Source organism: Mesorhizobium sp. B2-4-14 (genome assembly GCF_006442155.1).
Taxonomy (GTDB): Bacteria; Pseudomonadota; Alphaproteobacteria; order Rhizobiales; family Rhizobiaceae; genus Mesorhizobium.
In genome coordinates, this window is sequence record NZ_VFVA01000035.1 from 1 (window position 1) to 54,340 (window position 54,340).

A 54,340-nucleotide genomic window follows, 5' to 3' on the forward strand; every position below is an offset into this window, starting at 1 on the left:
CCCCTCGGCCCGTCCTACTCCCAGCCGACCGCAAGGTCGGCTTTTTCTTTGCCAAGAAGTGGCGGAGAGTTCAGCCTGGTCGGCATGGAGCCCGGGTAGCGGGCGCTTGAAGGCAGCATGACGTCTTCTTCCCACATTGACCTTCCTCCCACATCGTCTAGGTTCTGCCTCGACGCAGCCGCAAAAGAGCCGCTATAATAAAAATCGTTGGGAGAGAAGCTGTATGATCCTGACACTGGCGCTGCTTGCGGGCCTTGTTCTGGCCTGGTTGCTGATCGGCGTGGTAGAGAAATTCCGCCTCGGCCTGCGCTTCAGCCAGGCGCTGCTTTATGTCCCGTTCAAGCTCGCCTACCGGATCGCCGACAACCGCATCAGGATCGCCCGCAAGGCGCAGGTTCCAGTCATCTATGTGATCTCGCATCAATCGCGCTTCGAGCCCGCGCTGATGCTGTCGCTGTTGCCGGATGACACGCTGCACATACTCGACGAGATCTCTGCGCGCTCGCCTTGGCTTGAGCCATGGCGCGAGCTTGGCCGCACCATCGCCTTCAATGCCGAGCATGTCTTCGTCAGCCGGCGGCTGGTGCGGGTACTGAAGGGCAAGGGACGCCTTGCCGTCTACCTGCCGGATGCGGTCGAGCCTGACGTCAAGACGTTTCGGCTGTTTCGTGCCGTCACCCGTATCGCCATGCAGGCCGACGCCCGCATCGTGCCGATCTTTGTCTCCGGTACGCGCAGCCTGCCTGTGTCGCTGACGCCGGCCAGCAAGGCGCCGCGGCACTGGTTCCCACGGCTCTCAATCAGCACGCTGGAGCCGATGACCATCGCCGAGCTGGTGGCGCGCAACCCCGACCAGGCTTCGAACACCAACGCGCTGTTCGACCGCATCGCCGAGGCGCGGCTTTTTGGCACGGACTTCGATCGTGGCCTGTTCCTGGTCATGCGCGATGCCGCGACCCGCGTCGGCGCCTCGCATCCGATCATCGAGGATGTCATCTCCGGCGCGTTGAGCTATCGCCGGATGTTCATCGGCGCGCGCGTGCTGGGCAGGCGCTTCGAGGCGGTGACGGCGCCAGGCGAAGCGATGGGCGTGATGCTGCCCAACGCCAATGGCGTCGTGCTGTCGTTGGTCGGCCTTCTCTCGGCCGGCAGGGTGGCGGCGATGATCAACTACACCGCCGGGCCGGCGAGCGTCACGGCTGCCGTGCGCACAGCCGTCATCCGTACCGTTATCTCTTCACGCGCCTTCGTCGAGAAGGCGGATCTTGCCGATATTGTCGCTGCGGTCGAAAAGGGCGGCGCCAGGCTGCTGTGGCTGGAAGATCTGCGCGGCAGCGTTAGCGCGCTCGACAAGCTCGCCGCCGCCTTGTTGTGGCGCGTGCCGCTACAGCGGCAGGATGCGGCCAAGCCGGGGGTAATCCTGTTCACCTCGGGTTCTGAAGGTACGCCCAAGGCGGTGGTTCTGTCGCAAAGGAACCTGCTCGCCAATGCAATGCAGGCCGAGGCACGCGTTACCATTTCGCCGGCGGACATCCTACTCAACGTGCTGCCGGTGTTCCATTCTTTCGGCCTGACGGGTGGCACCATCCTGCCGCTGGTCACCGGCGTAAAGCTGTTCCTCTACCCCTCGCCTCTGCACTACAAGATCATCCCCGAGATCGCGCGCAAGGTGAAGCCGACGATCATGTTCGGCACCGACACGTTCCTCGCCAACTATGCACGCACGGCCAAGGACGGCGATTTCTCCAGCCTGCGCTTCGTCGTCGCCGGCGCCGAGGCGGTCAAGCCGGAAACCCGCCGTGTCTATCGCGAGCGCTTCCAGGCCGAGATCATCGAGGGCTTCGGGCTGACCGAAGCCGCGCCGGTGGTTGCCGTCAACACAGCGATCCATGGCCGGGATGGTACCGTCGGGCGGCTCTTGCCGGCCATGCGCATGAAGCTGGAGCCGGTCGAAGGCATTTCGGACGCCGGTCAATTGTGGCTCGACGGACCCAATCTGATGATGGGCTACATGACTGCGGACCGCCCCGGCGAGTTGCAGCAGCTGACTGGCTGGCACGACACCGGTGACATCGTCGCCGTCGACCGTGAGGGGTTCATCACCATTCGAGGCCGTGCCAAGCGCTTCGCCAAGATCGCCGGGGAGATGGTGTCGCTGGGCGCCGTCGAAATGCTGGTGCAGTCGCTGTGGCCGGAAGAGCGCCATGCGGCGGTGGCGGTGCCGGACAAGAGGCGCGGCGAGCGCATCGTGCTGGTCACCACCGCCGACGATGCCAATCCGGAAGAGCTGCGTCAGTTCGGCAAGAAGGCCGGGGCAGCCGAATTGATGGTGCCGAACGATATCATCAAGGTGGAAGAAATCCCGGTGCTCGGTTCCGGCAAGACCGACTATGTCTCGACCAGAAAGCTGGCGATTGACAGGCTGGGGCTCGGGATCGCGGCCTGAATCAGATCAACAACTTCGGCGTAGCCCTTAACCTATGTCCGAAGGCGGCACCTTCTCGCCCTCGAGCTTGGCACGCTTGGAATAGGCGCGCACGGAAAACGGCAGGAAGATCAGATAGCCCGCGACCGAGGCTGTCAGCGTGTACCAGGGATAGGTCATCAGCAAGAGAATGTAGAGCACGACTGCCAGGATCACCGGCAGCACGCGGTCGCCGGGAATCTTGACGCTTTTGCCGGAATAGACGGGCAAACGGCTGACCAGAAGAAAGGCGACCAGAATGGTGAACGCTGTGGCGATGAAGGCGGCCGGGCGGCTGGGCTCCAGCCCGAGTCGCAGGAAATAGAGATAGAGCGGCAGCATCACCAACACGGCGCCCGCCGGCGCCGGCACGCCGACGAAATACTCGGACTGCCATAGAGGACGCTCGGCCTTCTCGTCGTCGAGCACATTGAAGCGGGCAAGCCTGAGCCCGCAGGCGATGGCGAACAAAAGCGCCGCGATCCAGCCCGGCGAGCCGGCGCGGTCGAGCAGGAAGGCATAAAGCACCAGGGCCGGCGCAACACCGAAATTGACGATGTCGGCCAGCGAGTCCATCTGCGCGCCGAACTTGGACGTCGCCTTCAGCATGCGCGCCAGTCGCCCATCGATGCCGTCGAGGAAGGCGGCCAGCAGCACCATGACCACCGCGGTTTCAAAACGGTTTTCGAAGGCGAAACGGATGCCGGACAAGCCCGCGCAGATAGCAAGCACGGTGACCAGATTGGGCAGCACCATACGCATCGGGATCTCGCGGATGCGCGGGCCGCCGCTGGCATGGGCCTCGAATTTCTTGAACGGCGCGCCCACCGCTTACGAAATCCTGACCAAAGGCGTGCCGGTGACACCGCCGAATTCGGCCAGCACGGTTTCGCCACCGACCGCCGTCTGGCCAACGGCAACGCGCGGCGTGGCGGTCAAGGGCAGGAACACATCGACGCGCGAGCCGAAGCGGATCAGGCCGAAACGCTCGCCGATGGCGATCGAGCCACCGGCCTCGGCCCAGCAGACGATGCGCCGCGCCACAAGGCCCGCGATCTGGACAGCGGCCACCGTGCCGTTGGGGCTCTCGATGACGAGACCGTTGCGCTCGTTCTCGGTGCTGGCCTTATCCAGTTCGGCGTTGAGGAATTTTCCGGGCCGATGTTCGATCTTGGCAATGCGGCCGCGCACGGGGGCACGGTTCACATGGCAGGAAAAGACGTTCATGAAGACCGAGATGCGGGTCATCTCGACATTGGCGAGGCCAAGCTCGCGTGGCGGCACGGCCGGGCCGACCGTGGAGATGATGCCATCGGCGGGGCTCACCACCAGGCGATCGTCAACCGGTGTGACGCGCTCGGGATCACGGAAGAAGTAGACACACCAGGCGGTCAGGATCAGGCCGATCCAAAACAGGATCGACGAGAAATAGCCGAGGAAAAGGGTCGCCGCGCCGAAGGCCGCGATGAAGGGATAGCCTTCGCGATGGATCGGTACGAACGCGTTCTTGACCGTGTCGACAAGGCTCATGGGGTGGGGGCGGTCCCTGTTTCAGGTCCGGCCTCAATAGCGGAAAGCCCCCCTGCCCGCAACGCAACAATGGCGGGAGGATGGGACGGGCCGGATGTGGTGACGAATATGCCGGGCGCGAACCAGATGACTTAGCCCGCCGCAACGTCGAGACAATACCAGCAGTCGTCGGAGACAAAAGCCCTTTGGCTCATCTATCATTGGATGGGGACGCCCGCGCTACACAGCCACCGGGCGCCGACTGTGTTGGACGGCCTCTTACACCTGCGGCACGCGCTGATAATTGGCGATGTCGGCTCGCACTCCGAGCCGGGCGATCGTCTCCTGCGGATTGAAGGCGATGCGCTCATGCGCGGCCTTGACAATCGGCACGACATTGTCGACGGCCGCCTGGCTTTCCCATTCGACGATCGTCACCAGGTTGAATTCGCCCGGCCCCGAAAATTGCTCGAGCACGAAATCCTGCACGAAACCCTGCTGCTGGCGCAGCAATTCGTGGGTTGTCCTGACCTTGACGAGTATCTCCTCGCGGGCGGCGGCGGGGACGACGAACTTGTCGACCCTGAACACGCTGCCGCCGTTTACATTCTGATTTATGTCGTTCATTTCAATTCTTCCGTTCTTGAACCGTGGTGTTTGCGGGCTCCAGGAACGGCGTACAATCTCAACCTAAGTTGAGGTCAAGCGCAAAAGATCAATTTACCTCCGATGTCCGCCGGCGAACGATGACGCCGAACTCGTCGCCTTCGCGGGCGCGGCGCAGCCGCTCTTCAGCTTCGGTCGCCTCGCGCTGGCGGTCCCACATGGAGGCGTAGAGGCCGTGCTTTCGCATCAGCTCGACATGGGTGCCGCGCTCGGCGATCTGGCCGTCCTTCAGCACGATGATCTCGTCGGCGGAAATCACCGTCGACAGCCGGTGGGCGATCACGATGGTGGTGCGCCCCTTGCTGACGAGGTCGAGCGCGGCCTGGATCTCCTGCTCGGTGTGGCTGTCAAGTGCCGAGGTCGCTTCGTCGAGCATCAGGATCGGCGGCGCCTTCAGGATGGTGCGGGCAATCGCGACGCGCTGCTTCTCGCCGCCGGAGAGCTTCAGCCCGCGCTCGCCGACCATCGACTTGTAGCCGTCCGGCAGCTTCTCGATAAACGGCCCGATCTGGGCGAGTTCGGCGGCCTTGCGCACTTCCTCCTCGCTTGCACCAACGCGGCCATAGCGGATGTTGTAGGCGATGGTGTCGTTAAACAGCACTGTGTCCTGCGGCACCATGCCGAGCACCGCGCGCAGGCTGTCCTGCGTCACATCCCGGATGTCCTGGCCGTCGATAAGCACCTGGCCACCCTGCACGTCATAGAATCGGAACAGCAGCCGCGAGATGGTCGATTTGCCGGCGCCAGACGGTCCGACAATGGCGACTGTCTTGCCCGCCGGAACTTCGAAGCTGACGCCCTTCAGGATCTTGCGGTTTGGATCATAGGAGAAATGCACGTCGCGGAACTCGACCTTGCCGGCACCGACGGCCAGCGGCTTGGCATCGGGCTTGTCGACAATCTCCTGCGGCACGTCGAGCAGGTCGAACATGTGCTCGATATCGGTAAGGCCCTGGCGGATCTCGCGGTAGATGAAGCCGATGAAATTGAGCGGCACCGAAAGCTGCACCAGCATGGCGTTGATGAACACGAAATCACCCACGGTCTGGGTGTGGGCCTGCACCTCCAGCGCCGACATGCACATGACGACCACCGTGCCGAGGCCGAAGATGAAGCCCTGGCCGAAGTTCAGCCAGCCGAGCGAGGTCCAGGTCTTGGTGGCGGCGATCTCATAGCGCGCCATGGAGCGATCGAAGCGCTCGGCCTCCATTCGCTCGTTGGTGAAGTACTTCACCGTCTCGAAATTGAGCAGCGAGTCGATCGCCTTGGTATTGGCGTCGGTGTCGCTGTCGTTCATGTCGCGGCGGATCGAGATGCGCCAGTCGCTCGCCTTCACCGTGAACCAGACATAGACCCAGACGGTCACCGCCACCACGGCCACATATTTCCAGCCATAGGTGAAACCGAATATGCCGGCGGTCAGCGCGAATTCGAGGATGGTCGGGGCGGTGTTGAGCATGATGAAACGCACGATTGTTTCGATGCCCTTGGTGCCGCGCTCGATGATGCGCGACAGACCGCCAGTGCGGCGCTCCAAGTGGAAGCGAAGCGACAGCTGATGCATGTGGACGAAGGTACGAAAGGCAAGCTGACGCACCGCATGCTGGCCGACCCGGGCAAACAGCGCATCGCGCAACTGGTTGAAGCCGAGTTGAACCAGCCTCAGCACGTTGTAGGCGATGACCAGCATCACCGGGGCGAGCAGGAACGACGGCAGCGGCGGTGGCGTTTTGAAGCCGCCCGCCAGCGCATCGGTTGCCCATTTGAAGAAATAGGGGCCGGCGACCAATGTCACCTTGGCAACGACAAGCAGCAGCGTCGCCCAAGTCACCCGTGCCCTGAGATCGGCACGGTCGGCCGGCCACATATAGGGCCAGAGGTTACGTAGCGTCGTGAGAGTTGAGGTGTCGGCGGAGACGGTTTTTTCGGCCACTTTTCTTGCCCTTGGGTGAGAGGATCAGCGGCCGGAGCAGCAGGAATTGACGAGTGCGCTCAGCGATGCCGAAACATCGGCAAGCGCTGCTTGGTCGACCTTGTAGCGGGAGCGCTGACGATCCGGCTCGAACCGGACCAGGCCGGCCTCGACCAGTATCTTGAGATGCTGGGACACGGTCGACTGCGCCAGATCGAAACGGTCAACGACCTCGCGGCAGCAGCAGGAATTGCTGGCCGAGAGGTGCTTCAGTATCTCGATACGCGCCGGATGCGACAGTGCAGCGAACCGCGCCGCGACAGCCCTGCTATCGGGGATGCAGTTGGGCAGAGCGCCTGCGCGGTCTGGTTCAAGGACGGATTCTGTCATCGTTCATCGGCGATAGACGATGAACGATGACAGGGCAAGCTAGACCGATGGGTAGATCGCCTGAATTGCCGACCTTTTTCCTACTGCGTCTTCGCCGGCGCCGTCGTCGCCTGCTCACCTATCGCCTTGAGGTCGGCGGCTTCGCCTTCCTTGGACTTTCCCGGGACCTTGAACACCTGACCGGGCCAGATGCGGTCAGGATTCCTGATCTGATCCTGGTTGGCGAGGTAGATGGTGGAGTAGCGCATGCCATAGCCGTAGACGCGCCGCGAAATCCGCCACAATGTGTCATGGCGGCGAATAATGACGGCGCCGCCGGCATGTTCGAGTTTGGGCGCCACGGTTTCGGGCACGTCGCTTGGCGGCGTTGCGGCCGCGACAACGGCCGGAGCTTCAGTGGCAGGTGCGGCCGGCTTTGCTTCGGCCGGTTTTGCCTCCGCGGGCTTGGTATCCGGGGCCACGGCGGCGACCGCCTCGCCCGGCTCTCGCTCGAACGGCACGGCGGCACGGGCCACGACCTTCACCCCGTCGGCATCGAGGCCGTCGACATGGATGGTATAGCTGCCGACCGGAACGTCCCGTGTCGCTTCGACAAGGAAATGCCCGTCGGGCGATGTCTGTGCGTCACCGAGCAGGATGTCGTTGGCATAGGCGCGGACCTTGCGGCCCGGATCGGCAAGGCCGGCGACAAAGATCTTGTTGCCGTCGATCTCGACCGCCTCGACGACGATCTTGGGTTCACCCACGGATACGGCGGCCTGAGCTGCCGGTGCCGGCGCGGTTGCAGCCGGCGATTCGGTGGCTGGGGCGGCCGCTCCTGCGACAGCCTGGTTGCCGGCAGTCTGTGCTTCCGGTTTCTTTTCGGGCGCGGGAACTGTGAGCAGTTCGGCCGGCTTGCCCGGCTCCTCGACCATGGCCAGAACCTGGCCGGAGGCAGTTGCGGGAACCGAGACGACAGCGGTTTGCGCCGAGGTCGTCACGATACTGCCGGTCGTCGAACGCAGTGCAATTGTATAGTCGCCGGGCTTCAACGGATCGTCGAGCACGATGACAAAAGCGCCATCGGGACCCGCCACCGCCGAACCGAGCACCGGCGCGCCGTTGAGGATCTCGACCTTCGAGCTGGGCGCCGCATTGCCGGCGACGACGATCGAGCCATTGGCCTCGACACGCACGACATCGAAAGTCGGCGTGACCGGACCGGCCGTTGCGGGCGCTGCCGCACCGGTTGTGGGGGCGGCCGGAGCGGTCGTTGCCTGCGCCGGCAGGCGCGCTTCCGTGCCCGCGTCCGTAGGTTTCGGTGCCGCTGGCGGTGTCAATGCCGCGACTTCCGGCGGTTTACGATGAAGATAAGGGTCGAGTGCGCCCGACACATAGGCTGTTCCCACGGCCGCGACGGTCCCACCCGCCGCGAACAAGAACGCCTTTAATGGATTGATTGCCATGTATTTCGCTACCCCTTAGCCACCTAATGCCGGTCTAGCGTGTTTTGCCACGACCGACAAGAAAAAGCCCGCCCTTGTTGGTCCTTGGGGCTTGACCGCGCTTTCAGACCCAATCACCAATCATCGGTATGAACACGATTCGATCCGTCTGCGTCTATTGCGGCTCGTCTCCGGGCCGCGATGAAACTTACGCCAAGGCCGGCCACCTGCTCGGGCGCTCGCTCGCGCGCTCCGGCCTCAGGCTGATCTATGGCGGCGGCACCAAGGGTATCATGGGCGCCGTCGCCGAAGGCGCGCTCAAGGCCGGCGGCAAGGTGACGGGCATCATTCCCCGCTTCCTGATCAACAGGGAAGCAACCGAAACCGCGCTCGACCGGCTCGACGAACTGTTGATCACCGACAACATGCACGAGCGCAAACATAGAATGTTCGAGAAATCCGACGCCTTTGTGGCGTTGCCAGGCGGCATCGGCACGGTCGAGGAGATCGTCGAGATCATGACCTGGGCGCAACTCGGCCATCACCGCAAACCGATCGTGTTCGGCAATGTCGGCGGATTCTGGGATCCGATGCTGACACTGCTTGATCACATGACCGCAGAGGGTTTCATCCACACCGCGCAACGGGTCAAGCCGCTGGTCGTCAACGACCCCGAGGCCATCGTCGCCGCCATCATGGTGGCCGGCTCCTCCGTCGACGCACCAACCGAGGGCGTACAGTCGGTGATCGACAAAATGTGAGGTTAGGGAATTGGGAATTGGCAGTAAGGCAGTAGGGAAAGACAGTCCCTACTGCCCTACTGCCCTACTGCCCTACTGCCCTACTGCCCTACTGCCCTACTGCCCTACTGCCCTACTGCCACCGCATTGCTGCGCGTCGACACACTGTGATCGACTGTCAAGAAACCGTCACACGGAAACGGGTCCGCGCGTGCTAGAAATCGCGGTGAGGTAGCCGCCACGCGGCGCCACGTCCGAAACTTGCATCTGGCGCTATGCCCATGGATACCGCCCTCGCCCCGGAAGGCGCCGACCTGTCGCCCTACCTGCCCGACGAGCACGGGCTGTTCTTCATCTATCATTTCACCGCGGAAGGCGTGCGGAGCAAGGATGCTGACGCCGCGCACTGGACTTGGCGCAGCTACCAGATCACCGATCTGCATGCACGCCAGGAGATCGGCGCGGAGAAGGCTCTGCCGGCCCCGGCGCGCGATGCTTTCCTGGCGCCAAGCCACGGCTGTCACATCGACTATGAGGATGGCTGGCTCTATGGCGATTTGCCGGACCTCAAGCACGACTTTTCGGAAGCGCGCGGGCTCGTCCATTTCCGCTTCGCCTTCAACGACACGATGTTGATAGGCGCCCGCAAGCAGCCGCTGGAGTCGGTCGACGCGGTTCGCAAGGCGGTGGAAAATGGATCACGCAAATTCCGCTCGCCGTCGGACCTGATCGAGGCCGTCATGGGCCAGTCGCTCGACGGCATGGCGAGCGAACTCGGCAAGCTCGGCGATACGCTGGACGGCATCGAGGACCGCGTCGTGCGCGATGCATGGCACAATGAGCGGCAAGCGCTGGTCGAGGCGCGCCGGCAACTCGTGGTCATCCACCGGCAGATGGCGACGCTCACCAATCTGTTCAGGCATCTCGACCATGCGCATCGCGACGAGCTGCCCGACCCCATAAACGACATGGCCGCAAGGCTCTCGCACCGGGCGCAGACCCTCTTCCACGACGGCGAGCAGCTGCAGGCGCGCACGAGGCTGCTGCAGGACGAACTGATGGCGAAACTGACGATGCAGTCGAACCAGCTGCTCTACGTTCTTTCAGTGCTGACGGCGGTGCTGCTGCCGATGACCATAATCTCGGGCCTCTTCGGCATGAATGTCGGCGGGCTGCCGCTGGTCGATACGCCAATGGGCTTCTGGATTGTGACGGCAGTGTCGGTGGCCATCGCGGCGGCCACCTATCTTTTTGTCAGGCGCCTTGGCCGGGGACTGTAGCGGCAGCTTGGCAACTTCTGGCGCCGAAGCGCGAAGGTCCTCCGCATTGAAACTTTCTATCGAGCCGCCCTACGCGCGCTGGTCAACATCGACCAGGAATAGATCGCGAGTGCCGTCCAGATCAGGACAAAGGCGACGGCCTGCGTGGTGCCGAACGGCTCGTTGAAGACCAGCACGGCGATCAGGAACACCATGGTCGGCGCGATATACTGCATGATGCCGATGGTGGAGAGCCGCAAAAGCTTGGCGCCGAACGCAAACAAAAGCAGCGGCACCGATGTGATCGGGCCGCAGCCGATCAGCAACGCCGTATCGGTGCCAGTGCTGGATATGATGTGATCCTGTCCGGTCGCAATCAAGTAGACGATATAGCCGAGAGCCGGCACGGACAGCAGAAGCACTTCGAGCAGAAAGCCCTGGCTTGGCCCGATCGGCAGCGTCTTGCGGAAGAAGCCGTAGGCGGCGAAGGAAAACGCCAATGCCAGCGACACCCAGGGCAACTTGCCGCCTTCGATTGTCAGCACCGCGACCGCAACCGCCGCAAGCACCACAGCCGCGATCTGTAAACGGTCGAGCCGCTCGCCCAGCAGCAGCGCGCCGACGACGACGCTGACCAGCGGATTGATGTAGTAGCCAAGCGCCGTTTCGACGGTACGGTCGACGGCGATCGCCCAGACATAGATGCCCCAGTTGACCGAGATCAGCGCCGCCGTCAGCGCCGCCATGGCGATGGTGCGGGGCGAACGAATTGCCACCTTGAAGTCCGCCGTGCGGCCGGCCCAGACCAGAACCGCCGCAGCGATCGGCACGGACCAGACGACGCGATGCGCGATCACCTCGGCAAGCGGCAGATGCGCCACCGCCTTCATGTAGAAAGGCAGCAATCCCCAGAGCAGATAGGCACCCAGCGCCAGCAGGAAGCCGCGGCGGGCTTTTGAATCTGCGTCCAGAGCAATCGTTTCAGTCGCCATGGGCCAACGCTATGGCCCAGTAACCCTGGCAAGACCATCGCAAAGTTCTGATGGATCAATGGACTTTCGCTGATGGTTCAAACTTACTCGGCCGCAACAAGTCCCGCCATCTCGCGATTCTTCATCAGCTTGTAGACGATCGAATCCATCAGCGCCTGGAAGGACGCATCGATGATATTTTCCGACACACCGACCGTCCACCAGCGGGCGCCGGAGGAATCATGCGATTCGACGAGCACGCGGGTGATGGCCTCGGTGCCGCCATTGAGGATACGCACCTTGAAGTCGGCAAGCTCGAGATCGACGATCTCGTTCTGGTACTTGCCGAGATCCTTGCGCAGCGCGATGTCGAGCGCGTTGACCGGGCCATGTCCCTCGGCCACCGACATTTTCTCCTCGCCGTCGACCAGCACTTTCACGATCGCCTCGGACACCGTCTTCAACTGGCCATTGGCGTCGAAGCGACGCTCGACCATGCAGCGAAACGAGGTGACGTTGAAGAATTCGGGCAGGCCGTGCAGCATCTTGCGCGCCAGGAGCTCGAATGAGGCGTCGGCGCCTTCATAGGCATAGCCTTCGGCCTCGCGCTCCTTGACGACCGCGATCAGCGCGTCGAGCCGGTGGTCGTCCTTCGGCACATCGATGCCGCGCCGCTTCAATTCAGCGAGGAAATTGGCCTTACCGCCCTGGTCCGAGACCATGACGCGGCGCCGGTTGCCGACGGCTTGCGGCTCTACATGCTCATAGGTCGCCGGCTCCTTGGCCAGCGCGGAAGCATGGATGCCGGCCTTGGTGGCGAAGGCCGAGGCGCCGACATAGGGCGCCTGCGCTTCCGGCGCGCGGTTAAGCAATTCGTCGAAGGCGCGGGAAAGCCTCGAAATGCCACTCAGAGCCTCGGCCGAAATGCCGGTCTCGAAGCGGTCGGCGAAAGCCGGCTTGAGCGCGAGCGTTGGCACGATGGAGATCAGATTGGCATTGCCGCAGCGCTCGCCGATGCCGTTCAGCGTGCCCTGGATCTGGCGCACGCCCGCTTCGACCGCGGCGAGCGAATTCGCCACGGCCTGGCCGGTGTCGTCATGGGCATGGATGCCGAGATGGCCGCCCGGTATGCCTGCCGCGATGACCTTGTCGACGATGGCCCGCACTTCCGAGGGCTGCGTGCCGCCATTGGTGTCGCACAATACCACCCAGCGTGCGCCGGCGTCATACGCCGTCCTTGCGCAAGCCAGCGCATAGTCCGGATTGGCCTTGAAGCCGTCGAAGAAATGCTCGCAGTCGACCATCGCTTCCTTGCCCGAAGCGACAGCGGCCTCGACCGAAGCCTTGATGGCGTCGAGATTCTCCTCGTTCGTACAGCCAAGCGCGACGCGAACGTGATAATCCCAACTCTTGGCAACGAAGCAGATGGCGTCCGATTTCGACTGGACAAGTGCGGCAAGGCCCGGGTCGTTGGACGCCGACACCCCTGCCCGCTTGGTCATGCCGAAGGCGACGAATTTGGCCGTCGCCGTGCGCTTCTGCTGAAAGAATGCAGTGTCGGTCGGATTGGCGCCGGGATAACCGCCCTCGACATAGTCCATGCCGAATTCGTCAAGCAGTTTTGCGATCGCGATCTTGTCCTCGACCGAGAAGTCGATGCCCGGCGTCTGCTGGCCATCGCGCAGTGTGGTGTCGAAGAGGAACAATCTTTGCTTTTTCATGGCAGTAGCTCGAAAGGTCGCGATCCTTCGCGACCCCCTCTGTCCTGCCGGACATCTCCCCCACAAGGGGGGAGATCAGACTGCACTTCGACTTTCGCCAATCTCCAGCGTTGCAGGAGAAGCGGCAGGGCCGAAGCTGCTGATCTCCCCCCTTGTGGGGGAGATGTCCGGCAGGACAGAGGGGGGCGCCATAGGACATGAACCTGCACGGTTATTTCCCCGCAAACCGATCCGTAGCCCGGATCAACTGGTCGAGTATCCCCGGCTCCGAATAGGCGTGGCCGGCGCCCTCGACGAGGTGGAAATCCGCCTTGGGCCAGGCCTTGTGCAGCGCCCAGGCGTAGCGCGCCGGGCACGGCATGTCGTAGCGGCCATGGACGATGGTGCCTGGGATGTCCTTGAGCTTGTACGCGTCGCGCAGGAGCTGCCCCTCTTCCAGCCAGCCGGCATGGACGAAATAGTGATTCTCGATGCGGGCGAAGGCGACGGCATAGTCGTCCTGCCCAAACGGACCGCTGGTTTCGGGCTCCGGCAGCAGCGTGATCGTCTCGCCTTCCCACAGGCTCCAGGCGCGAGCCGCTTCTATCCGCGCCTTGCGGTCCGTACCGACCAGCCTTTCGCGGTAGGCCGCCATCATGTCGCCGCGCTCGGCCTCGGGGATCGGCGCCAGGAAACGCTCCCATTTGTCGGGAAACATCTCGGAGACGCCGAACTGATAGTACCATTCGAGTTCTGCCCGGGTCAGCGTGTAGATGCCGCGCACCACCAGCTCGCTGACGCGATCGGGGTGGGTCTCGGCATAGGCGAGCGCCAGCGTCGAGCCCCACGAGCCACCGAACACCAACCATCTGTCGAAGCCGGCCATTTCGCGCAGACGTTCTATGTCGGCGACGAGATGCCAGGTGGTGTTGGCTTCAAGCGAGGCGTTCGGCGTCGATTTTCCGCAGCCGCGCTGGTCGAACAGGATGACGTCGTAGAGCTTTGGATCGAACAGCCGTCGATGTTTTGGCGAAATGGTACCGCCCGGGCCGCCATGCAGGAACACAGCCGGCTTTGCGCCCCTGGTGCCGCAGCGCTCCCAATAAATGGTGTGGCCGTCACCGACATCGAGCATGCCTGACTCGAATGGCTCGATCTCGGGATAGAGGGTGCGCAGAGAACCGGTGGCAATTGTCATAGTTTCAGGCCCTGTTGCGGCCAGTTGGCCGTTTCGTGATCGGGGTGCTGGAAGGAGATAATCTGCTCCTGCCGTGCGTAATAGTCGGGATCGTCGTGGACCGGCGCCTCGAAGATTTTTTCCACCCAGGGAAGCCGGGCCGCATAGTTGACCTGAATCTGCGGCGCCAGATCCGATCGGTCGTCGAAAGCGCCGATGGCAATCTCGAGCCCGCCGGGCTGGCGGTAGGTCAGCGGCTTGCCGCAGCGGGCGCAGAATCCTCGGTCGATATTGACCGAGGACTGGAAATAATGCGGCTCCTCATGGGTCCATTCGACGCCGTCCTCCGGCACGGTCACCAGCGCACCGAAGAAATTGCCGAACTGTTTCTGGCACATGCGGCAATGGCAGATGGACGGGCGTCCGAGCCTGCCGTGGATGCGGAAGCGCACGGCCCCGCATTGGCAACCACCAGTTCGAACAGTCTCGGTCATGGTCTTTCCTCCGGCGGCCATTGGTCGGTGTCGTGGTCGGGATGCTGGTAGGAGACGAGCTCGGCGAGATAGGGGGCCGACCCCACGTCAGCCATCGTGTCCTCGCCCGGCAATTGCGGAATAGAATCCACATAAGGCAACTTTGCCTCCGTGCCCCATTGGATGATCGGCGCGATATCAGCCGGATCGTCGAAGGCGGCGATGGCGAGCGCCATGCCGTCGGGCGCCTCGAAGGTCAGCGGCGTGCCGCATTCGCCGCAGAAGCCGCGCCAGACGGCGTTGGAGGAGCGGAAGCGCTTGGGCTCACCGCGTGTCCAGTCGACCTTGGCGCCGCGCACCGAGACCAGCGGCAGGTAGAAATTGCCGCTCGCCTTCTGGCACATGCGGCAGTGGCAGATCGAGGCGTCGCCAAGCGCGCCCTCGACGCGGAAGCGCACCGCACCGCACTGGCAGCCGCCCGTATAGACCGGCCGGTTGTCGAGGCTCATCGCATCTCACTCCGGATCATGGCAGACCGCCTCGACATTGTTGCCGTCAGGATCGAAGACGAAGGCGCCATAGTAATTGGGATGATAGTGCGAACGCAGGCCCGGCGCGCCATTGTCCTTGCCGCCGGCGGCAACCGCCGCGGCATGGAAGGCGTCGACTTCGGCACGGTTGCGCGCGGTGAAGGCGACGTGCTGGGTGGACTTTGGCTTTTCCGTTCCGGCACTCAGCCAGAACACCGGCCGGTCGCGGCCATAGCCGCCGACCTTGGCGCCACCCGTGTATTCCAACGGCACCATATAGAGCAGAGAGGCGCCAAGCGGCGCCATTGCCTTGTCGTAGAAAGCCTTCGAAGCGTCGAAATCGGCAACGGTGATGCCGAGATGATCTATCATGGAAATGCCTCCTCCCTTGCTGGTGCCGGCGCTTCGGCGTTGCCCAGGCCGGTTTCGATCATGATATGCTGGCAGACATTGTCGATATCGCGGATAACGTCATCGTTCCAGAAACGCAGGATGGTCCAGCCTAGTGCTCCAAGCTTGGCTGTTCTTGTGGCATCCGATGTCGAGGCTGCCGCTCGTGCATGCTGAGAACCATCCAGTTCTATGATCAGCTTTTTATTTGGACAGGCAAAATCGACGATGTAGCCAGCAATCGGCATCTGACGTTTGAAGGCCAATCCCATTAGCCTATGGGCTCTAATCTCATTCCAAAGTTTCAGCTCGGCATCGGTCATGGCTTTGCGCATCTTGCGCGCGTTTCCACGATTTTTGGCGGGCACTGGATAATGCGTCATCGCAGTTCGCCCCCCTCTGTCCTGCCGGACATCTCCCCCTCAAGGGGGGAGATCGGCAGTCTCGCCGACGGCGCCCAATCTTTGATGTTAGCGACTGGCGAAAGCGAAAGTGTCGGCCAATCTCCCCCCTTGAGGGGGAGATGCCCGGTAGGGCAGAGGGGGGTGCTTGGTGGCACCCTCACCGCTTCACCTCCCAAGTGGTAATGCGTTCGCCCGTGGCCGGATCCTTGCCGTCCTTCAACTGTACACCTTGCGCCAAAAGGTCGTCGCGGATGCTGTCGGCTTCGGCCCAGTTCTTGGCGGCGATCAATTCCAGGCGCCTCGCGATCGCCTTGTTGACCGCAGCCTGGTCGACCTTGGCTGCGCCGACGTCGAAGCCGAGGAAGAGAAGGGCCGCCTTCAGCGAAGCGGCGGCGGCGTTCTCACCGGGGCCGTCGAATTCGGTGGCCTCGTTCGCAAGCAGGGTCAAATGCTGGAAGGCGGCATAGGTGGCCAGATCATCGGAGAGTGCTTCCACGACCTTTGTCGGCAAATCGCCGGCCGCCGGGGCCAGGTCTGCCGCACGTTTCCATTTACGCAAAGTATTCTCCGCCTCCTCCAGCTTGCGCACGGAGAAATCGATCGGCTCGCGGTAATGCGTCATCAGCATCGCCAGCCGCAGAACCTCGCCCGGCCATGAGCGGCCGCCAAAGGTCTCGGTCTCAAGCAATTCATGAATCGAGTAGAAATTGCCGAGGCTCTTCGACATCTTCTGCCCTTCCACCTGCAGGAAGCCATTGTGCATCCAGATGTTGGCCATGACATCGGTGCCGTGGGCGCAGCGCGACTGGGCGATCTCGTTCTCATGATGGGGGAAGATCAGATCGAGGCCACCACCATGGATGTCGAACACCTCGCCGAGATAGGCGGCCGACATTGCCGAGCATTCGATGTGCCAGCCCGGTCGCCCCCTGCCCCACGGGCTTTCCCAGCCCGGCTCTTCCTGGCTCGACAGTTTCCAAAGCACGAAATCGCCGGGGTTCTTCTTGTGCGCGTCGACGGCGATGCGGGCGCCGGCCTGCTGCTCGTCGAGATTGCGCTTCGACAATTGCCCATAGTCCGGCATCGACGCCGTGTCGAACAGCACTTCGCCTGCCGCAACATAGGCATGGCCGCGTTTGATCAGGCTTTGAATCAGGGTGATCATGTCTGCCTTGCCGTCGGCGCGGGGCTCGACGAATTCGGTGGCGCGCGGTTCGACCGTCGGCTCCAGGCAGCCGAGCGTGGCGACATCCCTGTGGAACTGGTCGGCGGTTTTTTCGGTCACGCGCCGGATGGCTTCGTTGAGCGACAATTTTCCGGCTGCAATCTCGCCGCCAAAATCGCGCAGCGCACGCGCGTTGATCTTGTCGTCGACGTCGGTGATGTTGCGCACATAGGTGACATGCGCCTGCCCGTAGACATGGCGCAGCAGACGGAACAGCACGTCGAAGACGATGACTGGCCTGGCATTACCGATATGGGCGAAATCGTAGACGGTCGGGCCGCAAACATACATGCGCACGTTCAGCGCATCGATCGGAACGAAGTCCGTCTTCGTGCGCGTCAGCGTGTTGTGGAGGCGCAGGCCCTTAAATGCGTCCGACATTCCATGCCTTCCCGGTTCAGAACTTCTTGTCTGGATGGAGCCAGCCCCGCGCCAAGGCGCAAATCAGGCTCCAGCCTGCTGGCCGGGGCGTTTGTCCAATCTAGGGAAAGATGAGGCGAAAACGTCCGGACCAGCGCGAGGCTAGCCAATAATGCAAATGCCACAAATGGCGAAAGACGTTTTCATGGGCGGCTTTATCGCCTTGACCAGTGTTGCCGTCAAGCCGCTGATGCCAGGAAAAACGTCGCCAAGACTGACTATCGCGTCGCTCGATCACGCGGAATCAGGCAGTGAAACATTTTATTAAACATATCGGCACAGTCGTGAAACATTCCCCGGCTAGATCACCAAGCGTCACGATTTGGTCGGATTTCAACGGTCAAACGCAAACACGAAAACGTTACCTGGGAAGAGAAACATGCCTCGAAGCAAGCAAGACGCCAACCGCGCCAAGCAACCAGCACTTGCCAATCATTATCGCGCAATCGGTCCGGCCGCGATCGTCGCCGCCCTTCTTCACACCGCGAAGAAGAAGAAGCCCGCGCAGAAGATCGTATCGCCTCGCGCTGCCTGAAGCGGTGCGGCCGGCGCAAAAGGCGCCTGGGAATTGGCGCCGGAATACGGGCGCCACGGCTGAGCTTCAAGCAGCTTGGGCTAAAATAGCGTCATCTGACTGTCATCAGCGCCGGGCTTCTGGCGCCTAGCCTTCTCGGGCACCGGCCCGATCTCGCCCCTCACCTGTATCTCCGGTCCGGTGTTGGCGACCTTGTTGACGAGGTCGGAGACGGGAATTGCCTCGAAGAAATCTGGCTGAACCGGCCGCAAGAGATCGGTAACGTCGCGCGGCTCCTGCGTGCGACAATCCAGCCAGCGGGCAAAGTCAGAGATATCGATCACCACCGGCATCCGGTCATGGATATGGGCGATGTCGGCATTGGCGTTGACGGTCAGGATCGCGCCGGTGTCCATCTCCGAACCACCGGGCTCGGCATAGGTTTCGATCAAACCGGCAAAGGCGACCAACCCGCCATGCCGGGGCCGTATCCAGTAAGGCTGCCCCTTCTTGCCGCCTGTTTGCCGCCATTCATAAAAGCCGGACGCCGGCACCAAGGCGCGGCGGTGGCGCATGGCGGCCTTGAACGAGGCCTTCTCGATTGCCCCTTCCGAGCGCGCGTTGAACAGCAGCGGAAACTCCCTGGTGTCCTTGACCCAGGCGGGAATGAGCCCCCAGCGCACCAGCATCGGGCGGCGGTCCGGCAAGTTGGAGCCCGGCGCCCTCGGCGCGCCGGCGGTCGCCATCAGGACCGGCTGAGTCGGCGCGATGTTGTAGCGCACCGGAAAATCCTCGAGCTCCGTCATGCCCAGAAAGGCAGCGGTCTGGTCCGGCGTCGCAGTCAAGGCAAAACGTCCGCACATGATCGATAGCTCCTGCCTTGGAACGGTTCAGCCAGAAAGTGGCGATGGAATAGCCGCACTGCAACCGCTAAAGCTGTCTCATGGCGGCCGTCCACAGCGGGCTGCGGGCAATCGAACGGTCAGGGGCCATGAACGATACACGAAAGACGCTGCCGGCAGTCTCGGTCGCCGTGGTGCGCAACGACACCGTGCTGCTGGTGAAGCGGGCAAGGCAGCCTTCCCAGGGGCTGTATGCCTTTCCGGGCGGCAAGGTCGAGGCTGGCGAGACACTGGAGGATGCGGCTCGGCGCGAACTCATGGAGGAGACTGGTTTGCATGCCGCTGGTTTTCGCCCGCTTCGGGAAATCCATATCGACGGCAGAGACGACAGGCACCCGGTCGACTATCGCCTCACCGTCTTCGGCGCCGCCTATGCCGGCGGCGAGGCAGTGGCTAGTGACGATGCCGAGACAGCCGCCTTCTACACCCTCCGCGAGATGGCGGCGCTGCCGCTCGCCGGTTCGGTGCTTATGGTCGCGCAGGAGTTGCTCGGCCGTTCCGACAGCTCCTCTGAAAGTCGCTGAAAACCTCAAGAGTTGTTCTGGAAACGCCTTGCAGGCGACAAATTGTTTAGTCACATAGATTTATGAGCCGCTCTCCATTTCTCGTCGCTTTGTGCCTCGCCGTCGGCATGACACTGGCGGCGCGGCCTGCGTCGAGTGCCGAGGCGCCGTTCGAGCCCGGATTGATGCGGCTGGCCGAAATCCTGGGATCACTGCATTTCCTGCGCAATTTGTGCGGCGAGAAGGGCGACCAATGGCGTGTCGAGATGCAGAAGCTGATCGATTCGGAGAACCCGGATGCCGAGCGGCGCGCCCGCTTCATCGCCAGCTTCAACCGCGGCTATCGCTCCTTCGGGGGCACTTATACACGGTGTACAACGTCAGCCACGGAAGCCATCAGCCGCTACATGAAAGAAGGCGAGACGCTGTCGCGCGACATCGCCTCGCGCTATGGCAACTAGTGACACCGGCAGGAAGACCTGGAACGCATTCAATCTGGAATTGCGTGAAGCAAAGGTATCGGTTCTGCGGCTGCTGCTTGAGTCGATAAGGCAGTCTGGACGTCCATCAACAGATATTCTCGCCGCTGCGGGCGACGACAGCCATATCCGTCTTGTGCCATCAATGTCTTGGTGCAATCCTGATGTTGCACTTGTGCAACAGCGTTAATTAAACGTTACCGCACGGATGCGGAATTAACTCAAACTGAAGGTTTTCGCCCCGCAGGCCGGCCTAATCGGCTAAGTTTGATACGGGTTGAAACGCAGCTTCGCCAGACACAGTTGGCCCCTGTCAAAGACGATCAAAAAAATGTCGTATTTACAGAGACTTATTCGAGGCCGCGTGTGAACAGAACAGATCAAGCCTGATCCACACTGATGGGTTGCCGCTTGAAAGGGTGGACATCGCTTATGGAACATGCTGCCAATGACATTGACGCGCTGGTCAGGGAAGAAAAGCGCCTGACGGCGGTTGAGAGCCACAGCGAAGCCTGGGCGGAAGGCCTTTCGGCCGGCATCGAGCCCGAGATCATTGCCGAGGCGGCGCTTGAGACCGCATTCGGTGAGATGCTGCGCGCCAACGGCGAGACATCGGCGCTTGCCCTGCTCGACCGCGTGCGTGAAAAGGTCATTGCTGGCGCCTTCGAACCCGAGCGGCTGCGGCACTGAACCGACGTCCGGTTCTTTGACGATGGAGTTCCGTTCGGGCACCATGCCCGTGAGCAGGAGATGCGGGCAGTGAATTTTCCGGTGTCAGGCAGGCCGAAGGGCTTGGTCCTCCACATCCGCTTTGCTGCTTGCTGCGCCGCCATCCCCCTGTTGATGTGCCTCGCAAGCAGCCCTGCCCATGCATTGAGCGAAATCCAGCACGAGGAGCTCCCCTCGCCGGTCATACCATCGGCGGACGACGATGTCTCACCGCCCGGCAGTGCCATTCCAATGCCCGACCCGGTGGGAACGCCTTCGACCAGGCAGCCGGCCGAACCGGACGCGGCAGAGCCCGACAGCCCTGCCGACAGCGGCTCCAACAGGCCGCGTGTCGATCCCGAGGCGCCCCCGCCGGAGGTGGTCTACGACCTCGGCAAGCTGCCCGAGCCGGTACGGCGCATGCATGACTTGATCATCGAAGCCTGCAAGAGCGGCGACATCGAGACGCTGAGGCCCATGATCGGCAAGGGCGACAGCATGACCCAGCTCTCGCTGACCGACATCGATGGCGATGCCGTCGCCTTCCTGAAAGGGCTCTCGGGCGACCCGGATGGCCAGGAGATCCTGGCCATTCTGGAGGAAGTGCTCAGTGCCGGTTATGTCCATGTCGACGCCGGGACGCCGCAGGAACTCTATGTCTGGCCCTACTTCTTCGCGCTGCCGCTGGACAAGCTCGACGCCAAGCAACGGGTCGAGCTGTTCAAGATCGTCACCGCCGGTGATTTCGACGACATGAAGCAGTTCGGCGCCTATATCTTCTATCGGGTCGGCATCACGCCCGCCGGACAATGGTCCTTCTTCGTCGCTGGGGACTGAGTTTGACCCCGTCTGTTTGTGGGAAGATTGGTGCGAAGTTCAGGAGCCAGTTCGCTCATACAGGCCGTGGGCGCTATTGTTTGAGTGGGCCGGCAGGTTCTTTCGGTGATGGCGGAATCTTGGCCGGCAGTTAAAAAAGGATGCCGTGACCGAATTCGTTGGCGAGATTCTGGATAAGCAGCTTTTCGCGCGCCGTAAGCCGGGTTTGATCGACAAAGCGCCAATTGCGCTCGTACAACGCAAATGCTTCCTCGGCAGGGATCGGGCGTGCAGGATCCCGGCTCCACAAGAGCGCTTGCAGCTCTGGGAACCCGGCCGGATCGATCATAGGCGTGATATGTGCGATCACAATGTCCCTGATATAGTGCAGAACGCTTAAAAATCAGAGACGTGACGCAGCGCCGACGGTTGACCTAAACCGGCAGCGCCTCGGAAAACTCCACCGCCCTGCCTTGGCCGGGCGTAGCGATTTCGCCTTCCCACATGACGCGTCGGCCGCGAATGACGGTGCCGACGGGCCAACCGGTGACTTGCTTGCCGTCATAAGGCGTCCAGCCGGCCTTCGAACCGGCCTGCGCATTGGTGATGGTCTCGCGCCGCTTCATGTCCACGATGGTGAAGTCGGCATCGTAGCCGGCGGCGATGCGCCCCTTTCCGGCCATGCCGAAGATTCGCTGCGGACCATGGCTCGAGAGGTCGACGAAGCGCTGCAGGGTCAGGCGCCCAGCATTGACGTGGTCGAGCATGATCGGCACCAGGGTCTGCACGCCGGTCATCCCCGAGGGCGAGGCCGGATAGGGTTTTGCCTTCTCGGCAAGCGTATGCGGGGCGTGGTCGGAGCCGAGCACGTCGACAATGCCTTGTGCGATTCCGTGCCAGACACCGTCGCGGTGGCGCGCGGCACGTACCGGCGGGTTCATCTGGATCAGCGTGCCGAGCCGGGTATAGTCGTCGGCACTCAGCGTCAAATGGTGCGGCGTCGCCTCGCAGGTCGCGACGTCCTTGTGCTGCTCAAGGAACAATATTTCCTCCGCGGTCGAGATATGCAGGACGTGGATGCGGGCTCGAACGTTGCGCGCGATGCGCACCAGCCGTTCGGTGCAGCGCAAGGCGGCGATCTCGTCGCGCCAGACCGGATGCGAAGACGGGTCGCCCTCGATGCGTAAGCCCAGCCGCTCACGCAGCCGGAACTCGTCCTCCGAATGAAAGGCGGCCCGGCGGCGGGTATTCCTCAGGATCGAGGCGACACCTTCGTCGTCCTCGACCAGCAGATCGCCGGTGGACGACCCCATGAAGACCTTTATTCCGGCCGCGCCCGGCAACCGCTCGAGCTCGCCGACATCCCTGGCGTTGTCGCGGGTGCCGCCGACCCAAAACGCAAAATCGCAATGCATGCGGCCACTGCCGCGCCGGACCTTGTCGGCAAGCGTTGTATCGCTGGTGGTCAACGGGTTGGTGTTGGGCATTTCGAACACGGCGGTGACACCGCCAAGCACCGCCGCGCGTGAGCCCGTTTCCAGGTCCTCCTTGTGCTCCAGTCCGGGTTCACGAAAATGCACCTGGCTGTCGATGACGCCCGGCAGGATGTGCAGGCCCCGGCAGTCGATGGTCTCGCCCGCCGAAGCCTGGCGGAGATCGCCGATGGCGGCGATGCGCCCATTCTTCACGCCGATGTCACGTGCCCCCTCGCCGTCATGGTTGACCACGATGCCGCCTGTCAGGATGAGGTCGTAGGTATTGGCCATGCTGATCGATCTCTTGCGGGGGGAGTGCCAGCGGCTTACGTAATGGCCAACCGTTTTGCAAGATCAGGCTTATATCCGCACCATGCCCTTTGCCCTGCTGAAAGACCGCGCGCTCATCACCGTCTCCGGCCCGGATGCCGAACACTTTCTGCAAAATATCCTGACCACCGATCTCGACACGCTTGGCAACGGCGAAGCTAAGCCCGGCGCGCTTCTGGCGCCGCAAGGCAAGATCCTGTTCGACTTCCTGATCTCGCGCGCCGGCGAAAACGCCTTCCGGCTCGAATGCCGTGCCGCCATTTCAGATGATTTCGTTCGCCGGCTGATACTCTACAAGCTCCGCGCCAAGGTCGAAATTGCCAAGCTGGAACAGGCGCTTGTCACTCTTGTCTGGGGAATGGAGTCAATCGCTTCACAAAATGATTCAACAGCAGTTGCCGACAGGCGCTTTCGCGATGAACCCGTCACGCGCTCCTATGCCGACGCTGCGGAAACCGGCGACATCGCCGCATGGCAAGCCTTTCGCACCGCCCACGGCATTGCCGAAAGCGGCGCCGATTATGTGTTGGGCGAGGCCTTCCCGCATGACGTGCTGCTCGACGAACTGGGCGGCGTCGGCTTCAAGAAGGGCTGCTATATAGGCCAGGAAGTCGTCTCGCGCATGCAACATCGCGGCACGGCCAGGCGGCGTGTGCTGATTGTCGAGGGCAGGCTTCTGCTGCCAGTTGCGGGCACCGAACTGACCGTCGAAGGACGGCCCGTCGGCACGCTCGGCTCGAGTGCCGGCACAACGGGGCTTGCCATCGCCCGCATCGACAGGGTCAAGGCAGCGATGGATGTTGGCCAGCCGATCCTGGCGGATGATGTCCCAGTGACGCTGACCATCCCCGGCTGGGCCAACTTCACCTTCCCGCAGGAAGCCGTCAGCGCGGAGGAAGCCTGATGGCGGCAGACCGCACCGGCGCGCCGCCACGCGCCTGGCAGCGCATGCTGTCCGGCCGCCGGCTCGACCTGCTCGACCCCTCGCCGCTCGACATAGAGATTTCGGATATTGCCCACGGGCTCGCCCGTGTCGCCCGCTGGAATGGCCAGACCAGGGGGGAGCATGCCTTTTCGGTCGCCCAGCATTCGCTGTTGGTCGAGGCCCTGTTCAACGAGCTGGTACCCCAGGCTTCGGCCGCCGACCGGCTGGCGGCGCTGCTGCACGATGCGCCTGAATATGTCATCGGTGACATGATCTCACCGTTCAAATCGGTGATGGGCGGCAGCTACAAGGACTGCGAATTGCGTCTGCAGCGCGCCATCCATCTGCGCTTCTCGCTGCCTCCTGAACCGGCGGCGGCGCTGCGCAAGGAGATCAAGCGCGCGGACCAGATCGCCGCCTATTTCGAGGCGACACTGCTCGCTGGTTTCTCCTCCGCCGAGGCGGCCGAATTCTTCGGTCGCCCGCGCGGTTTTTCCGCCGAGCGCTTCGATTTCACGCCGCGCTCGGTGACCTCGGCGCAGAATGCCTTCCTGAAGCGGTTTTCGGCGCTCGATAGATCGCGGCACCAGGTTCCGACGTCAGCGGTAGGGTAGAAAACGCTAAATTAACCGGAACGGACAACAGTGCGGAGTTCGATCACGCACCGCAGGCGCGCCACATGCCCGTCGTGGATGTCAAGGAAGGTTCGGCCGTCCCGGAGCGGGCAACCGAAGGCGTGGAGCGCTCGCGCCGCATGGAAGACGAACTGCGCGAACAGAACGAACGTTTTTCAGCCGCGGTCGAGAACATGTCGCATGGCCTGTGCATGTTCGATGCCGATGAGCGCATGATCATCTGCAACGGCAACTACATCAACATCTTCCGTCTCGACGCCAAGCTGATGCGGCCGGGAATCCGTTTCATCGACATCTTGCGGCACAGCGTCGAGATCGGCGTCGCCTCGCAAAGTGCCGATGAACTCTACGCCATCCGCAAGCCCTATATCGACCAGGCAAAACCCTCGATTTACGAAGAGACGCTGTCGGATGGCCGCATCATCAGCATCTCGCACCGCCCGCTGACCCCGGGCGGCTGGGTCTCGATCTATGAGGACATCACCGAACAGCGGCGCGCCGAGCAGGACCTCAAGGAGCAGCATCGCCGTTTCGACGCCGCACTCGCCAACATGTCGCAGGGCTTGATGATGTACGACGCCGCCGGCAAGCTGATCGTGCGTAACGGGCGTTTCCTGGAACTCTACAACGTCACCGCGGCGGACTTCCCACTTGGAACGACGCATCGCGACGCGCTGGAACGATTGCTGGAACTCGGCATCTACACGAAGATCGACGTCGACAGCGAGGTCGCTAAGACCGAAGCCTGCCGGCGGGCAGGGAAAAAGCATTCGGCCTATCGGCATCTTACCGACGGCAGGACGATTCTGGTCACACGCCAGCCGATGAGCGGCGGCGGCTGGGTGGCGACCTTCGACGACGTTACCGAACGCCGCCGTACCGAAGAGCGCATGACCCATCTTGCGCATCACGACACGCTGACCGGACTGCCCAACCGCTCGATGTTTCGCGAACGGCTCGACCTGGCGCTCGAGGACGTGACGGCCACGCCGCTGGCGATCTTCTCGCTCGATCTCGACCGCTTCAAGGCGGTCAACGATACATGGGGACATCCCGCCGGCGACTGGCTGCTGAAAAGCGTCGCCGAGAGGCTGCAGGGTTGCCTGCGCAATGAAACAGACATAGTCGCCCGCTTCGGGGGCGACGAGTTCGTCGTCATGCAGTTCAATTTCAAGGACATCGCCGATGCTGAAAAACTGGCGAAGCGCATCGTCGAGACAATCGCAAAACCGTTTCGCGACAGGGGCCGGGACATGCATGTCGGGATCAGCCTGGGCATCGCCGTTTTCCCCGACGACGGCAGGGACGCCGATACGCTGCTGAAAAACGCCGATACGGCGCTCTATCGGGCGAAGAGCGAGGGGCGCAACCTTTATCGCTTCTTCGAACCCGGAATGGACGCCATGGTGCAAGCCCGCCGGGCGCTTGAAGTCGACCTCGAGACCGCGCTGCCACGCCAGGAATTCGATCTCGACTTTCAGCCTATCATGAACATCGCCTCCGGCGACATCATCGGCGCGGAGGCGTTGATGCGCTGGCGTTCGCCGGCGCGCGGCACTGTCGCTCCGGATCAATTCATCCCGGTCGCGGAGGAAACCGGACTGATCGTGCCGCTTGGCGAGTGGGCATTGAGGACGGCCTGTGCGGCGGCGGCAAGCTGGCCTCCCGGCTTGCGCATTGCCGTGAATGTCTCGGCCGTGCAGCTCAAAAGCGGCGGGTTTGCCCGCGGCGTCATCTCGGCCCTGGCCTTTTCCGAGGTGCCGGCCAGCCAGTTGGAACTGGAAATCACCGAAACCGTGCTGATGGATGAGAGCAAAGCCGTGCTGAAGACGCTACGGCAGTTGCGCGAACTCGGCATCCGCATCGCGCTCGATGATTTCGGCACCGGCTATTCCTCGCTCGGCTACCTCAGGCGTTTCCCGGTCGACAAGATCAAGATCGACCGCTCTTTCATTCGCGACATGGGCAATCGCGATACGGCGGCGATCGTTCGCACCATCATCGCGCTCGGCACCGAGCTTGGCATTGTTGTCACGGCAGAGGGCGTCGAGACCGAGGTGCAACTCGACATGCTGCGCGAGAACGGCTGTGTCGAGGCGCAGGGGTATTTGATTGGCGTGCCCGCAAAGGCGGCGGCCATCCGTCGTCTGCTGAAATCGCGTGCGCTGCACAGCCAAACCGGCTGATCGCATCCGTACAAGGTCAACTCAGTGTTTCTAGGTATTTCTCATGGAAGCTGACATAGCCGGGCTCGACGACCTTGAGGTGCCGCTCGATCAGAGCATGGAACCGCGGCAGTTGATGAAACGGCACACCGGGATAGGCATGATGCTCGGCGTGAAAGGGCATGTTCCAGGCCAGCTTGCGCACTGCCCAGTTGGTCAGCGTCGTCCTGGTGTTTTCCAGCATGTTGGCAACGAACGGACAGCGGCCGTGCTCGGCCAAGAGATAGAGCCGAAGGAATGGCTGACCGAGCAAAGCGGGGATGATCCAGACATGGAGAAGCGCGGTGAGCCGGAAATACACGGCGAGCAGAATGACCACGGCGTAGAAGGCAATCATGGCGCGCGCCTCGGCCCGCACCTTGGGCCGGCCTTTCGGCGGCACGTAACTATCCCGGCATTTACCCATCGCATTGGCATGAAGGGTCTTGAGATGGCCCCACCACACCGGGATGCCGGAAACATGGACGAGGTACTGCCGCAGCGTTTCCGGTTTGGGAAAGGCCAGTTCCGGATCATTTTCCGGATCCTGGGTGAAGCGGTGATGGGCGAAATGGAAGTAGCGGAACCAGTCGGCCGGCAGCGCGAGCGCCAGGCTGCACAGCCGGGCCACGGCATCGTTCAGCCACTGAGACTCGAAGGCCGTGCGATGAACCGTCTCGTGTAGCAGCGTAAACAGGAACACGATGAGGAGGCCTTGCGGCAGCATCAGCAGCGGCCAGAATGGTACCTTGGCCGCAATCAGCAACCCAATGACCACAATCGCGCCCCAGTGAGCGCCGAGCTGGACGAGACCCGCGACGTCCGACTTGGCCGTCAGGCGATTGCGCTCTTCCGGGGTCAAGGATGCAATTATGTCACGGTGGTCCATTGGCCTCGATCCAGGCTGGAGATTTGATGAGGCCCACTCTAGTCGCTAAAAAACCTTCCCAAAAACAACGATTTCTGCAATTTTGATAAGCTTAACTTATCTATCTGCCGGTCATGGTCGCACTTCCATCCCTAAAAGGACTTCAGGCTTTCGAGGCCGCGGCGCGTACCGGCAGCTTCGCCGCGGCGGCGGAAGAGCTTTCCGTCTCGGCCGCCGCCATCAGCCAGCTTATCCGCACCGTCGAGGAGCAGATGGGCCGCAAGCTGTTTCATCGGGTCAACCGTAGAGTTGTCCTCAGCGAGGCAGGCGTCGAAATGCTGCCACGGCTGACCATGGCCTTCCAGGAAATCGGCAGTGTCTCGCGCGAACTGAGCGGCGATGCTTTCCGCCCGCGCTTGGTGGTCTCGGTGCCGCCGTCCATGGCGATGGGCTGGCTTTCGCAGCGTCTCGCGGGCTTCGTCGCAAGCTATGGCGCCGCCGATATATCGCTTCGCGGCGATGACGACCCGGTGCCGTTCGACCGTGAGCTGATCGACATCCGGCTCTCCTACGGTCCGCATTATCGCGAGCACTCGACCGAAGAGATCGTCCGGGACGCCGTCTATCCCGTCTGCGCGCCACAGCTTTCCGGCATGATCAAGGCGGATGGCGATGCGCTCGCCGGGCTGCCGCTGATCCACACCGACTGGGGACCGACGGGCGCGTCATTTCCGTCCTGGCGCAACTGGTTCGAGGCGGCCGGTGTCGAACCAGGCCGGGCGGCGCAGCGCGGCTTGTCGGCCAACTCGTCGCGCGCAGCTCTCGACCTCGCCATTTCGGGGCTGGGCGTGGCACTGGCGCAAGGAGTCTACTGCGCCGAGGCGGTGGAGGACGGCAGGTTGATGCGGCCCGCCGAAAGGGCGATTGCATTGCGCCAATCCTATTGCCTGACGATCCCGGAGCGGAGCGCAAGGCGCGATGTCGTGGTGGCGTTTCGCGATTGGCTGATCAATGAATGCCGGCGTGCAGTGGGCTCGCCGACGCTCTGTTGACCCGACATACAGCGATGGTCAAAGGTGCCCGCTCAGCGCCGCCACCATGTCCTTGCTGGTGGCCACCGGGACGATCTCGAACTCGACGAGGTCAGCCCATTCCCCGGTCGCGGAAGCGACGGTAGATGTCCCTGCGGTCGCGGCCGGTGAAATCCTCGATCACGATGAACTGCATGTTCCCCCCGGCGAATTATCGTCCCGGCCGATCGAGCCGCTCCAGGAACCATTGCGTCAGCCGGACCCAGACCTCGTCCTTCTCGCCCGAATCCTCCCAGCCATGGTCGAGGTTGGGATTGTCGTTGACCTCGATGACGAAGACGCCGTCCTTGGTCTCCTTGAGGTCGACGCCGTAGAGGCCGTCGCCGATGCAGCGCGCTGCCTTCACCGCCGTCTCGACGACATGGGCCGGCGTCTCCTTCAGCGTGAAGGTCTTGATGCCGCCCTGGTCCGGCTTGCCATTGGCCTTGTGGTTGACGATCTGCCAGTGCTTCTTGGCCATCAGATAGTGCACGGCAAACAATGGCTGACCGCCGAGCACGCCAACGCGCCAGTCATATTCGGTCGGGATGAATTTCTGCGCGATGAGGAGGTCGGAATCCTCCAGCCATTCGGTTGCAAGCGTCTTCAGCTCCTCGAAGCTGGCGCATTTCTTGACGCCACGCGAGAAGGACGAATCCGGGATCTTCAGCACCAGCGGGAACCCCAACGTCTGCGCCGCAAGCTCGAGATCCGAAGCGCCGGCGATCATCACCGTCGGCGGCACCGGCACCTTGTTGTAGGACATCAACTCGTTGAGATAGACCTTGTTGGTACAGCGGATCATCGACAGCGGATCATCAATGACCGGCATGCCTTCCTGCTGGGCGCGGCGGGCGAAACGATAGGTGTGGTTTGAGATCGAGGTGGTCTCGCGGATGAACAGCGCGTCGTAATTCGCGAGCTTGGCGAGATCCTTCCTGGTGATGGGCTCGATTTCGACCCCCATCTTCTCGGCGATCTTGGCCCAGTAGCGCAGCGACGAGATTTCCGACGGGGGCAATTCCTCATGCGGATCGACCAGCGTGGCGAAGGTGTAGCGCGCCGGCGTGCGGCCCTTGGTGTCGCGCCACTCGCGGTTGGTGTAGGTCTCCAGGCACTGGATGAAGTGCGCCTCTTCCTCCTCGGTCATCCGCGCCAGCGGATGGAAGCCGATCTTGCGGATCGAGGCCCATTCGGCGCTGTCCTTGATATGGACTTCGAGCGCCGGCGCCCTGAACCAGTCGAACAACAGCTTGGCGAAACGGTCCCACACCTTGGAGGGCCCGATGCCGAAGAAGATGCACACCTTCGCCGGAAAGGCGCCGCCGAGATCCTTGCGGCATTTGTTGAGCGCCAGCTCCAGTTCCGGCAGCGCATGCTCATAGAGCTTGCGCTCCGACAGGTCGATCATCGTCTCGACGGTCGGGATGACCTTGTGACCGCGCGAGCTCGCCAGCAGCGAGGCATAATAGCCGCGGCTCTGGTAGCCGTAGTTGTTCGACAGGTTGATGACCTTCGGCCGCTGGCCCCGGAACAGCGCCGGATGTGCAAGATAGTCGCGGTTGGTGATGATCTTGTGCGGTGTCGCCACCTGGTCGAGGTCGCTCTGCCTGCCGGTAAGGATGACCCAGGTCATTGTGTGTCGCGCTTCCCCAGAGTGATGGCGGCGCGCAGTCCGTCGCGGCCGAACTGCGCCATGTTCATGAAGATGCCGTAGGGCACGGGAATATTGGCGGCATCAAGGATGGTTTCCTGCCTTTCGTCCTCGACCCAGGGATCGTGGATCAGAATATGATCGCCGTCATCGCCGATGGCCAGCACCCAGTGCGGCACCTTCTTGCCGAACATCAGGAAGCCGCTGATCAGCACCAGCACCAGCTTTCCCGCGGCGATCGCGGTTCTGATGTCATCGATGGTGAACGAGCGGTAATTCACCGGGATGCCGTAAAGTTCCGCGCGGCGGCGAAAGTCGACCTGCGCCAGTTCCATTACCCGGCGCTTTTCCTCGCTGCGCACCGACTGCAGGAACAGCGCGCCGTAGAAGGAAACGAAGATTTCCGCGGCGAGCCCGCTTTCGTACCCCGAGACAGCCAGGCCGAACGGTTCGCAGCCGCCCGGCCCAGACATCATGAAGACAGTCGTCGCCTCGCGCCAGAGGCGGATTTCCATCACCGGATCGGGCACGAAACCGCGGTCGAAATTGGCCATGGCCATCATCAGGCAACAGGGGCCGCAGGTGAATTCGCAGGTCTGTTGGTAGAATGGCACCCGGGTGGCGACCGCAAGGTCGCCGCGCAAGGTCTTTTCATAGCGAAGCGCGGTGGCGCCGTCCTCGTAGTAGCCAGGCTCCCGGCCAATCTTGCGGTAGCCGGCAAGCTCGTAGATGCGGATGGCACGGCCGTTATCCTCGCGCACTTCGAGACGCAGCATCATACGATCGTGCTCGAAGGCCGCCTCCTCCGCCGACGACAACAGCTGGCGCCCGATGCCGAGCGCGCCGAAAAACGGGCCGACAGCTATGGAATAGAGCCGCGCCACGCCACTGCCCTTGCGAAACAGCACGATCGCATAGCCGGCGACGCGGCCGTCGACTTCGGCGACCAGAGTCTCGGCGGTCTCACGCTCGATGAACAGACGAAAAGAGCGTCGCGAAATGCGATCGCTCGAGAAAACGGCTTTCTCGATGGCGGCGAGATCATCGACGTCAGACGCGCGGGCCGTGCGGATATCGGCAGGCATGCGACTTGAGAAAACCTCGATTGGGTTGCGGAACCGGCCCCGGTCAAAGGCGTCGCAAACACCGGCCGAAGCGCCGGTATTCATGAAGCGCTATCGCTCCCTGATTAGGGCCGAATTGTGACAGTTTCCTCGACGGCATGGAAGCGGCCTGGCTTTGAACAGGATCGCTGTCTCGAGGCTCCGCCGGCTGCGAAAATAGCCGCCAACTCAGCTTGCGAGACCTGCCAGAAGCTGGCCATAAGCGCTCTTTGCCACCACTGCCAATTGGTCACGCGGCAGCGAGCCAACGACGGCGCAGCCATAGCCCTTGTCCAGCCAGTAGATGGCCTGCGGACCCGCCTGCGCCGAAGCATAGGTGCCCGTGGCATTTTCCGCCGATTCCGCCGTCACGAACAGGGATATGCGCTCTCCCTTGTCGTCCTCGTAAAGCAGCATCGCGGCCTTGCTTTCGCCGGCCGGCAGCAGCCGACCGCCGATCAGTTGAAAACCGTTCGCGGTCAGGTCCGGTGCCACCAGCTTCAGGCCGACCCGGTTGGACAGCCAGGTCTGCAAATGATCCTTGTCGCTGGCCGGCACTTCCACCGCGTGCCGCTTCTCGGCCGCGTAGATGACATGGGCGGCAATCGCCTGTTCGGCGAGCCGGTCTTCCGCCTGATCCTCCTGTCCGATGCCGTCAATGCCGGCGACGTAGCCGCCAAATCCACCCGCAGCCAGAAGCACGGCCGCGGCCGCGCCAAGCCACCAGCGTGAACGTGGCGCCTCTGCCTTGACCGGCGTTTCGCCGAGCACGACCTTGCGCAATCGCACTGGCACGGCTTCATCCAGCACGCCGGCAAGGGCGGCGCGCAATGCCTCCCGGTCGGCGGTGAAGCGGGCGCTCCTGGCCTTCATCTCAGGATTGGCCTCGAGCCAGGCTTCATAGGTGACACGCTCATCGGCTGGCAGTTCGCCGTCGAGCGCCATGTGGATGTCACGTTCGGAAAAATCGCGGCGGATCATTTCTCGACGATCCTTATCGCGCGGCGGCGTGCCGTGTCGTCCAGCAACCCACGCAGTTCCTCACGCCCGCGCGCAATGCGTGACATCAGCGTACCGGCGGGCACGCCCAGAATGTTGGCGGCTTCGGCGTAGGAGAAGCCTTCAATGGCAACCATGACAAGGGCCGCGCGGCGATCGGGGCTGATCGCCTGCAATGCGTCGATGATCTCGCGTGAGGCGATGCCGTCCAATTGCTCGGCCGGTTGGGCTACCGTCTCGCCCGCCTCCAGCGGCAGCATCGCCGCTTCGCCGCGGCGGTTCACCTTGCGCATCTGGTCGATGAACAAATGATGCATGATCGTAAACAGCCACCTCCTGGGGCTTTCTCCTGTCTGCCAGTTGTCGAGCCGCACCAATGCCCGCTCGAGGCAGTCCTGAACGAGGTCGTCGGCAGCATCGCGGTCGCGCAAAAGCGAGCGTGCATAGCGGCGCAGGCGCGGTATTTCGCCAAGGATTGCTGCCTTCTTTTCGTCCATGACCGCTGGTTCTGAGCTCGCCCTTATTGATCTCGATTGAACGCGCCTTCCCGGCGTGGCGCAAGCGGCCAGCGCGAAGCGGTCCGCCGCCCCGGTCACCCAAGCAATGAGATAACGCTGGCGGGTGCCGGTTTATTCCGGCTGGATTGAATTTCCCCCATCATTGCTCGCCTACAGATACCGTCTCCCTCGCCGCCCGCGTCAGAAGCCGCTGGTAGAACAGGCCGATGCCGATCAGCACGGCGCCCAGGCCGATGAAGGACAGCGCCCTGAGCACGCCTTCCAGTTCCGACATGTCGAACAGGAAGACCTTCAGCACGGCGACCGCGATCAGCACGGCGGAGGCAACGCGCAGCACCTGCGACCTCAGCCAGACGCCGCCGGTGAGCAACGCTACGCCGATGACCAGCCACAACGCCGAATAGGTGTAGGTCTCCAGCTGACCGAGTCCGCTCCACAGGCCGATGAACTCGCCCTTGAACAGGCGTCTTACCGACAGCGTGGCATAGGCGAAGGCAAGAAGAGCCGCGACCAGCGCCAGCATCGCCGAATACCATTTCGGCCGCTTGCCTCGGGCATAGAGCGCCAACCCGCCGGCGGCGACGGCCGGCAAGAGATAGGCCAGGAACACCAGGTTGAAGACCGGAATCCGGCCGGTGGATTCGTCCGTAAACAGCGGATCGAGCACCAGGAAGTGCTGGACGATGACGAAAGCGGCTGAAACCACGCCGGCGGCCATCGAGCCGTAACGCAGCACCGAGCTTGGCGAGCGCCGGTCTATGGCGACCAGGATGGCGCCGGCGCCGATGGCGATCAGCGTGTAGATCGCCTGCTCGGCAAGCGTTGGCGCATCGCTGTTGATGATGCCGCCATGCATCGCATGACGCACCAACATGGCAATGGTGAGCAGCGCAAACAGCGTCGCTGCCGCTTCCATGGCGAGGCGCGGGCGGCCATTGGTGGTGCGGGCGAGCTGCCAGGCGGTGAAGCCGAAAGCGAGCGCGGGTATGCCGTAGCCAAGCAGCAGCCAGTTGAACACCGGCGTCCTGGAAAGGAATTCCGCGCCGACGATGGTCGGATCGAAGGCGACGCGGCCAAGCACAGCAATCACCGCGCCGACCGCAATCCAGCCGAGCACGGGATAAGAGCGCCAGCGGGTCGCCAATGCGGGCATAATTGTCGCCGCACCCAGCAGGACAGTGGTCCAGCCGGAATCGTAAGCCATGTGCAGCATCAGCAGGCCGGCGACCGCCGCGCCACCCAAGGCAAACGAAACCGCCATGCCACCCTTGAGCGGCGGCTCCTCGGCCCGCGCGACCCACTCGCCGCCAGCGGCGAAAACCACAACCAGAAGAGCTGCGACGGCGGCATAGGCGAAGTCTCGGTCGAGATCGCCAAAGGTGAGCCACAGCGCCAGCAGGATGACCAGCGGCACGACAACGCCCCATGCCGCCCATGAGGCGGCGCGGATCTGTGTTGCGGCGGCAAATCTTCGCGCCGCCCAGAGCCCGGCGCCAATGAAGACGAGGCCAAGTGCGAGGCCAATGCGCAATGTCAGCGTATTGGCGATGGCCAAAGGCGAGCCATCAACGCCCAAGACGCCATTCGAAAAGTCGGAGGTGATCGAGGTCGGCGGGATGATGCCGAGATAGATCAGCGCCGTCGCCAGCCCGGCGGCGTAGAGCAGCGGCAGGGCCAGCGGACGGTAGAGCGCAACGGCCACCATCGCGGCAAGCAAGACCGCGCCCGGCAAGGCATAGCCGGCAGCGGCAAAGACCGGGTCGACCGACAGGCCCAGCGCAGAGAATGCGATGAACAAGCCAGGCACGATGGATGGCCAGTCGAATGCCTTGGCCGGGTCGGTTTCGCCGCCACGGCGGCCGAGCCAGGCAAAGGCTAGTACGGCGAGCGTGACGGCGTCGATGAACAGGATGGCGGAGAGGCTCGCGCCTGGCGCATCCATCATGTAAAGGACGGTCCAGATGCCCGTGCCGGCAAAAGCGGCCGCCATCAGCAATTTCCAGTCGCGCATGCGAGCGATAACGCCTGTGGCGGCCAGCACGATGGCGAGATAGCCGAACAGCGCCCAGGGATTGGGCGCCTGCGGGGCAACCAGCATTGGGGTTACAATGGCGCCGACGAGGCCGATGCCGGCCAGCGCCTGGCCGTGGACGAGAGCGGCGGCAATGGTGGCGATGCCGATGGCACCGAGCAACGTGAAGGCAAGTGCCGGCCCGATGAAGCCGTAGATGCCGTGAGCGGCATAGACAGCGCCGAACAGGATGAAGGCGCCGGCCGCCGTCAGGACCGCCGGAATGTAGGCGCCGGCCGCACCTTGCACCGGCACCTTGAAGCCGGTGCGGCGAATGAACTCGCCAGCGGCAACCAGCACCACCCCAAGCACCGCCGCCATGGTGAGCCGCACGCCGGGGCCGAAAATGCCGGCCTCGATGGTGTAGCGAATCAGGAACAGCCCGCCCAGCGCCAGCGCGATGCCACCGACCCAGACGGCCCAGCGGGTGCCGAGCGCCGTTTCGACGTCGGACCGGCGAGCGGCTTTCGCAGCGGCTGCCGGCGCGGCAGGTTCCGTTGCCTTCTGTGCCGCCTCGCCTGCGTTCCACGGGCCAGCCAGGACCTCGCCGGTCAGAGCTTCCACTTCCGTGGCCGGCCCCTGCGCGGTGATCGGCTCGCCCGCCGCCGGCGAGGCAATATCGGCGGCCGCCACTGCCACCGGCGCCTCGTCCAACTTGCCATCGGCCGCGGCCTGTTCGGTCGGCTTCGGCGCGGCGCCTGAGAGCACAAGGCTACGCAGGGCGCCAAGTTCGCGCTCGATCAGACCGATGCGGTTCTGCTGGCGCGATATGATGACAAACAGGGCGATGATGGCGACAAGGCCGATCAGGTTCTCAAACATGGCGGTTCCCCCAAACCAGGCCAGTTTTCACTGACGTTTCGTCTCACTGACATTCAAATGCGGCGGCCAGGCGGCTGGAAAACTCAACGCGCCGCCAGATTGGCGGCCGGAAATATCGAACATGTCTCGGTGCCGAAAGCCAGAAGCTTACCGCGGGCATCCTTCAGCGTCGCTTCCGAAACGGCAAGCGTGCGGCCCTTGTGGACCACTTTGCCCTCGCAGACCACCTCGCCGGTCCTGGGCGTGATCGGCCGCGTCAGGTTCACCTTGAATTCCGCAGTCGTGTAGGCCTCGCCCTTTTCGAGCAGCGTCTGCACGGCGCAGGCCAGCGCCGAATCAAGCAGCGTTGCCGCCCAGCCGCCGTGTACGCCACCCAACGGGTTGAGGTGGCGCTCATTCGGCACGCCGCGGAACACGGCGCGGCCTTTCTCTACTTCAGTTAATGCGAAGCTGAGTTGGTAGGAGATCGGCGGTGCCGGATATTTGCCGTCGATAATGCGCTGCAGCAGTTCGAGGCCGGTATATTTCGTTATGTCGGCGTGCGGGATTGTGCCGAGGCCGAGCGGCGAGACCCGGCCCGGATAGAGTTCGACTTCGCTCATGCCGCGTTCTCTCCGGCGATGGCCTTGCCACGCGCGTGGTGCTTGCGAAGTGCGGCAAGAAAACCGGTGCGGGCGTCGGGCTCGTTGATACCGCGCGGCTCATAGATATGGCGGGTGAAGAAGAAGCCGGTCAGCCGGAAGGCGTCCTCGATCGCCACCGGATCCCCACGCAGGCCGGAGCCGCGCTGCAGGAAAGCCGGCAGCGCCAGCATCTTGTCGTGCCACGGCGCGCCGGCTTCACGCGATACCGCGCGGCCGGACTTCGGAGAGACATAGGCAAGATCCTGCCGCGTGCCGGTGGCGGCGCATTGGCTGAGATCAAGGCCGAAGCCGAGTTCATCGAGGATCAGAAGTTCGAAGCGCGCCACCAGTTCGCCAGCCGCATCGGCATCGTCAAGATGGACGATCATCACGGCGAGCGCTTCGTAAAGGCCGCCATGGGCGTCGCGCTCCGGCAGCAGGCGCAGATGCGCGGCCATGGTCTGCAGCCCGTAGACAGCGACGGCGCTGTCCATCAGCCGGGCGGCGTTCATCTCGATCGCTTCGGCCTGGAACGTGCCGAGATGCTCGTCGAGCCGAGCCCGCCACCAGAGATCGACGCGATTGCCGGGCTGGAGAACCGGCTGCTGCTTGCGCGAGCGGCCACCGCGAACGAGACCGAGATGGCGGCCATGCGCGCGGGTCATCACCTCGAGAATGGCGCTGGTTTCGCCATGCTTGCGGGTGCCAAGAATGATTCCCTCGTCGCGCCACTCCATGCATGAGCCTTCCACCGGTTGAATGGCGAAATCAAGATGCGGCTCAGGTGACTGGCGAATCAGCGCTCGACCTGCAGAAAAAAACCGCCCGCAGCAGTATGCTGCGGGCGGCCTGGTAGGGTATTCGATGCTTTAGAACGAGCGCTGGAAGCGGAGGATACCGCCGAGATTGCTCTTCTTGGTCGCGCCGGCCCATACGGAATTGGCCGGGGTGTCATCGCCGACGTTCTGGTAGTCGACTTCAGCCGTGACCGTAAAGCCGGGCACAACGGTATAGGCAATGTTGGCGGCGACGCCGAGGTTCTTCCAGTCGTCATAGGAGACCTGGGCGTTGAACGACGTCTTGGCGTTGAACTTGTAGGTGCCGCCGCCCCAGACTGCCCAGTTGCCGCCCCACTGCTTGTAGAAGCCACGGCCATGTGCGTCGATGACGTTGTTGGCGTCGTCCGTGAGGTTGTCGTCGGTGCCATAGCCGCCCATGACGAACAGCGACAGTTCCTTGGTGACGTTGACGTCCAAACGGACCTTGCCGGCCACTTCCTCGTAGTTGCTGTCATAGGCGACAACGCCGGTGATCGCACCCCAGTCGGCCTTGTACTTCAAGCCGCCGACGACATGCGGAACATAGCTGTCGATGGTCCCGACGGTGCCGGCGCCTTCTTCGAGCGAGACCATCGCCGAGATGCCGTTGCCTGCGTCGAAGTAGTATTGAACGACGTTGCTCTCCTGGCCGCCATAGGGAACGATCGTGTCCTGGATGACGTTGCCCGCATAGCCGATGAAGGTATCGAAAGCCGTATCGTCCTTACCGACGCGCAGACCGCCGAGCTGGATGTAGGCGAAACGCAGCGACAACGACTTGTTACGGCCCTGCCAGTCGGTGCTTCCGTTGACATAGTCGCCGCTGCTGTTGCCATAGTTGAAGCGGGTCTCGGTGTAGGTCTTCAAGGTGCCGAGCTCGGTCTCCTGACCGGTCCAGGTCTTCAGCGTGAAGCGGGTGTTCTTGTAATAGGTCGAATGAGTGGTGCCGGCGTCCTGATGATCCGGGACGTGGTTGACACCATCGAACGTGCCGGCATCGCCGACGCCGATGTCATAGCGGACATAGCCGCCGATGCGCAGGCAGGTCTCGGTGCCCGGGATGTAGAAGTAGCCGGCGCCGTAGACGTCGCAGATCTTGACGTATTCGGCCGGTTCCGGTTCGGCGACGACGACGGCGTCCGCGGCACGTGCGCCGGAGACCGCGATCAGTGCCGCGGCTGAGCCGAGAAGGAGGCTCTTGATGTTCATTTTCTGACCTCTCCAGTCAAGTTAAAAAAATTAGCTTCGGATTTGTGGAAGACGGATCAATTTCGCCTCACCCCCACAGCGAAAACGGCCCGCACCGCGACCCCTTTTCGATCGCGAACATACCCATCGATCTTCAGCCTTCAATGACAATTCCATAAATAGGCCGGATTCCTGCCACAGATTAAATCCGTGTTGCACAAATAACACTAATTCATGCGCCTTCATTTTCAATGCAGCACAAATGGCACACCGTCACATTTGTGTAATAATCCCGGTTTCTTTCGCGTCTAACTTTATTTTATTGACGTTTACCTTATATGTTTCAATTGGTGATTATACGCCACCTAAGTACATTAGGAAGTATTTGCTTCCCACTCTTGAATTGGTGAGAACGGGAGTCAACTCCATCTGCCGCGACGGAAGAAATCGCGCCGCCCCGGACGCCAGCTCACTGACCGCGTCGACGCGCTCCAAGGCAATCAAGACCGCGGCCAAGTGCCCCGCGAATCGATATGCTCGTGCCGTGACGTTTCGCCTTCGATTCAACGATGGACGGACCAATGCGAGGCATGCCCCTCCCCCCGGCACACCTATCGGCGGTGACACAGAAATGGGCAGCTGCAAAGGCGGCGCGCCAGTCTCGGCCGTCAGCGACGCGCCTTTTCATGCCCTAATGCGGAAACTCCAGCCCCATCTCGCGGTAGCGCTCGGGATCGTCGCCCCAGTTCTCGCGTACTTTCACGAACAGGAACAGGTGCACCTTCTGCTCGAGGATGCCCGAAATCTCCATGCGCGCCGCCTGGCCGATGGCGCGGATGGTCTCGCCCTTGTGGCCGAGCACGATCTTTTTTTGGCTGTCCCGCTCGACATAGATGACCTGCTCGATGCGCACCGAGCCATCCTTTTTCTCTTCCCATTTCTCGGTCTCGATGTGCGAGGAATAGGGCAACTCTTGATGCAGCCTGAGATAGAGTTTTTCACGGGTGATCTCGGCCGCCAGCTGGCGCATCGGCAGGTCCGAAATCTGGTCTTCCGGATAGTACCAGGGGCCGGCCGGCAGCGCCTGTGCCAGATAATCGAGCAGATCCTTGCAGCCGGAGCCGGTCAACGCCGAGACCATGAAGGTGCGCTGGAACGGCACCTTCTCGTTGGCTGCCGCGGACAGGGCGAGAAGCGCCTCTGGCTTGACCCGATCGACCTTGTTGAGGATCAGCGCCATCGGCTGGCGCACGTCCTTCAGCCGTTCGAGGATGGCTTCGGCATCGCCCCGGATGCCACGCTCGGCATCGATCAGCAACAGTACGATATCGGCATCCTTGGCACCGCCCCAGGCAGTCGTCACCATCGCCGTATCGAGGCGCCGCCTGGGCTTGAAGATGCCAGGCGTATCGACGAAGACGATCTGTGCATTGTCATGCGTAGCGATGCCGCGCACGATGGCGCGTGTCGTCTGCACCTTGTGGGTGACGATCGACACCTTGGCGCCGACCAACTGGTTGACCAGCGTCGACTTGCCCGCATTCGGTGCGCCGATCAGCGCGACGAAGCCGGAGTGCGTGGCGGGAGCAACTGCGTTGTCTTGGGCGGTCATGCCGCGCTCCCTTCATTGACCCAGACACCCTCACGAACCAGAAGAGCCGCGGCAGCGGCCTGCTCGGCCTCGCGCTTGGATCGGCCGGTGCCGGTTGCAGGCAGAAATGCGCCAACCCTGACGCTGATGGTGAACAGCGGATCGTGGTCCGGCCCCTCGCGGCTGTCGATCTGATAGGCAGGAACCGCGCTCGCCGCCTGGTGCGCCCATTCCTGCAATTCGGTCTTGGCGTCGCGGCGTGCCGCACCCGAGGCCTGCGAACGGGGCTGCCAGTATTTGTGGATGAAAGCACGCGCCGCCTCCAGCCCACCGTCCAGGTAGAGCACGGCGATCAGCGATTCCAGGGCGTCGGCCCGCAGATTGACACGCTTGCGCCCTTCGAGCCCGCGCACATCCGATCCGGCACGGATCAGGTCCGGCAGCCCTATATCCTCCGCGATCTCGGAAAGCGCCTCGGCATTGACCAGCGCATTGAGGCGCAGCGACAGTTCGCCTTCCGCCGCGTCGGGAAACGCGGCCAGCAACATGTCGGCAACGACAAGGCCGAGAACCCGGTCACCGAGAAATTCGAAACGCTCATAATCGGAGCCGGCATTGGCGCCGCGTGCACTGGCATGGGTGAGCGCGCGCTGCAGACGCTGGCGGTCTGCAAAGGCATGGCCCGTACGTTCCACAAGCGCTTCGGCGAGCGCATCGGCGGTCAACCGCTTCGTTACCGCCATGACCCTAGTTGACAAAATGGAACAGGCGCGAGACGCGCATCAGCGACGGCCATTTCCAGATTTCGAGCGGGCTTGCCTTGCCGGCGATCGAGAAGAAGACAAGGTTGGCGCGGCCAACCAGGTTCTCGGCGGGAACATAGCCGACGGTGAACCGGCTGTCGGCGGAATTATCCCTGTTGTCGCCCATCATGAAATAGTGGCCGGGCGGCACGTCGAATTCGCGGGTGTTGTCGCCGATCGAGTTCGGCGACAGATCGAGCGTGTCGTAGCTGACGCCGTTGGGCAATGTCTCGCGGTAGACGTCGATCGGATAATCCTTTTCCGTGATGTCGGGATTGTCGATCTGGCCGGTCTTCACGCGTGGCACGCCGACGCCGTTGATGAACAGCTGGCCATCCTTCATCTGGATCTTGTCGCCAGGCAAGCCGACCACGCGCTTGATGTAGTCAACGGACGGGTCCGGCGGGAACTTGAACACCACCACGTCGCCACGCTTGGGCTCGGAGCCCCAGATACGGCCCGAAAAGATGTCGGGCCCGAAAGGCAGCGAATAGCGCGAATAGCCGTAGGACCATTTGGTGACGAACAGATAATCGCCTTCCAGAAGCGTCGGCCGCATCGATCCCGACGGGATCGAAAAGGGCTGAAACAAGAGCGTGCGGATAACGAGCGCGAGCAAGAGCGCCTGGACGATGACGCTGACGGTTTCGCCAAGCCCGCCGGATTTCTTCTGGGATTTTTCAGCCACGCTCATGTCGTCCTCGATTGTGCGTTGGATGTATAGAGTCTCGGCGTGCGCTGGGCAACGTCAATGCCGGTCGTCAAATGCAATCAATGTGGCGCTTGTTCGACGGGCAACGCCTCGATGATCACAAAGGCTTGAGCAAGCGGGAAATCGTCCGTGATCGTGAGGTGGATCGCTGCCCGATGCCCTCGGGGAAGGATTTTTTCCAGTCGCGCCAAGGCTCCGCCGGTCAGTGCCATCGTCGGCGCGCCGCTGGGCAGATTGACGACGCCCATGTCACGCCAGAAGACACCTTGCGCCAGACCAGTACCCAGCGCCTTGGCGCAAGCCTCCTTGGCGGCGAAGCGCTTGGCGTATGAGGCGGCGCGAGCACGCCGATTCTCCGAACGCGCCTGCTCGAGTTCGGTATAGATTCTCTGGATGAAACGCTGGCCGTGACGCTCCAGCGACTTCTCAATGCGCGTGATGTCGATCAGGTCACTGCCGATGCCAATGATCATCGCGCGGCGGAGCCGATGCTTTCCGTAGGATGGGACGACTGCTCACGGCGGCTTGCGCGCTCGGCCAGCCGCTTGCGCCTTTGCGCACGGAAGACCTTCATGCCCCAGCGGGTGATACCGTAGAACACGAGACCGAACACCAGCCCGAGCGGCACCGCGCCGATCAGCATCGGCTCGAGCACCGGATGCCATAGTTTCGCGAAGGAAAGCGTGTGCAGCATCTCGCCCAGATGCGCCGGTGGACCATGTGTCGGCAGGCGATCATGCAGGATGAGTTTGCCGGTTTCCCAGGACGCACCCCAGAGCAGCGGAAAGGTCAGCGGATTGCCGAAGAAAACGGCACCGAGCGCCGCCGCCACCAGATTGCCGGCGATCACCCAACACAGAACGGCGGCAATGATGAAATGGAAGCCCACGGGAAAGAACGAAGCGAAGACACCAGCCGCGACCCCGGCCGCCACCGCGTGCGGCGTGGCCTTCAGCCTCAGGATGCGCTTGGAGAAATACTGCAGTGAACGCGAAAACGAACGGCGCGGCCATAGATATGTGCGCACCCGCTCGAGAAGGCCATCAGGCTTGCGGCGACGAAAAAGCACTCTTTCCTATTCCCAATAACCAACAACTCGTGTGCCGGCTGCTGCCAGCCGGGCTTCGATCGCCACATCTTGCGCCTTGCGGTCGCCGAAAGGCAATCGCGACTTTGATATAGCCATCCGCAATCCCGACAACAACCGAAGGCCACCTGCACAACGGCCGCACCGCCATAATTTTTGGTAAGGTTCATCTCTCCAACACCGGACAATCACGGCGAATTTGAGAAAAAGCGTCGGCTTATTGTCGCAGCCGAGTGCTTGCGAAACTACCGAAGGTACTGGCTGACTTCGACCAGGTTGCCATCCGGATCGCGGAAATAGACCGACATCATCGGGCCCCGCGCTCCGATCCGTTCGACCGGCCCAAGCTCCACCACCACACCTCTGGCCTCGAGGCTGGCGAGGAATTCGCTGAGCGGCCGATCGGTGACCAGGCAGAAATCGCCGGATCCAGGCGTCGGCAGCTTCGCCTTGGGCTCGAAGGTGCGGCCGGCCTCGTGGATATTGATTTTCTGACAGCCAAAAGCCAGCGCCGTCGGCCGGCCCGGCGTATCAACGCGCTCAAAGCCCAGCACGCGCTGGTAGAAGGCACACGTCGCTTCGAGCGACGCCACCGTCAGCACGAAATGATCGATGCCGACGATCATTCGACCTCCCAGTCAGATGTTGCGGCTGCCGGGCTTGATTGCCGGTATGGCGGCAAGCTCCGGCGGCAGTCGGTCCGGCGGATAGGCCGGAACTTCATACTCGGCAAGCGCGATCAGCGGCACCCCGACATGGGTCTTGCCGGCCGAACGGTCGATGATGCAGGCGGCGGCCACCACCTCGGTGCCAAGTTCGCGCAGGCAATCGATGGTTTCGCGGATCGACAGGCCGGTGGTGACGATATCCTCGACTATGACGACACGGGCACCGCTCGCGATCTCGAAGCGCCGCAGGCGGAACTCGCCCCCTTCCCGCTCGACCCAGATCGCCGGCACGCCGAGATGGCGTGAGGTCTCGTAAGCCGGGATCAGGCCGCCGATCGCCGGACCCACGACATAGTCGATCTTGCCTGGCACCGCGGCGCGGATCTTCTCGGCCAGCGCCTTGCACAAGCGCTCGGTCTTGTCGGCGTGCATGAACACGCGCGCTTTCTGCAGGAAGACCGGACTGCGCAGGCCAGACGTCAGGATGAAATGCCCCTCCAGAACAGCGCCCGCCTCGCGGAAAATGCCCAGCACTTCATCGGTATTCATCTGCGCCTATCCCCTCATAGATCAGCCGCGTCAGCCATTCACGCGCCGTGCATCGCTGACGCTCGAATTGTCCTTGAGCTGCGACAGCAGCCGGTTGAGATGCTTCAGATCCCAGACTTCGAGATCGATCAGCATTTCGGTGAAATCGGGCGCAGTGCGAACCATCGACAGCGTATGGATGTTGGCGTCATTGGAGGCGACGACCTGGGCGATGTCGGCAAGAGACCCTGGCGCATTGATGGCTGTGACCGAGACACGCGCGGGAAAGCGCTCCTTGGTGCGTTCGTCGATGTCCCAGCGCACGTCGATCCAGCGCTCCGGCTGGTCGTCGAAGGCCTGCAGGGCCGGCGACTGGATCGGATAAATGGTGATGCCGGTGCCCGGCTGGACGATACCGACGATACGATCCCCAGGCACCGCCCCTTCCGGCGCGAACCGAACCGGCAGGTCGCCGCGCACGCCGCGGATCGGCACGGCGCCATCGCGCGGCTGGTCCTTGTCCTTGCGCGCGGCGCGGCCGGGAATCTGGAACAGCATGCCGGCGGCATTGCGGATCTTCGACCAGCCTTCCTCGCGCTGCTTGGGCGCCGCCGGCGTGACGCGCTCGTCCTTGTAGTCGGGGAAGACCGCCTTCATCACATCCGTCGAGGCCAGTTCACCACGACCGACAGACGCCAGCACATCCTCGATGTCCTTGCGCGCCAGCCGGTGCAGCACCGGCTTCAGGCTTTCCTTGGTGAAACTCTTGCCGGCCCGTTCGAAGGCGCGCTCCAGAATGCGCGCGCCGAGCCCGGAATACTGTTTGCGGATGGCATTCTTGGTGGCGCGGCGGATGGCGGCGCGCGCCTTGCCGGTGACGACGACCGATTCCCACGCCGCCGGCGGCACCTGCGCCTTGGAGCGGATGATCTCGACCTCGTCGCCATTCTTCAGCTCCGTCATCAGCGGCATGATGCGGCCGTTAACCTTGGCGCCGACGCAGGTGTCGCCGACGTCCGTATGCACCGCATAGGCGAAGTCGATGGGTGTGGCGCCACGCGGCAGCGCGATCAGCATGCCTTTCGGCGTGAAGCAGAATACCTGGTCCTGGAACAGCTCGAGCTTGGTGTTTTCGAGAAAATCCTCGGGGTTGTCGCCTTCGGCGAGTTGTTCGATGGTGCGGCGCAACCAGGCGTAGGCGTTCGTTTCTTTCGAGATCGCATGGCCGGCCCCGTTCGTCTTGCCGCCGGTATCCTTGTAGATCGAATGGGCGGCGACGCCGTATTCGGCGATCTTGTTCATCTCGCGCGTGCGGATCTGCAGCTCGACGCGCTGGCGCGAGGGGCCGACGATGGTGGTGTGGATCGAACGGTAGTCGTTCTGCTTCGGTGTCGAGATGTAGTCCTTGAAGCGGCCAGGCACCATCGACCATGTGGTGTGGATGGCGCCGAGAGCGCGATAGCAGTCCTCGACCGTATCGACGACGACACGGAAGCCGAAAATGTCGGACAGCTGCTCGAAGGACAGGGCCTTGGCCTCCATCTTGCGGAATACCGACCAAGGCTTCTTCTGGCGGCTTTTGACGCCGGCTTTGATCGCGTGTTTTTCGAACAGACCCGAAAGCGCCTTCTCGATCTCGGACAGCACATCCCTGTTGCGCTCGAAGATTTCGGCCAGCCGGGCGGTGACGGCGCGATAGGCTTCCGGATTGATATAGCGGAAGGCGATCTCCTCCAGCTCTTCACGCATGCCTTGCATGCCCATGCGGCCGGCAAGCGGCGCATAGATCTCCATCGTCTCCTCGGCAATGCGCAGGCGCTTGGCCTCCGGCATATGGTCGAGAGTGCGCATGTTATGCAGACGGTCGGCGAGCTTGACCAGAAGCACGCGGACATCTTCCGAAATCGCCAGCAGAAGCTTGCGCAGGTTTTCCGCTTGCTCCGCCTTCTTCGACACGAGGTCGAGCTTCTTCAGCTTGGTCAGGCCCTCGACCAGCTTGCCCATTTCGGGGCCGAACAGCTCGTCGATCTCGGCCCGCGTCGCCGTGGTGTCCTCGATGGTATCGTGCAGCAGGGCGACCGCGATCGTCGCCTCGTCCATGTGCATTTCGGTGAGGATGGCGGCGACTTCGAGCGGATGCGAAAAATAGGGGTCGCCCGAAGCACGCTTCTGGTGGCCATGCTTTTGCATGGCATAGACATAGGCCTTGTTCAGCAATGCCTCGTTGACGTCAGGCTTGTAGCGCTGCACGCGCTCGACAAGCTCATACTGACGCATCATGGGCACAATCTCTCGGCGATGAAATGAATCATGCGCCGCACTGATGTACGGCGCATGTCATAGATAGCCACGAAACTGACGAGACGGAAGTGCCGGACGATTGTTCCAGCCGCTTCTGGAGAACTCTCTTAGTAGTCGTCGCTCTTTTCCGGCGGTACCAGACCTTCGATGCCGGCCAGCAGGTCTTCCTCGGTCATGCGATCGAAGGTGACGTTGTCCTCGGCGTCATCGGTCTCGGCAGTTGCAACAGCGCTGCCGGTCTGATCGGCGATTGCCTCGCCGTCGGCTTCGGGTTCGTCGACCTCGACATGCTTCTGCAGCGAATGGATCAGGTCTTCCTTGAGATCGTCGGGCGACAGCGTCTCGTCGGCGATCTCGCGCAGCGCGATGACCGGGTTCTTGTCGTTGTCGCGAGGAACGGTGATCTGCGCGCCCTGGCTGATCTGACGAGCGCGGTGGCCAGCAAGGAGCACCAGCTCGAAGCGGTTGTCGACCTTGTCGATGCAGTCTTCAACGGTTACGCGGGCCATGGATTGCCCCTTTCATGCCTGGATTTGATGGAAAACAGACGCGGTCCATAACCTGAACGCCGCCAAAATACAAGCATCATGGCATTGGCGGGACTATTGGGCGCTCAATCCTGTGTCCAGACACCGAATTTGGCGAAACCGGGCCGCTTCCATGTCCGGCTTCGCGATCACAATTGCTTGCAGTACGGCGACACACCCTTGGATTGCCACCAAACTGGCGTTATTTCGGATGGTCAAGGTCAGCCGGTTTATTATGAGCCTGACCGACCGTCGCTACCGCATTTCGTTTAGACGGCCGCATTTTCGAAAAGGAATATTTTCCATGTTCGACCCCCGTGAAAAGATCGCCCTGTTCATCGACGGCGCCAATCTCTACGCCACATCGCGGGCGCTCGGCTTCGACATCGACTATCGCAAGCTGCTGTCGAGTTTCCAGAAGCGCGGCTACCTGCTGCGCGCCTATTATTACACCGCGCTGGTCGAGGATCAGGAATACTCATCAATCCGCCCCCTGATCGACTGGCTCGACTACAACGGCTTCAAGGTGGTGACCAAGCCGGCCAAGGAATTCACCGACTCCACCGGCCGCCGCAAGATCAAGGGCAATATGGACATTGAGCTCACCGTCGATGCGCTGGAACTTGCCGACGTGGTCGACCACTATGTCATCTTCTCCGGCGACGGCGACTTCCGCACGCTGGTCGAGGCGCTGCAGCGGCGTGGCCGCAAGGTGTCGATCGTCTCGACCATGGCCTCGCAACCGCCGATGATCTCTGATGATCTGCGCCGCCAAGCCGACCACTTCATCGACCTGACGACGCTGAAGAACGAAGTTGGCCGCGATCCCTCCGAACGGCCTGTAAGGCGGCCCGAACCGGCTGAAGTCGAAGAGGAAGACTATTGAGGCCGGTCGACTTGACCGCCCCTCCCATTTCCGAACCGAACCGCGACTGCCCGCTCTGCCCGCGGCTGCATGACTTCATTGCCGAATGGCGGCAGCTCGAACCGTCCTGGTTCAACGCGCCGGTGCCGACCTTCCTGCCGCCGGAAGGCGAGGATACCGTTCAACTTCTGATCGTCGGGCTGGCGCCCGGCCTGCGCGGTGCTAACAGAACCGGACGCCCCTTCACCGGCGACTATGCCGGCGACCTGCTCTATTCGACGCTGATCGCGCACGGTTTCGCTCGCGGCGAATTCAAGGCGAGGCCCGATGACGGGCTGGCGCTTGTCGGCACCGCGATCACCAATGCGGTACGCTGCGTGCCACCGGAGAACAAGCCGGTCGGCGCCGAGATCGCCACCTGCAGGACGTTCCTGGTGCCGACGATCGCTCGCTTTCCCAACCTGCGGGCTGTTCTGGCACTGGGTTCGATCGCGCACCAGTCGACGGTGCGCGCGCTGGGCGGGCGTGTCGCCGCCTATCCTTTCAAGCATGGCGGGCAGCTGACGGCCGGCGGCGTTGCGCTGTTTTCGAGCTATCATTGCTCGCGTTACAACACCAATACGGGCGTGCTGACCGAAGACATGTTTGTCAGGGTCTTCAGCGAGATCGAGGCATTCCTGAAGAATTGAGACCACCGCATCCCCGACATCGGCTCACACCGGCAGCAAGGCGTCCGGTTTCACGTCGCCGATCGAGCCATAGGTATGTGTCTCCTTCACTGCTTCGACCGATCCGGATCGGATCCGTCTCGCCCGGCACGGCTCAATGCGCCGCCGCAAGCAGCGCCGCCAACTTCTCCTGCCCGCCTTGAAGAACGTTCAGGTCAACGTCACCCTCAATGCCATCCACCCGCCCCCTGTTGTGATACTGCCAATAGACCCAGTCGTCACGATCCGGCTTCACAAGCAGCGAGCGAAGCCAGAGCGGGCGAGCGGCGATCTGCCCGGCATAGGCGGCCTCGGCCTCATCCGTGAGATAAACGATCGCTGGCTTGCCGAACGCCGCCTCGACAGGTTCGAGGAAGGCCTGGAGTTCGGCATTCAACTGTCCGGCCGACGGACGCTGCGGACAGTTGCCGCCGAACTCGATGTCGACGACCGGCGGCAGCATGGGCTGATCGTGCGGCACGACCGAGATGAAATTCTTCGCCTGGTCGGCGCCGGGCCGGCAGAAGGTGAAGAAGTGATAGGCACCCACGGCAAGCCCGGCGGCGCGGGCCTCCCGCAGATTGGCGGCAAAGGCTTGGTCGACATGATCGCCGCCCTCGGTCGCCTTGATAATGGCGAAGGCGACATCATCGGCGGCAACACGCCGCCAGTCGATCTGGCCTTGATGATGGGAAACGTCGATTCCTCTGACCGGATATCTGCCGCGATCCGGGGAGAACGCCCTGAAATAGAAATAGCCGCTCGCGGCGACCAGGCACACCAAAACCAGGCTGGCCAAACTCAGCAGGACAATCCGGCTCTTCAAGCGAATAGCCCCAGCTAACCTCGTTCCTTCAACAGCCTGCCCTTCTCACGCGACCAGTCGCGCTGCTTTTCGGTCTCGCGCTTGTCGTGCAGCTTCTTGCCGCGGCCGACGGCGAGCAAGAGCTTGGCGCGGCCCTGATCGTTGAAATAGATCTTCAGCGGCACCAGGGTCATGCCTTCGCGGTCGACGCTCTGCGAGAGTTTCGCCATCTCGCGCTTGTTGAGCAGGAGCTTGCGGCGGCGGCGCGGCTCGTGGTTGAAGCGATTGGCCTGCAGGTACTCCGGCAGATAGGAATTGATCAGCCAGATCTCGCCGCCCTCGACCGAAGCGTAACTTTCCTGGATGTTGGCCTGGCCTTGGCGCAGCGACTTGACCTCGGTGCCGGTCAGCACCAGGCCGGCCTCGATCGTATCGAGCACCTCATAGGAAAACCGCGCCTTGCGGTTTTCGGCAACAGTCTTGTTGTTGGGGTCGGCTTTTCTGACTTGATTCATAATGCGGAGAGGTGGCGCCTCATTCCTAATTAATCAAGCCGGCGTGCTTCATGGCCGCATCGATCTTCTCGGCCGTGGACGGCTCGACCGTCACCAGCGGCGAACGCAGCACATTCTCGACCTTGCCCAGCTTCGACAGCGCGTATTTCGCGCCGGAAACGCCGGGTTCAATGAAGATCGCCTTGTGCAGCGGCAAGAGACGATCCTGCAGTTCGAGCGCCTTCACACTGTCGCCTGACAGCGTTGCCTCCTGAAATTCGGCGCACAGCCGCGGCGCGACATTCGAGGTCACCGAGATGCAGCCGACACCGCCATGCGCGTTGAAGCCGAGGGCCGAAGCATCCTCGCCGGAAAGCTGGATGAAATCCTTGCCGCAGGTCAAACGCTGCTCGGACACGCGCTCGACCTTGCCGGTCGCATCCTTGACGCCGACGATGTTCTTGAAGTCGTGCACCAGCCGGCCCATCGTCTCCGGCGTCATGTCGATTACCGAGCGCGGCGGGATGTTGTAGATGATGATCGGCAGCTTGGTTGCCCTGGCGACGGCGGCGAAATGCTCGTAGAGGCCGCGCTGCGTCGGCTTGTTGTAGTAGGGTGTGACGACCAGGGCGGCGTCGGCGCCGGCCTTTTCGGCATATTGGGCGAGCCCAACCGCTTCCTCGGTGTTGTTGGAGCCAGCGCCGGCAACCACCGGCGCGCGGCCCTTGGCCGCCTCGATGCAGACCTTCACGACATGGCGATGCTCGTCATGCGACAGCGTCGGCGACTCGCCGGTAGTGCCAACGGGAACCAGGCCCCTGGTGCCCTCATCGAGCTGCCAGGCAACGAACGCGCGAAAGGCTTTCTCGTCGAAACGCCCGCTCTTTTCGAACGGTGTCACGAGCGCGGTAAGCGAGCCTCTCAGCATGTCGTCCAACTCCTTGGGACTGTTGTCTATGCATGTCGTTGTCCCAAAACCGGTATTCCACTTTCGGGCGACATGCGTCGGTGTTTTGTCGTGCGCGCCTTCTAACCGAAAGCGAAGCCGCGCACCATAGTCTCGACATGGTTGCGCGGCAAGCATTGCCATGGTGCCAGCAAGCGCAATTCGAACAGCCTTGATAACCTTTTGTTTACGGGCTCTTCACGACCTAAGTTTAGGCTTCGAGACATCTCGGCCTGCTGTTACAATGCCAGGATTAGGAAAGACGTAAGACCATGCCGGCCAATCGGCCTCACCTCTTCGCGCTGCTTGGCGCCATCGCCGTGCTGGTGCCCGGCGTGGCGATCAGCGGCAGCGTCGATGTGCGGGTCACTTCGGCGATCCCCATGCCAAGCCCGCAAGGCAAGACGCAACAGGATTCCTCCCCCAGCGTCGCCATGTTGAAGAACGGGCTGGACGCACTGGCGGCAGGCGATATTTCCGGCGCTCGCGGTGTGCGTGACGCGCTTCCCACGCAATCGCTCGACCAGCACATCCTGGCCTGGGCGATCGCGCTTTACGGCGGCGACAAGGTTCCGAGCGGCGATATCGCCGCGGCCGCGAAAATGCTGCCCAACTGGCCAGGTACCGTCGCCTTGCGCAAGAATAGCGAGCGCGCGCTCTACCGCGAGAACCCCGCTCCCAACATCGTCATTGCGGCGTTCGATGGCAGCCAGCCGCAGACATTCGAAGGCGTGATGGTTCTCGCCCGCGCCTATGTGGCAACGGGCAACGCCAAGGCTGCGCGCTCGGTGCTGTCGCCGTTCTGGCGCACCGCGATCCTTGAGGCCAAGGACGAGACGGCGCTGATCAAGAAATTCGGCGGTCTGATCCCTGCCGCCGATCATCGTTTTCGCATGGAGCGCATGTTCTATGCCGACCGGGTGAATTCCGCCCTGGGTATCGCCGGCCCCGCTGGCGCCCGGCAGCTTGCCGACGCCTGGGCGGCGGCCGACAGAGGCGACAAGAATGCGCTGAAACTGCTGAACGCAGTGCCGGCGGCGCAGCGTTCGGCCGGCTATTTCTTCGCGCAGGCTGAATATTTGCGCAAGCAGGAGGATTTTGCCGGCGCAGCCGCCGTTGTGATGAAGGCGCCGACGGACCGCGAGGCTCTTGTTGACCCGGACGCCTGGTGGGTCGAGCGCCGGGTGCTGTCGCGCGAACTGGTCGACCAAGGCGACATGAAGACGGCTTACCGGATCGTCACCACGCATGCCGCCGAAAGTGCCGCCAATGCCGCGGAAGCCGAATTCCATGCCGGCTGGTACGCGCTACGCGGCCTGAACGATCCCAAGCTTGCCGCAACGCATTTCGCGCGCATCGCCGATCTTGCGCAAGGGCCGATGACACTGTCGCGCGCCTATTACTGGCTCGGCCGCGCGGCGGAAGTGGGCGGGCCCGGCAATGCCAAGGATTATTTCGGGCGTGCGGCTGCGTATGGCACCACTTTTTACGGCCAGCTGGCCGCTGAACGGGTCGGCCGGCAGGCGCTCGACATAGTCTATCCCCAACCAAGCGCTGCCGACCGGCAGAACTTTGCCGGCCGCGAGGCCGTCAGCGCCATCAAACGGCTGCAGGAGGCGGGCTATGACCGCTATGCCGAAACGCTCTATCGCGACCTCGCCGGGCAGCTGACGAGCCCCGGCGAACTGGCGCTGCTCGCCGTCCTCGCGGAGAAGCAGGGCAACCATTTCATGGCCCTGAAGGTCGGCAAGATCGCCGGCGCGCGCGGCATCGATGTCGGCGCCCTGTCGCATCCCCTCGGCGTCATCCCTGATTCGGCCAACATTTCCGGCTCCGGCAAGGCGCTGGCCTATGCGATCGCCCGGCAAGAGAGCGAATTCAACGTCGGCGCCGTATCGAGTGCCGGCGCGCGCGGGCTGCTGCAGCTGATGCCGGGAACCGCCAAACAATTGGCGAAGAAGGCCGGATTGCAGTTCTCGCAGGCACGGCTGACCACCGATGCCGGCTACAATGCGACGCTTGGCTCGGCCTTTCTGGGCGAGCAGCTCGATCGTTTCAACGGTTCCTATGTGCTGACTTTCGCCGGCTACAATGCCGGCCCCAACAGGGCCAGCCAATGGATGGCGAAGTACGGTGATCCGCGCGGCAGGGACATCGATGCGGTAGTGGACTGGATCGAGCGAATTCCCTACACGGAAACAAGAAGTTACGTGCAGCGCGTGATGGAGAACTACGAAGTCTACAAGATGCGTATTTCCGGCAAATACGATATTGTCGGCGACCTCGTGAACGGACGAAGCTGACCGACACCAAGAATAAGAGTTTTGCTGACGATCTTCCCTGATGACCGGTAGCCAGGTCTCCCGTTTGACCGCATCCACCCTCCCCTGTAGCAATCGGAACTAATCTTGCTGCAGGAAAGTGCGTGCCCAGATGTCGAATCTCAAAGGCTTCTCCGACTTCTTCTACGCCGCGTCTGATGGGCTGAGACTTCATGCCCGCGTCTATGGCGAAGCGAATTCCGGACACTGGCCGGTCGTCTGCCTTCCTGGCCTGACCCGCAACGCCCGGGATTTTCACGAGTTGGCGCTGCGCCTTTCGGCGCGATCCAATCCGCCCAGGGTGATCGCCTTCGACTATCGCGGACGCGGGCAGTCAGCCTACGATCCCGACGTCAGTCACTATCATGTCGGCGTCGAGGCCGGCGACATTCTTGGCGGGCTGGCGGCACTCGGCATCGAGGCGGCGGCCTTCATCGGCACTTCGCGCGGCGGACTGATCATCCATGTGCTCGGCGCAGCGCGGCCGGGCGTGCTGAAAGCCATTGTTCTCAACGACATCGGGCCGGTGATCGAGCCCGCCGGCCTGGCCCACATCCAGTCCTACCTCGAACGCGCGCCGAAGCCGAAAACTTTCACGGAGGCCATGGAGGCCCAGCGCAGCGTTCACGGCAAGGATTTCCCCATTCTCACCGACGCCGACTGGACGCGGATGGTGAGGGCGCTCTACCGGGCGACGGATCAAGGCCTGTTGCCGGATTTCGACCCGAAGCTCGTCGACACGGTTGCCGGTCTCGACCTGTCGCAGCCACTGCCGGCCCTGTGGCCGCAATTCGACGCGTTGGCGGCCATTCCCTTGCTCGCCATACGCGGTGCCAACTCGAGGTTGCTCTCCGCGGATGCGCTGCAACAGATGCAAGAGCGCCATCCGGCGATGGAAACGATTACGGTCGAGGGCCAGGGGCACGCCCCTTTCCTTGAAACCGGCAGCCTGCCCGACGCTATAGCGGCGTTTCTCTATCGCGCGGAAAGACAGGGGGCCTGATGCAAAAAAAGCCCGGGATCAATCCTGGTCCTAGTCACCTGAATCTGAAGTTCGGTTCATTGTCTTCTGGCAGAAGCGCTTGACCGACGCGAGGATTTGGTCG

At 62.6% G+C, this 54,340-nt stretch carries 56 protein-coding genes; 17 read left to right on the forward strand and 39 right to left on the reverse strand.

What is annotated here, in order from left to right; all coding sequences use genetic code 11:
• The first annotated feature begins 223 nt into the window (after positions 1–223).
• A complete protein-coding gene (locus tag FJ938_RS23925; protein WP_140698098.1) occupies positions 224–2,446 on the forward strand; it encodes an AMP-binding protein in 2,223 nt (740 codons plus the stop codon).
• A gap of 27 nt (positions 2,447–2,473) precedes the next feature.
• On the opposite strand, the gene pssA is transcribed toward FJ938_RS23925, so the two are convergent.
• The 6 genes from pssA to FJ938_RS23955 form a co-directional block, all read right to left on the reverse strand.
• Entirely contained in the window at positions 2,474–3,220 is a 747-nt protein-coding gene (pssA, locus tag FJ938_RS23930) for a CDP-diacylglycerol--serine O-phosphatidyltransferase (protein WP_226890680.1), read from the reverse strand.
• A gap of 75 nt (positions 3,221–3,295) precedes the next feature.
• Positions 3,296–3,994 carry a phosphatidylserine decarboxylase gene (locus tag FJ938_RS23935; protein WP_140698101.1) on the reverse strand — a complete coding sequence of 233 codons (699 nt, stop codon included), beginning with the start codon at positions 3,992–3,994 and terminating at the stop codon, positions 3,296–3,298.
• Positions 3,995–4,252: 258 nt separating this feature from the next.
• Positions 4,253–4,600 carry an antibiotic biosynthesis monooxygenase gene (locus FJ938_RS23940; protein WP_140698105.1) on the reverse strand — a complete coding sequence of 116 codons (348 nt, stop codon included), beginning with the start codon at positions 4,598–4,600 and terminating at the stop codon, positions 4,253–4,255.
• An 88-nt stretch (positions 4,601–4,688) separates the two neighbouring features.
• Positions 4,689–6,572 carry an ABC transporter ATP-binding protein/permease gene (locus tag FJ938_RS23945; RefSeq protein ID WP_140613397.1) on the reverse strand — a complete coding sequence of 628 codons (1,884 nt, stop codon included), beginning with the start codon at positions 6,570–6,572 and terminating at the stop codon, positions 4,689–4,691.
• Between the two features lie 24 nt (positions 6,573–6,596).
• Positions 6,597–6,941, reverse strand: a complete 345-nt coding sequence (locus tag FJ938_RS23950; protein ID WP_140613398.1) for a metalloregulator ArsR/SmtB family transcription factor — start codon at positions 6,939–6,941, stop codon at positions 6,597–6,599.
• 80 nt (positions 6,942–7,021) lie between these two features.
• Positions 7,022–8,386 carry a LysM peptidoglycan-binding domain-containing protein gene (locus FJ938_RS23955; RefSeq protein WP_140613399.1) on the reverse strand — a complete coding sequence of 455 codons (1,365 nt, stop codon included), beginning with the start codon at positions 8,384–8,386 and terminating at the stop codon, positions 7,022–7,024.
• A 128-nt stretch (positions 8,387–8,514) separates the two neighbouring features.
• Between FJ938_RS23955 and FJ938_RS23960 the strand changes: the two genes are divergently transcribed.
• Positions 8,515–9,126 (forward strand): TIGR00730 family Rossman fold protein, encoded by a 612-nt coding sequence (locus tag FJ938_RS23960; protein WP_140613400.1) that lies wholly within the window; start codon positions 8,515–8,517, stop codon positions 9,124–9,126.
• A gap of 260 nt (positions 9,127–9,386) precedes the next feature.
• Positions 9,387–10,385, forward strand: coding sequence for a transporter (locus FJ938_RS23970; protein ID WP_181165787.1), 999 nt, complete (start codon positions 9,387–9,389; stop codon positions 10,383–10,385).
• Positions 10,386–10,441: 56 nt separating this feature from the next.
• Here the strand turns inward: FJ938_RS23970 and rarD are convergent, their stop codons facing one another.
• From rarD to cysS, 8 genes are all read right to left on the reverse strand, one after another.
• Positions 10,442–11,356: an EamA family transporter RarD gene (rarD, locus tag FJ938_RS23975; RefSeq protein ID WP_140613403.1), complete on the reverse strand. Its 915-nt coding sequence runs from the start codon at positions 11,354–11,356 to the stop codon at positions 10,442–10,444.
• A gap of 83 nt (positions 11,357–11,439) precedes the next feature.
• Complete coding sequence (gene cimA, locus FJ938_RS23980; protein WP_140613404.1) at positions 11,440–13,056, reverse strand: citramalate synthase; 1,617 nt, start codon at positions 13,054–13,056, stop codon at positions 11,440–11,442.
• 211 nt (positions 13,057–13,267) lie between these two features.
• Positions 13,268–14,233, reverse strand: coding sequence for a prolyl aminopeptidase (gene pip, locus FJ938_RS23990; RefSeq protein ID WP_140612831.1), 966 nt, complete (start codon positions 14,231–14,233; stop codon positions 13,268–13,270).
• Positions 14,230–14,706 (reverse strand): GFA family protein, encoded by a 477-nt coding sequence (locus FJ938_RS23995; protein WP_140698108.1) that lies wholly within the window; start codon positions 14,704–14,706, stop codon positions 14,230–14,232. The genes pip and FJ938_RS23995 overlap by 4 nt, the downstream gene beginning before the upstream one ends.
• A complete protein-coding gene (locus tag FJ938_RS24000; RefSeq protein ID WP_140698111.1) occupies positions 14,703–15,194 on the reverse strand; it encodes a GFA family protein in 492 nt (163 codons plus the stop codon). The genes FJ938_RS23995 and FJ938_RS24000 overlap by 4 nt, the downstream gene beginning before the upstream one ends.
• 6 nt (positions 15,195–15,200) lie before the next feature.
• Positions 15,201–15,587, reverse strand: a complete 387-nt coding sequence (locus FJ938_RS24005; RefSeq protein ID WP_140698115.1) for a VOC family protein — start codon at positions 15,585–15,587, stop codon at positions 15,201–15,203.
• Positions 15,584–15,988 (reverse strand): DUF559 domain-containing protein, encoded by a 405-nt coding sequence (locus FJ938_RS24010; protein ID WP_140698118.1) that lies wholly within the window; start codon positions 15,986–15,988, stop codon positions 15,584–15,586. Before FJ938_RS24010 ends, FJ938_RS24005 begins: the two co-directional genes overlap by 4 nt.
• A gap of 178 nt (positions 15,989–16,166) precedes the next feature.
• Positions 16,167–17,615, reverse strand: a complete 1,449-nt coding sequence (gene cysS, locus FJ938_RS24020; protein WP_140698121.1) for a cysteine--tRNA ligase — start codon at positions 17,613–17,615, stop codon at positions 16,167–16,169.
• A 166-nt stretch (positions 17,616–17,781) separates the two neighbouring features.
• Here cysS and FJ938_RS29600 point away from each other — a divergent pair, with 166 nt between their 5' ends.
• Both FJ938_RS29600 and FJ938_RS24025 read left to right on the forward strand, forming a co-directional pair.
• Positions 17,782–17,922 carry a hypothetical protein gene (locus FJ938_RS29600; RefSeq protein ID WP_181165741.1) on the forward strand — a complete coding sequence of 47 codons (141 nt, stop codon included), beginning with the start codon at positions 17,782–17,784 and terminating at the stop codon, positions 17,920–17,922.
• Positions 17,923–18,033: 111 nt separating this feature from the next.
• On the forward strand, positions 18,034–18,189 hold the full coding sequence (locus FJ938_RS24025) for a hypothetical protein (protein WP_140612825.1): 156 nt from the start codon (positions 18,034–18,036) through the stop codon (positions 18,187–18,189).
• An 80-nt stretch (positions 18,190–18,269) separates the two neighbouring features.
• Here the strand turns inward: FJ938_RS24025 and FJ938_RS24030 are convergent, their stop codons facing one another.
• Positions 18,270–19,031 carry an SOS response-associated peptidase gene (locus FJ938_RS24030; protein WP_140612824.1) on the reverse strand — a complete coding sequence of 254 codons (762 nt, stop codon included), beginning with the start codon at positions 19,029–19,031 and terminating at the stop codon, positions 18,270–18,272.
• Between the two features lie 128 nt (positions 19,032–19,159).
• On the opposite strand from FJ938_RS24030, the gene FJ938_RS24035 reads away from it, so the two are divergent.
• The 4 genes from FJ938_RS24035 (at position 19,160) to FJ938_RS24050 (ending at position 21,597) form a co-directional block, all read left to right on the forward strand.
• Entirely contained in the window at positions 19,160–19,594 is a 435-nt protein-coding gene (locus FJ938_RS24035; RefSeq protein WP_140612823.1) for an NUDIX hydrolase, read from the forward strand.
• Between the two features lie 62 nt (positions 19,595–19,656).
• Positions 19,657–20,034: a TIGR02301 family protein gene (locus FJ938_RS24040; protein ID WP_140612822.1), complete on the forward strand. Its 378-nt coding sequence runs from the start codon at positions 19,657–19,659 to the stop codon at positions 20,032–20,034.
• Between the two features lie 450 nt (positions 20,035–20,484).
• Positions 20,485–20,742 carry a hypothetical protein gene (locus FJ938_RS24045; protein WP_140612821.1) on the forward strand — a complete coding sequence of 86 codons (258 nt, stop codon included), beginning with the start codon at positions 20,485–20,487 and terminating at the stop codon, positions 20,740–20,742.
• Between the two features lie 69 nt (positions 20,743–20,811).
• Positions 20,812–21,597: a hypothetical protein gene (locus FJ938_RS24050; RefSeq protein ID WP_181165739.1), complete on the forward strand. Its 786-nt coding sequence runs from the start codon at positions 20,812–20,814 to the stop codon at positions 21,595–21,597.
• A gap of 130 nt (positions 21,598–21,727) precedes the next feature.
• Here FJ938_RS24050 and FJ938_RS24055 read toward each other — a convergent pair whose 3' ends face one another.
• Together FJ938_RS24055 and FJ938_RS24060 are read right to left on the reverse strand one after the other, a co-directional pair.
• Positions 21,728–21,925: a hypothetical protein gene (locus FJ938_RS24055; protein ID WP_181165740.1), complete on the reverse strand. Its 198-nt coding sequence runs from the start codon at positions 21,923–21,925 to the stop codon at positions 21,728–21,730.
• A gap of 85 nt (positions 21,926–22,010) precedes the next feature.
• On the reverse strand, positions 22,011–23,342 hold the full coding sequence (locus tag FJ938_RS24060) for a dihydroorotase (protein WP_140612819.1): 1,332 nt from the start codon (positions 23,340–23,342) through the stop codon (positions 22,011–22,013).
• A gap of 82 nt (positions 23,343–23,424) precedes the next feature.
• On the opposite strand from FJ938_RS24060, the gene FJ938_RS24065 reads away from it, so the two are divergent.
• From FJ938_RS24065 to FJ938_RS24075, 3 genes are all read left to right on the forward strand, one after another.
• Entirely contained in the window at positions 23,425–24,285 is an 861-nt protein-coding gene (locus FJ938_RS24065) for a folate-binding protein YgfZ (RefSeq protein ID WP_140698171.1), read from the forward strand.
• On the forward strand, positions 24,285–24,920 hold the full coding sequence (locus FJ938_RS24070; protein ID WP_140612818.1) for an HD family hydrolase: 636 nt from the start codon (positions 24,285–24,287) through the stop codon (positions 24,918–24,920). The genes FJ938_RS24065 and FJ938_RS24070 overlap by 1 nt, the downstream gene beginning before the upstream one ends.
• Before the next feature lie 65 nt (positions 24,921–24,985).
• The gene (locus FJ938_RS24075) at positions 24,986–27,127 is read left to right on the forward strand and encodes an EAL domain-containing protein (RefSeq protein WP_140698124.1); all 2,142 of its coding nucleotides are present in this window, start codon (positions 24,986–24,988) and stop codon (positions 27,125–27,127) included.
• A gap of 16 nt (positions 27,128–27,143) precedes the next feature.
• On the opposite strand, the gene FJ938_RS24080 is transcribed toward FJ938_RS24075, so the two are convergent.
• A complete protein-coding gene (locus FJ938_RS24080; protein ID WP_140698127.1) occupies positions 27,144–28,034 on the reverse strand; it encodes a fatty acid desaturase family protein in 891 nt (296 codons plus the stop codon).
• A gap of 113 nt (positions 28,035–28,147) precedes the next feature.
• On the opposite strand from FJ938_RS24080, the gene FJ938_RS24085 reads away from it, so the two are divergent.
• Positions 28,148–29,065 (forward strand): LysR substrate-binding domain-containing protein, encoded by a 918-nt coding sequence (locus FJ938_RS24085; protein ID WP_140612815.1) that lies wholly within the window; start codon positions 28,148–28,150, stop codon positions 29,063–29,065.
• Between the two features lie 18 nt (positions 29,066–29,083).
• Here FJ938_RS24085 and FJ938_RS30450 read toward each other — a convergent pair whose 3' ends face one another.
• From FJ938_RS30450 to rpoZ, 18 genes are all read right to left on the reverse strand, one after another.
• On the reverse strand, positions 29,084–29,218 hold the full coding sequence (locus FJ938_RS30450; protein WP_348640948.1) for a DUF3303 family protein: 135 nt from the start codon (positions 29,216–29,218) through the stop codon (positions 29,084–29,086).
• A 37-nt stretch (positions 29,219–29,255) separates the two neighbouring features.
• Complete coding sequence (locus tag FJ938_RS24095; RefSeq protein ID WP_140612814.1) at positions 29,256–30,719, reverse strand: RimK family protein; 1,464 nt, start codon at positions 30,717–30,719, stop codon at positions 29,256–29,258.
• Complete coding sequence (locus tag FJ938_RS24100) at positions 30,716–31,822, reverse strand: peptidase C39 family protein (protein WP_140612813.1); 1,107 nt, start codon at positions 31,820–31,822, stop codon at positions 30,716–30,718. Before FJ938_RS24100 ends, FJ938_RS24095 begins: the two co-directional genes overlap by 4 nt.
• A 207-nt stretch (positions 31,823–32,029) precedes the next feature.
• Positions 32,030–32,821 (reverse strand): anti-sigma factor, encoded by a 792-nt coding sequence (locus FJ938_RS24105; protein ID WP_140698130.1) that lies wholly within the window; start codon positions 32,819–32,821, stop codon positions 32,030–32,032.
• Positions 32,818–33,336: an RNA polymerase sigma factor gene (locus FJ938_RS24110; protein WP_140698133.1), complete on the reverse strand. Its 519-nt coding sequence runs from the start codon at positions 33,334–33,336 to the stop codon at positions 32,818–32,820. The genes FJ938_RS24105 and FJ938_RS24110 overlap by 4 nt, the downstream gene beginning before the upstream one ends.
• A gap of 160 nt (positions 33,337–33,496) precedes the next feature.
• Positions 33,497–36,250 carry a DUF2339 domain-containing protein gene (locus FJ938_RS24115; protein WP_140698136.1) on the reverse strand — a complete coding sequence of 918 codons (2,754 nt, stop codon included), beginning with the start codon at positions 36,248–36,250 and terminating at the stop codon, positions 33,497–33,499.
• Positions 36,251–36,333: 83 nt separating this feature from the next.
• The gene (locus FJ938_RS24120; RefSeq protein WP_140698139.1) at positions 36,334–36,852 is read right to left on the reverse strand and encodes a PaaI family thioesterase; all 519 of its coding nucleotides are present in this window, start codon (positions 36,850–36,852) and stop codon (positions 36,334–36,336) included.
• Complete coding sequence (gene recO, locus FJ938_RS24125) at positions 36,849–37,610, reverse strand: DNA repair protein RecO (RefSeq protein ID WP_140698142.1); 762 nt, start codon at positions 37,608–37,610, stop codon at positions 36,849–36,851. Before recO ends, FJ938_RS24120 begins: the two co-directional genes overlap by 4 nt.
• Positions 37,611–37,742: 132 nt before the next feature.
• A complete protein-coding gene (locus FJ938_RS24130; protein ID WP_140698145.1) occupies positions 37,743–38,900 on the reverse strand; it encodes a porin in 1,158 nt (385 codons plus the stop codon).
• A gap of 670 nt (positions 38,901–39,570) precedes the next feature.
• Positions 39,571–40,491 (reverse strand): GTPase Era, encoded by a 921-nt coding sequence (era, locus tag FJ938_RS24135; RefSeq protein WP_140698147.1) that lies wholly within the window; start codon positions 40,489–40,491, stop codon positions 39,571–39,573.
• The gene (gene rnc / locus FJ938_RS24140) at positions 40,488–41,213 is read right to left on the reverse strand and encodes a ribonuclease III (protein ID WP_140698149.1); all 726 of its coding nucleotides are present in this window, start codon (positions 41,211–41,213) and stop codon (positions 40,488–40,490) included. The genes era and rnc overlap by 4 nt, the downstream gene beginning before the upstream one ends.
• Before the next feature lie 4 nt (positions 41,214–41,217).
• On the reverse strand, positions 41,218–41,967 hold the full coding sequence (gene lepB, locus FJ938_RS24145; protein ID WP_096456321.1) for a signal peptidase I: 750 nt from the start codon (positions 41,965–41,967) through the stop codon (positions 41,218–41,220).
• 77 nt (positions 41,968–42,044) lie between these two features.
• Positions 42,045–42,458 carry a holo-ACP synthase gene (gene acpS, locus FJ938_RS24150; RefSeq protein ID WP_140612804.1) on the reverse strand — a complete coding sequence of 138 codons (414 nt, stop codon included), beginning with the start codon at positions 42,456–42,458 and terminating at the stop codon, positions 42,045–42,047.
• Positions 42,455–43,054, reverse strand: a complete 600-nt coding sequence (locus tag FJ938_RS24155; RefSeq protein WP_140612803.1) for a DUF2062 domain-containing protein — start codon at positions 43,052–43,054, stop codon at positions 42,455–42,457. Before FJ938_RS24155 ends, acpS begins: the two co-directional genes overlap by 4 nt.
• 263 nt (positions 43,055–43,317) lie before the next feature.
• Positions 43,318–43,698 carry a VOC family protein gene (locus tag FJ938_RS24160; RefSeq protein ID WP_140698151.1) on the reverse strand — a complete coding sequence of 127 codons (381 nt, stop codon included), beginning with the start codon at positions 43,696–43,698 and terminating at the stop codon, positions 43,318–43,320.
• Between the two features lie 12 nt (positions 43,699–43,710).
• Positions 43,711–44,289: an orotate phosphoribosyltransferase gene (pyrE, locus tag FJ938_RS24165; RefSeq protein WP_140698153.1), complete on the reverse strand. Its 579-nt coding sequence runs from the start codon at positions 44,287–44,289 to the stop codon at positions 43,711–43,713.
• Positions 44,290–44,319: 30 nt separating this feature from the next.
• The gene (locus FJ938_RS24170) at positions 44,320–46,548 is read right to left on the reverse strand and encodes a bifunctional (p)ppGpp synthetase/guanosine-3',5'-bis(diphosphate) 3'-pyrophosphohydrolase (RefSeq protein ID WP_140698156.1); all 2,229 of its coding nucleotides are present in this window, start codon (positions 46,546–46,548) and stop codon (positions 44,320–44,322) included.
• A gap of 128 nt (positions 46,549–46,676) precedes the next feature.
• Positions 46,677–47,078 carry a DNA-directed RNA polymerase subunit omega gene (gene rpoZ, locus FJ938_RS24175; RefSeq protein WP_140698158.1) on the reverse strand — a complete coding sequence of 134 codons (402 nt, stop codon included), beginning with the start codon at positions 47,076–47,078 and terminating at the stop codon, positions 46,677–46,679.
• Positions 47,079–47,400: 322 nt separating this feature from the next.
• Between rpoZ and FJ938_RS24180 the strand changes: the two genes are divergently transcribed.
• On the forward strand, positions 47,401–47,982 hold the full coding sequence (locus tag FJ938_RS24180; RefSeq protein WP_140612798.1) for an NYN domain-containing protein: 582 nt from the start codon (positions 47,401–47,403) through the stop codon (positions 47,980–47,982).
• 11 nt (positions 47,983–47,993) lie between these two features.
• The gene (locus FJ938_RS24185) at positions 47,994–48,650 is read left to right on the forward strand and encodes a uracil-DNA glycosylase (protein WP_140698160.1); all 657 of its coding nucleotides are present in this window, start codon (positions 47,994–47,996) and stop codon (positions 48,648–48,650) included.
• Between the two features lie 133 nt (positions 48,651–48,783).
• On the opposite strand, the gene FJ938_RS24195 is transcribed toward FJ938_RS24185, so the two are convergent.
• Genes FJ938_RS24195 through dapA form a run of 3 tightly spaced genes read right to left on the reverse strand, consistent with a single transcriptional unit; the run spans position 48,784 to position 50,895 of the window.
• On the reverse strand, positions 48,784–49,494 hold the full coding sequence (locus tag FJ938_RS24195; RefSeq protein ID WP_140698162.1) for a GH25 family lysozyme: 711 nt from the start codon (positions 49,492–49,494) through the stop codon (positions 48,784–48,786).
• Between the two features lie 14 nt (positions 49,495–49,508).
• A complete protein-coding gene (smpB, locus tag FJ938_RS24200; protein WP_027053368.1) occupies positions 49,509–49,988 on the reverse strand; it encodes an SsrA-binding protein SmpB in 480 nt (159 codons plus the stop codon).
• A 25-nt stretch (positions 49,989–50,013) separates the two neighbouring features.
• Positions 50,014–50,895, reverse strand: coding sequence for a 4-hydroxy-tetrahydrodipicolinate synthase (dapA, locus tag FJ938_RS24205; protein WP_140698164.1), 882 nt, complete (start codon positions 50,893–50,895; stop codon positions 50,014–50,016).
• A gap of 290 nt (positions 50,896–51,185) precedes the next feature.
• On the opposite strand from dapA, the gene FJ938_RS24210 reads away from it, so the two are divergent.
• Positions 51,186–53,216, forward strand: coding sequence for a lytic transglycosylase domain-containing protein (locus tag FJ938_RS24210; protein ID WP_140698166.1), 2,031 nt, complete (start codon positions 51,186–51,188; stop codon positions 53,214–53,216).
• 130 nt (positions 53,217–53,346) lie between these two features.
• Positions 53,347–54,237, forward strand: coding sequence for an alpha/beta hydrolase (locus FJ938_RS24215; protein WP_140698168.1), 891 nt, complete (start codon positions 53,347–53,349; stop codon positions 54,235–54,237).
• Positions 54,238–54,340: the final 103 nt, after the last annotated feature.

Excerpts from the sequence above, each read along its gene's own strand:
- FJ938_RS24105 (WP_140698130.1), bottom strand. The coding sequence starts at position 32,821 with ATGATCCGCCGCGATTTTTCCGAACGTGACATCCACATGGCGCTCGAC.
- FJ938_RS23940 (WP_140698105.1), bottom strand. The coding sequence starts at position 4,600 with ATGAACGACATAAATCAGAATGTAAACGGCGGCAGCGTGTTCAGGGTC.
- cimA (WP_140613404.1), bottom strand. The coding sequence starts at position 13,056 with ATGAAAAAGCAAAGATTGTTCCTCTTCGACACCACACTGCGCGATGGC.
- FJ938_RS24210 (WP_140698166.1), top strand. The coding sequence starts at position 51,186 with ATGCCGGCCAATCGGCCTCACCTCTTCGCGCTGCTTGGCGCCATCGCC.
- FJ938_RS24025 (WP_140612825.1), top strand. The coding sequence starts at position 18,034 with ATGCCTCGAAGCAAGCAAGACGCCAACCGCGCCAAGCAACCAGCACTT.
- FJ938_RS24180 (WP_140612798.1), top strand. The coding sequence starts at position 47,401 with ATGTTCGACCCCCGTGAAAAGATCGCCCTGTTCATCGACGGCGCCAAT.
- FJ938_RS23925 (WP_140698098.1), top strand. The coding sequence starts at position 224 with ATGATCCTGACACTGGCGCTGCTTGCGGGCCTTGTTCTGGCCTGGTTG.
- rarD (WP_140613403.1), bottom strand. The coding sequence starts at position 11,356 with ATGGCGACTGAAACGATTGCTCTGGACGCAGATTCAAAAGCCCGCCGC.
- FJ938_RS24075 (WP_140698124.1), top strand. The coding sequence starts at position 24,986 with ATGCCCGTCGTGGATGTCAAGGAAGGTTCGGCCGTCCCGGAGCGGGCA.
- FJ938_RS23960 (WP_140613400.1), top strand. The coding sequence starts at position 8,515 with ATGAACACGATTCGATCCGTCTGCGTCTATTGCGGCTCGTCTCCGGGC.
- FJ938_RS24160 (WP_140698151.1), bottom strand. The coding sequence starts at position 43,698 with ATGATCGTCGGCATCGATCATTTCGTGCTGACGGTGGCGTCGCTCGAA.
- FJ938_RS24045 (WP_140612821.1), top strand. The coding sequence starts at position 20,485 with ATGGAACATGCTGCCAATGACATTGACGCGCTGGTCAGGGAAGAAAAG.
- FJ938_RS24060 (WP_140612819.1), bottom strand. The coding sequence starts at position 23,342 with ATGGCCAATACCTACGACCTCATCCTGACAGGCGGCATCGTGGTCAAC.
- pip (WP_140612831.1), bottom strand. The coding sequence starts at position 14,233 with ATGACAATTGCCACCGGTTCTCTGCGCACCCTCTATCCCGAGATCGAG.
- cysS (WP_140698121.1), bottom strand. The coding sequence starts at position 17,615 with ATGTCGGACGCATTTAAGGGCCTGCGCCTCCACAACACGCTGACGCGC.
- FJ938_RS24030 (WP_140612824.1), bottom strand. The coding sequence starts at position 19,031 with ATGTGCGGACGTTTTGCCTTGACTGCGACGCCGGACCAGACCGCTGCC.
- FJ938_RS23955 (WP_140613399.1), bottom strand. The coding sequence starts at position 8,386 with ATGGCAATCAATCCATTAAAGGCGTTCTTGTTCGCGGCGGGTGGGACC.
- FJ938_RS24040 (WP_140612822.1), top strand. The coding sequence starts at position 19,657 with ATGAGCCGCTCTCCATTTCTCGTCGCTTTGTGCCTCGCCGTCGGCATG.
- FJ938_RS24055 (WP_181165740.1), bottom strand. The coding sequence starts at position 21,925 with ATGATCGATCCGGCCGGGTTCCCAGAGCTGCAAGCGCTCTTGTGGAGC.
- FJ938_RS24085 (WP_140612815.1), top strand. The coding sequence starts at position 28,148 with ATGGTCGCACTTCCATCCCTAAAAGGACTTCAGGCTTTCGAGGCCGCG.
- FJ938_RS24120 (WP_140698139.1), bottom strand. The coding sequence starts at position 36,852 with ATGAGCGAAGTCGAACTCTATCCGGGCCGGGTCTCGCCGCTCGGCCTC.
- FJ938_RS24005 (WP_140698115.1), bottom strand. The coding sequence starts at position 15,587 with ATGATAGATCATCTCGGCATCACCGTTGCCGATTTCGACGCTTCGAAG.
- FJ938_RS24000 (WP_140698111.1), bottom strand. The coding sequence starts at position 15,194 with ATGAGCCTCGACAACCGGCCGGTCTATACGGGCGGCTGCCAGTGCGGT.
- recO (WP_140698142.1), bottom strand. The coding sequence starts at position 37,610 with ATGGAGTGGCGCGACGAGGGAATCATTCTTGGCACCCGCAAGCATGGC.
- pssA (WP_226890680.1), bottom strand. The coding sequence starts at position 3,220 with ATGGTGCTGCCCAATCTGGTCACCGTGCTTGCTATCTGCGCGGGCTTG.
- pyrE (WP_140698153.1), bottom strand. The coding sequence starts at position 44,289 with ATGAATACCGATGAAGTGCTGGGCATTTTCCGCGAGGCGGGCGCTGTT.
- FJ938_RS24080 (WP_140698127.1), bottom strand. The coding sequence starts at position 28,034 with ATGGACCACCGTGACATAATTGCATCCTTGACCCCGGAAGAGCGCAAT.
- acpS (WP_140612804.1), bottom strand. The coding sequence starts at position 42,458 with ATGATCATTGGCATCGGCAGTGACCTGATCGACATCACGCGCATTGAG.
- FJ938_RS24035 (WP_140612823.1), top strand. The coding sequence starts at position 19,160 with ATGAACGATACACGAAAGACGCTGCCGGCAGTCTCGGTCGCCGTGGTG.
- FJ938_RS24100 (WP_140612813.1), bottom strand. The coding sequence starts at position 31,822 with ATGCCTGCCGATATCCGCACGGCCCGCGCGTCTGACGTCGATGATCTC.
- FJ938_RS24065 (WP_140698171.1), top strand. The coding sequence starts at position 23,425 with ATGCCCTTTGCCCTGCTGAAAGACCGCGCGCTCATCACCGTCTCCGGC.
- FJ938_RS24170 (WP_140698156.1), bottom strand. The coding sequence starts at position 46,548 with ATGATGCGTCAGTATGAGCTTGTCGAGCGCGTGCAGCGCTACAAGCCT.
- FJ938_RS29600 (WP_181165741.1), top strand. The coding sequence starts at position 17,782 with ATGGCGAAAGACGTTTTCATGGGCGGCTTTATCGCCTTGACCAGTGTT.
- dapA (WP_140698164.1), bottom strand. The coding sequence starts at position 50,895 with ATGCTGAGAGGCTCGCTTACCGCGCTCGTGACACCGTTCGAAAAGAGC.
- FJ938_RS23970 (WP_181165787.1), top strand. The coding sequence starts at position 9,387 with ATGGATACCGCCCTCGCCCCGGAAGGCGCCGACCTGTCGCCCTACCTG.
- FJ938_RS23995 (WP_140698108.1), bottom strand. The coding sequence starts at position 14,706 with ATGACCGAGACTGTTCGAACTGGTGGTTGCCAATGCGGGGCCGTGCGC.
- lepB (WP_096456321.1), bottom strand. The coding sequence starts at position 41,967 with ATGAGCGTGGCTGAAAAATCCCAGAAGAAATCCGGCGGGCTTGGCGAA.
- FJ938_RS24115 (WP_140698136.1), bottom strand. The coding sequence starts at position 36,250 with ATGTTTGAGAACCTGATCGGCCTTGTCGCCATCATCGCCCTGTTTGTC.
- FJ938_RS23950 (WP_140613398.1), bottom strand. The coding sequence starts at position 6,941 with ATGACAGAATCCGTCCTTGAACCAGACCGCGCAGGCGCTCTGCCCAAC.
- rnc (WP_140698149.1), bottom strand. The coding sequence starts at position 41,213 with ATGGCGGTAACGAAGCGGTTGACCGCCGATGCGCTCGCCGAAGCGCTT.
- rpoZ (WP_140698158.1), bottom strand. The coding sequence starts at position 47,078 with ATGGCCCGCGTAACCGTTGAAGACTGCATCGACAAGGTCGACAACCGC.
- era (WP_140698147.1), bottom strand. The coding sequence starts at position 40,491 with ATGACCGCCCAAGACAACGCAGTTGCTCCCGCCACGCACTCCGGCTTC.
- FJ938_RS24095 (WP_140612814.1), bottom strand. The coding sequence starts at position 30,719 with ATGACCTGGGTCATCCTTACCGGCAGGCAGAGCGACCTCGACCAGGTG.
- FJ938_RS24215 (WP_140698168.1), top strand. The coding sequence starts at position 53,347 with ATGTCGAATCTCAAAGGCTTCTCCGACTTCTTCTACGCCGCGTCTGAT.
- FJ938_RS24070 (WP_140612818.1), top strand. The coding sequence starts at position 24,285 with ATGGCGGCAGACCGCACCGGCGCGCCGCCACGCGCCTGGCAGCGCATG.
- FJ938_RS24110 (WP_140698133.1), bottom strand. The coding sequence starts at position 33,336 with ATGGACGAAAAGAAGGCAGCAATCCTTGGCGAAATACCGCGCCTGCGC.
- FJ938_RS24010 (WP_140698118.1), bottom strand. The coding sequence starts at position 15,988 with ATGACGCATTATCCAGTGCCCGCCAAAAATCGTGGAAACGCGCGCAAG.
- smpB (WP_027053368.1), bottom strand. The coding sequence starts at position 49,988 with ATGAATCAAGTCAGAAAAGCCGACCCCAACAACAAGACTGTTGCCGAA.
- FJ938_RS23935 (WP_140698101.1), bottom strand. The coding sequence starts at position 3,994 with ATGAGCCTTGTCGACACGGTCAAGAACGCGTTCGTACCGATCCATCGC.
- FJ938_RS24130 (WP_140698145.1), bottom strand. The coding sequence starts at position 38,900 with ATGAACATCAAGAGCCTCCTTCTCGGCTCAGCCGCGGCACTGATCGCG.